Raw genomic sequence first — 57,671 nt, forward strand, 5'->3', positions numbered from 1 at the left:
ACACCGGGAGGAGAAAAACGCTGTCCCAGTTTGTTGGTAGCGGTTACATAATTCAGGCCGCATTTTGAAAGAGTGTACGTTTGCCCGAGTGAACCACTGCCGTCAAAAGGTGCCGGAATTTTTGCTGTGGTAGTGTTTGGTGGCGCACAGGTGCCGGGGACAATCTGCGGAGTGATTTGTCCGAAGAGTGAATGCAGAAATACTAATCCTGTTAACAGTGAAAAGAACTTCATGATCTATTTGTTTTTTAATACCGTTAGATAACCGTAACGCACCGTGTTCTTTCCGTCGTTCACAGTCAGAATAAAATAATAGGTTCCATCGCTCACGTTTTTTGCATTCCAGTCGTTAGCATAACTGCCATTCTCGTAAATAAGATTTCCCCAGCGGTTATAGATCATCAGGCGGCTTCCGGGATAGGCTTCCAGATTTTTAAATTCCAGCATGTCATTCTGCCCGTCGCCATTGGGTGTAATCACATTCGGGATCATTACACTATCGGCAATCAGGATGCAATCTGTAGTGGAATCCGTACATCCCAGGCTGTTGGTAACAATAAGTGTAGCACAGTAATTTCCCTGCGTCGTATATGTTTGCGGCGGCGGATTCTGTGTGGTATAGGTGTTGGTTCCGATGATCCATGTCCATGCCACAAGGTTCCCTCCTCCTCCGCTGGAACCATCACTGAACTGCACGGGTTCGTTTGTAGCATACGAAGTTTGGGATGTATTAATCACCGCTGTGGGTCCGGCGAGATTTCCCACATTCTGACTCACCGTAGTGGTACAACCATTCGCATCCGTTATAACACATGAATAGGTGCCCGCATTCAATCCGGTTGCGCTGGCGCCGGTTTGTCCGTTCGACCACTGGTAGGAATAAGGGCCGGTTCCTCCCGAAGGGATGACGGCGGTAAAGCCGGTTCCGATAGAGCAAGTATCGGTTCCGTTTGCTCCGAGAACCGTTAGTGGTAGTGGTTCAGTAACGGTGACCGTTCCGGTATACGTACAATTTCCGTCGGAAACCGTAACGGTATAAACGCCTGCTCCAAGACCGGAAATGCCGGGAGTAGTAGCCCCGGTGGACCAGTTGTATGTGTAAGGCCCCGGACCTGTAACGGTAATATTGGCTGAACCGTTGGTTTGACCATTACAAAGAATATTGCCGGAAGTAAGCGAGAGGCCGGGAATTCCTATGTTCACACAAACCGTATCGCTGAAAGAAGCATTGCTGCATCCGTAAGTTACTGTGGCCTGGTAACAGGTGTTGGTAGTAGGAGTCACGGTGATCTGTGCTGTGTTGCCCACGTTCTGCAGGTTTGAAAGATCGGTCCAGGCAATGGTATAACTGGTGGGTGGTCCGGAAGGCGACCAGCGGTAGCCATCATTCGTGACCTGCCATTGCGTCGGATAATTTCTTCCTGTTACAAAATCTGCCTGTGTGCCATTGTTATTGTGCAGACCGTGAATAGCCGCACCTCCGTTCCAGGTGGAGCAGATCTGGCTAAGCATAATATGTGTTTCGATGATATTGGTAGTTTCAAAAAGAACCATCTGTCCGGTGTAAAGCAGGTTATTGCAGGAGAAATAAGGAACATTTTCAAAGCTGACCACAAAATACCTGAAGGGGGCGGTACCGTAGGTGTTGTAGCGGATAATCCCACCAACACTGGGATCTATATCCACCCATGGACCCATGATGGCATCCACAGGAGTCATATTGGTGAGATAATTCGGATCCGGAATCGCCGCATTGATCGGCCAGGGAGAATATTGATTGGCCTGAGTGAGATCGAAGCAGAGGTAATTGTTGGTGGAGATCAGCAGATCCGTGTGCGGTGTTCCGTAAAAACAAAAAGTAAAACCGATGGGAATAACACCGGAATATTCATCATCCACCGGCACGGGCAGCACGGTTCCCTGGTTAAAAGGAACAACCGGAGCGTAAGGGATTGATGCCACCGTATAGGCGGTGGACTGCGGGATATTAGTAACAGAAGCTGTGAGTGTTGCATTTCCTGCACAAAGCGTGGTATCAGTTCCGGCATTGATGAACTGGTTCTGTGCGATACAGACACTTCCGAAGGCAACGAAAAACAGGAACGGGGCGATCCTCATAAACTCTGGAATAGGTAATCTCTTAATAATCAGACTATAAATATACCCATGAGGTTGCCTCCCGCGGCGAGGTATTTTTAAAAATTCCGGGTTGCCCGAACACACTGAAACCTAAGCCATTGGCCTTCAGGGACAGGGGCATGCGGGCTGCGTTCAAAAGTGTACCTTTGCTGGCCTTAAAATCGAATGAAACACATCCGTAATTTTTGCATTATCGCGCACATTGACCACGGGAAGAGTACCCTGGCGGATCGCTTGCTGGAAGTAACAAAAACCATCAGCAAGCGGGAGATGATGGATCAGGTGCTGGACGACATGGATCTGGAACGTGAACGCGGGATCACGATCAAGAGTCATGCGATCCAGATGATGCATGAAGTGCGCGGGAAGAAATATATTTATAATCTGATTGACACCCCGGGGCACGTTGACTTCTCGTATGAGGTATCCCGTGCCTTGGCCGCCTGTGAAGGAGCATTGTTGCTGGTGGATGCCTCTCAGGGGATTCAGGCCCAAACCATTTCCAACTTATACTTAGCCATTGAGAACGGCCTGGAGATCATTCCGGTTTTAAATAAGATTGATCTACCTTCAGCAGATCCGGAAACGGTGAAGGATCAGATTGTAGATCTGGTGGGATGTAAGCGGGAGGAGATTTTGCATGCCAGCGGAAAAACAGGTCATGGAGTTCCTGAAATTCTGGAAGCCATTGTAGATCGCATTCCTCCTCCCAAGGGAGATCCGAATGCTCCTTTACAGGCATTGATCTTTGATTCGGTTTTCAATTCTTTTCGTGGGATCATTGCCTATTTCAAGGTGGTGAACGGCACATTGAAAAAAAACGACCTTGTCAAGTTCATTGCCACTGAAAAAGAATACCATGCGGATGAGGTAGGCGTTCTGAAACTGGGAATGGAAGCATGTCCGGAGATTTCAGCAGGAAACGTGGGATATATTATTTCAGGAATCAAAGCCGCCGCCGAGGTAAAAGTGGGAGATACGATCACGCACGTTGAAAACCCCTGTGCAGAAGTGGTAAAAGGGTTTGAAGATGTAAAACCGATGGTATTTGCGGGAATTTATCCTGTGGATACAGAAGACTATGAAGAGCTGCGGGATAGTATGGAGAAGCTGAAGCTGAATGATGCCTCGCTCACCTGGGAACCGGAGAGTTCAGCTGCGTTAGGATTTGGTTTCCGTTGCGGGTTTTTGGGAATGCTTCATATGGAGATCATTCAGGAACGGCTGGAGAGAGAATTTAACATGACGGTGATTACCACGGTACCCAACGTATCGTATTACGCCTATACCATGAAAGGGGTGGAACTTCACCTCAAGAATCCATCTGATTTTCCGGACCCAAGTACATTGGAGCGTGTAGAAGAGCCATTTATCAAGGCAAACATCATTACAAAGGCAGAATTTGTTGGATCTGTGATGGGCTTATGCATTGAAAAGCGGGGAAGCATCATCAATCAGAGTTATCTGACCACAGACCGTGTGGAGTTGGTATTTGAAATGCCTTTGGCAGAGATCGTATTTGATTTTTACGACAAACTGAAAACCATTTCAAAAGGGTATGCTTCTTTTGATTACCATCCGATAGGATATAAAACTTCCGACCTTGTCCGATTAGATATTTTAGTAAACGGCGACATGGTAGACGCCTTGTCGGCTTTAATTCACCGCGACCGGGCGTACGATTTCGGGAGAAAGATTTGTGAGAAACTAAAAGAGCTGATTCCGCGACAGCAGTTCCAGATAGCCATACAGGCAGCGATAGGTGCAAAGATTATTGCCCGGGAAACAATTTCTGCCTTGCGAAAAGACGTAACTGCAAAATGTTACGGAGGGGATATTTCACGTAAGCGTAAACTTCTGGAGAAGCAGAAAGAAGGTAAGAAGCGCATGCGCCAGATTGGTGCGGTGGAAATTCCACAATCCGCTTTCATGGCGGTTTTGAAACTGGATTAACAGAGCAGACCTGCCTGCGCTGCCGCTTCGGCAGGCAGGCTACCGAACGGACTTAGCTTGCTCCTGTATGTAAATCTACTGCCTGAAGTCTGCTTCATTTTAAAAACTGGGATCCGGATGCTTAATGTGAGCTGCGTAAATATAGCACTCTTTAACATAAATAAAAAACCCCGGCTGTTGACCGGGGTTCTATGTGATTGGGTGTGCATCAATTCTTGTACTTGATCTCGATCTTGGTCTCACCTACTACCTTGAACGTTGTGCGACGGTTCTTCTGGTGGGCTGCCTCCTTCTCCTTCGTCGTCTTTAATGCATTGATGAACTTTTGACTGTGCGTAACTACCGTGCCGTCCTTCTCCGTATACGACCATGGTACCGTTTCTCCATATCCCTCTGAGGTTAACCGCTTCGGATCAATGCCCTTCGTAATAAGATACTCCACTACACTCTTCGCACGACGCTTCGAAAGATCCAGGTTGTAGGAGTCTGATCCCCTCGTGTCTGTGTGAGCACTGATCTGAATGCTTACGTGCTCGTTCAGCGTAAGAAAATCTGCCAACGTGTCCAAAATCTGCTTCGAACGGGGCCGCAGCGTCGCCTTGTCAAAGTCGTATTCAATGCCCTCAATCACAATCTCACCACCGGGTATCGGTGTAAGGTAAAAATCCTGAATGAAACTTTCGCTCTCTGTCTTGTCCTTCGTAGTCACTGAAGCGGCGTCGCTGAAAAACTTGTTCTTCTGTGCCTTTATAAACCATTCGGCATCCTCCGGAAGCGGAGTCTCGTAATATCCTTTGTCATCGGTAATGAACATCATCGGCTCCCTGTTGAATCCCACATCCTTAAAAGATACCAGAGCGTTCGGAATTACCTCGTTCGTCTCTGAATTATAAACCACCCCGCTTATGCTGAAAATCGGCGGATTCTTCACCACCTCGTAAACTTTGTAACAATAGGTCGGCTCCGGACCGCATCCTACACACTGCTCACGGTCACTTGAGAAATACGCCGTCTTCTGATCGTTCAGAATAACAAAATACGCATCGTCTTTGCTCGAATTAACAGGGCCTTTCATATTCACAGGCTGCCCCCATACGGTGTCCGTTTCCGTAGCGTATGTTTTGAAAATATCCAAGCCCCCGAAACCCATGTGCCCGTCTGATGAAAAGTACAATGTGGTGGTTTTGCTGCTGTAAAAAGGACTTACTTCGTTCTCTGAACTGTTAATATTGCTCCCCAGGTTCACCGGGGTGCCGGGGTTGCCGTTCTCATCGAGCGAACAATACCAAATATCCATTTTACCTTTTCCGCCCGGACGATCTGATGCAAAATAGATCTTATCCTCCTCAAAATTCAGTGAAGGGTTCATGGAACGGTATCCGTCTACGTTTACTCCGGGCAGCTTCATGGGCTGAAGCCACTTGCCGTTCATGTACCTGGCCAGGTAAATATGACACTCCTTCGGATCCGCCGGATTCCAACGGGTGAAAAACAACATGTCCTTATTCACTGACAAATACGGCGATCCTTCATGCATACCCGTGTTAACATTCCCTTCCAGCAGCATCGGTGCTGTCCAGCTCTGTCCGTTCTTCGTGATCGTAAAGATGTCGCAGAGGTAAAACGGATCCTCCTGCTCTTCTTTATCCTCAGTGTTCGTCACTTTCCCGTCCTTCCGGGCCGAGGTAATCAGCATCTCCACATTCATCTCTGCAAAAGCAGTGGCAAAGGTGGCGCTGGCTTTCGGTGAGTTCACTGTAGTGTCCATTAAGGATATCACGGTGTTCTTCTTTGTGCTGTTACTGTCCATCGCAAAATAACAACTCAGCGCTCCCGCACTCGCCCGCTTGTATTGATAACTGCCTTTCAGGAGTGAATCCGCTGTAATAGACTCGAATATCTGCAGCGCGTCGTGATACTTTTTGTTCGTCATCAGTATCATCCCGAACCACATCTTATCCTCCGGATACCGCTTTTCGTCAATTTTCAATGATTTACGGTACCATATCTCCGCCTTATCGTAATTACGGATCAACCGGTAACACTCTGCCACCCGGTGTACTACATAATCATAACCAATTCGCTGGGTGATGTTCTTCACCACGCTGGTATCTTCCTGCATCACTTTGGAAGTGTCTGTTCCTGTGGAATCCAGAGGGGGTACAAATGTGCGTATGTCGTACGGAAATAAATAATCTCTTGAATGCATCGTGCCCGGCTCTATCACCCGCTGGTAATACTCCACCGCAGAAGCGTAATCTCCTACTTTATAGGCATCTTCCGCATACTGAAGCCATTCCTTCCGTGTTTGGGAAAAGGCTAAACCGCCGCAGAGATAAAAAAGAAAGAAAACGGATAACAGCTTTTTCATAAACGGGGACAATTATTTGCACGTTGCGGACCGGTTCGCCGCCCGGTGTAGGTCACGGACAGTTCAAGACCTCCGCGGTGATTGGTGTAAGGATTCAGGGATGAGGTATTAATGTCGTAACTAAGACGGTAGATCCACGGACCCATTTTCAACCCCATCTCCATCACTATCGCGTCATCTTCACTATGGTAAAAATTCTCCTTCGCGGTTACCGGACCCGACAAGCGGAAGGTAGGACCGAAAATCAGAAATACATCCTGCTCTTTCAGGTAATAATGACCGTGCACCGAAAACGTGAATTCGCGCGCATTGGTCTGACGTAGCAGGAGAAATTTAGGCAGAAGCTGCAGCTTGTCGTTGATAGAGAAACGTACGCCCCCGTGAAAGGTGTGATGAATAGGCAAGCGGTTATCGGTTCCATAAAACGATTCCTTCGGGCGCGTCAGGTGCCGCACACTGTATCCGAAAAAGGGATTCACACGTACCGCGTCTTTGGCATAATAATAAATGAATCCTGCATTCAGATCCGGCATGAAAATGCCTTCATCTCCCATCGTCTCTCCTGAAGGTATGCTGGTATCAAAATACCCTCCGTTGGAATAGCTGTATTGCTCGTCCCAGGTAAGTTTGGAAAACTGAATACTCTTCTGTATAAATCCCAACTGAGCTCCCATGGAAATATGGTGGTATTCTTTCTCCTTGTCCAGGATCAGATCATAGGATCCGGAGGCAAGAAAACTGAAAACGTTGTAGTTGCCTGTGCCCGCTCTGTAATCCATCAGCTGCCCGCCGGCCGCAAACTTTCCCAGCGGCATGTCGAAAGATCCGGCAAAGGTCTGGAAGGGATGATGCGCGATGGCACTCCACTGCGTGCGATAGTGCGCATGCACACGGTAATAGCCTTCAAACAAGCCGGTCATAGCCGGATTTACATTCAGCGACGCGCCGTCGTATTGTGTCAGGTGAAAATCCTGGGAGCGCATCATCGTTCCGGCCAAAAACAGGGCCAGTACCGGAACGGATTTTATCATGGTTCTCATAGTGCTTTTCATTGGGGTTGCTGCGCTTATCTCACCAGGGTAACATCTCCCTTCAGAACGTGCGAAACGTCATCCTCGGTAACACCTGTCACCGTCCAGACATATACACCCAGCGGTTGTTCCTTGCCGTCGCGTGTTCCGTTCCATCCTTTCGCCTGATCATTGGAAATGAACAGCAGTTCTCCCCAGTTGTTATAGATCCGGAATTCCAGCTCCTTGAACGGACCGCCCTTAACAAGCAGTTCATCATTGAACCCGTCACCGTTGGGTGAGAAACCACTCGGTACCAGTGGCGGAAGAGCAACAATCACTTCGTGATATACCGTATCAATACAACCATTGATATCTGTTACAATCAGCATCACTATAAAGGTTCCGCCGGTGGAATAGGCATGACTGGGATTCTGAACGTTCGAAGTAGTAGAATCACCGAAATTCCAGAACCAGGAAATGATGTTTGTCTGTGACTGATCTGTGAAATTCACCGTTTGTCCGACCACTGCCGTATAATCATCAATACCAAAGGCAGCCAAAGGTGCAGGATTCACTGTTACCGACTGTGTTACAGTATCTGCACAACCTGCCGAATTGGTCACGATCAGGCTTACGTTGTAATTCCCTGCGCTGCCGTAATTATGCACAGGATTCTGGGAAGTGCCCGTTTGTGAATCACCAAAATTCCAGGTCCAGCCCGTGATTGTTCCGGTGAGTGTAGTGGAAGAGTCTAAAAATTGTACCCCATCGTTCTGGCAGGCATTCAGCAATCCGAAATCGGCAACCGGCTGATAATATACATTCACCGTATCTACGAGCGTATCACTGCAACCATTGGAGGAGGTTACCACCAATGTTACAGTGTAGGTTCCGCCTGCACCGTAAATGTGCGTGGGATTCTGGTTGTTGGAGCTATTGTTGGCACCGGAGGGAGGATCTCCGAAATTCCATGTCCATCCGGTAATCACTCCCACCGTGGTGGTGGATCCGTCCGTAAATCCTGTGGGCGACCACGGACACACATTCGTGGAAGCAAACTGAGCAGTCGGTGCAGGGATGAGCGTCATGAGCAGGGAATCATGCTGCGGCAAACATCCCCCGTTATTCGTGGTATAAAAGTGCAGCCATACAGAACCATTCGCGTTATCCGCTGCGCTGGGAACATAGGTTGGATTCAGGATAGCATTTGAGGGAAGGAACTGCCCGGTTCCGGAGCTGGTCCAGTACCCTGCTCCGGTAGTGGTAGTGGCCGAGAGCGGAATCCATGCGCCTGCACAGGCTGAATCGTTATTTGTAATTGCCACAGAAGGCGGCGGTGTGAAAAAGATGGTTACCGTGTCGCAGGTAGGTAAACAATTCCCGTTACCGGTGGTGCAGAAAAGAAGAACCACAGATCCGTTTGCAGTATCCTGCGGCGTGGGAATGTAATTCGGGTTCACAATATTCGGGTTGGGAACAAATGTTCCGTTGCCGGTAATAATGGTCCACGATCCTCCCGTAGCCGGAGGTGTGAACGTTCCGCTGAGCGGCACATAAGCCGTGTCCTGACAAACGAAAATATCGCTGCCTGCACTGGCGCCCGGTCCGGGCGTAAAGGTGATCACAATGGTGTCTGTATCAGCTGTACACAAGCCATTGCCGGTGGTGATAAGCAGTAAAGTAGCCGATCCGTTGCTCACCTCCAAAGGCGTAGGCGTGTACGTAGGATTGAGTACGGTGTTACTGGGCGTGAATGTTCCGTTTCCGATCCATAAACCGCCGGTAGCATTCAGTACGGTACCTCCCAGGGCTATGGTTGGACTATTCGTACAGGCAATCGTGTCATTCCCGGCATTGGCAATGGGCCTGCCCTGAATGGTGATCACCTGTGTAATGGTATCTACACATCCGGCGGTGGAACCAATGATGAGTGTAACCGTATAGGTTCCCCCGTTATTGTAAATATGATACGGGTTCTGCTGCGTGGAGGTATTATTCGGCCCTGATGGCGGATCACCGAAATTCCAGGTCCATGCATTGATGTTATTGCCCGGCGAAGCCGTGGACGCATCTGTAAAAAACACGGTATCTCCTGCACATACCGGAGCGGTGTTTGTAAAGCCTGCCGCAGTGGAAGCAATTGAAATAGTATCGTAGGCGGTATCCGCGCAGGCTGTTCCCCAGTTGGATATAAGCATTACGGTGTAAGGACCCACGCCCGGATAAGTGTAGCAGGGAGGATTCGCTGAATAGGAAGTATCCGTTGTTACAGAAAGATCACCGAAGTTCCAGAAATAGGAACTGGCAGGAGGGGCCGTGGTATTGTTGAAACATACGGTGTTTCCGCCCGAACAATTACCCTGCGGCGTGAAGGACGCTACAGCCAGGGGCGGACAATAGACCACATTGAACTGGAAATCGCGAAGGATCTCGCCGATTTTTTGCCCATTCCGGAATTCCTCGCATTTAATCCCAACCACAAACTGACCAACATAAGGCGGACTTCCGTTGAGCAATCCCGTGCCCTGGTTAATGGTTAGCGCTCCCGGAGGACCTCCCAGCGCATTGGTAGGTCCATACATAAAGGTGGGAGGATTACCCGGATTGGTATTACTCCAGGTGATGGGAGTAAAAGTGGCTACGTTCAGCGGGAACGTAGGTGCATTATCATCAAATGGTGTATAAAGAGAGTAAACAAGCGAATCGCCGTCGGCGTCCGTAGCACTGTGATCAAAATTCAGCGGCTGGTTCTGACAAACAAACACCGGCGGAAACTGAGACCATTGAGGAGAGGAGTTAGTGAGCCATTGGGTGTTGTCGGGGATGTAGGTATACCAGGTTTCTCCGGTTGCCAGGGGATTCACTACGTTCCCAAGGGAAGAGTTGCGGCAGCAATACTGAAAATACACATGGTATCCTCCCGGATTGGGAGGAATATTATTGACCACGCGGGAATAAATGGCTTCTTCCAGACAGATACCCGGATTCGTAACACAGGTATCAATATTCAGAGGAACGAATGAAGCGCCGGGGAAAGGAATGCTCACTGTGGTAAATGCCGTTCCGTTGGGAAGACGCACAAGAATATTCGCAGTTCCCGGGAAGGAGGCATTACCGGGAGCGCAATCACGGTACAACTTCAGGATGAAACGGTAGGTGGAACCTCCCAGGTGCTCATAGGTCAGCGAGCCTCCCACAATGTGGGTTGCGAAGGCTGTGACGGGGGCAATAAAAAGAACTAAAATGAGAAGGGGTAAGAATTTTCTCATGATCCGGTGAATTTAGGGTGCATAAAAATATAAAAAAATACTGAAAACCAGTGGGTTTACTCAACTTTGCCCATCTTTTCCAGTATCCGCAAAACAGACGTATCCAAAGGCAATAAGGTTGGTTACTGGTTCAAAAATTCATTCACCTTGACAAAACCATTTAACTTATTGATTTTATGGCATTTAACTAAATATCGAGGCGCCGGACCTCACCGGTCTATTTCTATATTTGCGGAATGGCGAAAAAAGGCAAGGCAATAAGTCAAACTCCAAGGGGTTCATTGTTCCGGCAATACCGTACCATTTGCCTGACCCTGGCAGCCACTGCTTTTTTCCTCTATTTCAATACTCTGGGGCACGAATATGCCTTCGATGATTCGGTAGCCATTACTGCGAACGAATTCACAAAAAAAGGGGTTCAGGGTATTCCGGATCTGATGACGAAGGACCTTTTTGCGGGGATTTACGGGCAGGGGCTGGAGATCGGGGGTGGCCGGTGGCGACCACTTTCGCTGGTTACTTACGCCATTGAATGGGAGATAATGGGTGGGCCCTCGCCGGGACTAAGTCATTTTATTAATGTACTGCTTTACTCCGTTTGTATAGTAATGCTTTTCCTGGCGCTCATCCGGCTCACAGAACATCCCTTACTTGCGTTGATGACTTCGGTACTTTTTCTGGTTCATCCGCTGCATTCGGAGGTAGTAGCGAATATCAAATCAAGGGATGAGATCTTCTCTCTTCTTTTTATTCTGGCGTCTGTTTGGTACCTGCTGAGCGACCGTGCGGGTGTCCAATGGAAAGCGGCTTCTTTTTTCGCACTGGCGCTACTCTCGAAGGAGAACGGAATACTTTTCCTGTTGTTCTTTCCTTTCCTTCTTTTTCTGATCCGGAAGCTTCCGGTAAGGGATGCGCTGAAACGCTCACTGCCGCTACTCATTACCGGTTTAGTTTATCTTATCATCCGGTCTGTGCTGGTGGGAACAGTGGGCGACAAAAGTACGGCAGACCTGATGGAAAATCATTTGTTCGGTACAGGATTCGGAGAACGGACCGCGAGCGTTGCACTTATTTTCTGGGAATATCTATGCCTCTTTTTCTTTCCGCATCCGCTCTCCAGCGATTACTCTTTTAATCAGATTCCTGTTGTGGGTTGGGCGGATTACCGTGCGATCCTTTCATTTGTTGTTCACGGGGCGCTGTTGGTTATCGCTGTGCTTATTCTGAAACGTTCCCCGCGCGAAAGAAATTCCGGAATTACCCTCTCCGACATGATTGCTTTCGGTATCCTGTTCTATCTCATTCAACTTTCACTGGTTTCGAACCTGCTGTTCAATGTTGGTGCTCCGCTGGGAGAACGATTTACCTTTACGGCAAGCCTGGGCGCCTGCCTGGCGGTGTGCGCGTTGGTACTTTGGTTGCTGAAAACCTCCATAAAAGAAGCAGAATGGAAGAGCAAACCGATGTTGATCATTCTTCTTCTGTCAGTACCGCTTGCTCTAAAAACCTTTTCACGCAATCCCGACTGGAAGAATAATCTTACACTCTTTGCGGCCGATATCCATCACGCGCCGAACAGTGCAAAGGTTCACTTCTATCTGGGTAATTCCCTTTACAACGCGGCAATGGATAATAAAGGCCTTCCCGAATACAAAGAGCAGTTACTGGCTTCAAGGGGGCCACTTCACCGCGCCACTCAGATTCATCCCGGCTTTCATCACGCCTGGAACAAACTGGGAACAGTGTATGCAGAACTGAAAATGCCGGACAGTGCCATCGTTTGCCTTGAAACTGCTCTGGCTGCCGTACCCGAAAACATCAATTTGAAATCAGGAGAAAAAGATAAGGTGCTCTCAATGGACAGAACGGGTGTAGATGCTCTGGCCACGCTGGGATCCGTTTACGGAGAACAGAAAGGCGATTTTACTAAAGCGATCTATTACCTGAATGAATCTCTGCGGTTCAATCCCAACAACTTCCCTGCCCTGCAGAACCTGGGGATCGCCTATGCAATGAAAGGAGACACTCCGAATGCCATTGCGGCCTTTGAACGTGCTGCCGCACTGGATCCCAACAACGGGCAAACCTACCTGAACCTTGGAAAACTGTACGGAAATTCAGGAGACATGAAGCGCGCGAATATGTATTTTGAAAAAGCGAAATCCCTGGGAGTTGAGGTTCGTTGATTAGTAGCCCACTTTTCGCTTCCCTGTTTCAGCCAAAAATATTCTCACGGGATCAAGAATCTTTGCGTTTCCGCCGGGCATCACCACAGCGGCATCCACAATGGTAATAGAGGAGCCGGGGTTCAGAAGAAAAAGTTTTTCCCGCATGGTCAGGTTAAACTTATTTCCGGCGGTGGTTAACGTATCAGTTTGTCCCGATGCGTCTGTATAAACCATAGAGAAACCGGTCACCGGCAAAAACACTTTCTGACTTTCGAGAAAAGCTGTGATTCCGTTTCGGATGTGAAGATCCCAGAGATCCATTACAGAATCCCTTTTCACGCCGCAGACTTTAAGAACAGGTTGCGGGGCGCGGCGTATGGTATACTTTCGTGTAAAACAAACGGCTCGTGTTCCGTCCGGAAGGATCTCCAGCACGGTAATCAATGCAGAAACATCTTTTTCATCTACTGTAACAGAAAACAGGCTGTCTTTTCTTTTGATCTTTCCACCCGTCACCATGATCCCGCCTACCTTAAATTCCCCGGTGACTCTGAGTACGAAATAATTTTCCTGTTCTGTCCACAATGCCGAATCATTGGGCCATAAAGAAACCCGCATCGCATCGTCTTTTACCTTAAACACCACCGTATCCTGCGCCTTAGCAGGAAGGATCAAGAGTAGAAAGCAACCCGCTGACAATAACGGTAGGCGCATGTGTTCTCAAAGATTAAGAAGGCGGCGGGCATCCTGCTCGGAACCTATCCTGCCCGGGTGAACAGTGAGCGTGTATACGCAGGCACCGTGCTCAGGTTTCGCCTTTTTGAAATCTTCTGCGCTGAGGGTGGCTATTCTTCCGTCGGCGGTTAGGGTCCATAACTGGTTCCGGGTTTTAGGATTGTACCTGAAACTCCGTATAGTATCCCCGTAGTAGGTAAACATCATGTTCCTCCCCTGCTCCACCAGGTAAACCGTGCCCAGTTTAAGGGGCTTACCTGTCTGGTCTTTAAAACTGGCGATAATCTCCATTCCTTTGGGAAGAAGCTTCGGACAATCGCTGTTATAGATTCCAAAACGCTCCACATTGAAAACACGCATGACTGTTTGAGTATTCGCCGTAACCAGTTTCTGCCACTCCTGCAGCTTTTTTCCTTCCGTGTTATCGAACTCTACTTCCCCAACGTAGCGTGCGTTCAGTTCACGAAGCATGTTGAGGTCGGCTGTTAGTTTTTTCTCCCTCCGGCGGAGGTCCTGATGATACTTCTCCAGTATGGCATTTGCTTTTTTGATATTCTTCTCTCCCAGCACCGGGCGCGCTTTCACTGTGATCTTCTGCGTCCAGTCGGTAAACTCAAGCACACACCATCCGGCACTGTCGGCCGACTTCATCCTTACATTTCTCCACGTTTTTGTGGAATACATCTTTGCAAATTGTTTTTCTTCTGGAGCCACGGCAAACTTAAGGTTCCGGTACCCGGCCCACTCAGGAAAACGCACTGTATCCAGATCCACCACCAGCAGTAATTCATTGCCGCGGGGTATAAAAGGAGAAGGCGGGATGTTTTTTTTCAGTTCCTCCCGGTCTTTTACCTGCTCATCCAGAGAATTCATCAGTTGCTTCCTGAGTGAGACCGGATCAAATTGAGTCAGCAGGCTGTCCAGTGTATTTTTCCAGGGTTCAGGTATTCCGGCCGTATCTTTTCCGAGGTACTCCCATCGTCCGCTCCGGGAGTCAAGAAAATAGGAGTTGAAGTGATTTCCCGGCTGAACAGAAACCATTTCAACTTTCACTGAATTACCGGGGCGTAATTGCAGCGGGCGATCTCCGTCGAAGGCGAGGATCTCGATCATTCCGCCCGATTCAAAATGATAGCGTGTTCCTGCGGAATCATAGGTCATTGGAATGCCGCTGAGGAAAAAATCTTTTGGCCCATGGAATTCCCGGTAGCGAAGTTGTACCGGGCCTGCGAAAGGTTGGCCGTTCTCACCCATGAAAGCCCCTGCGGGTACATGAATCTGCGATCCCGAACGGAACCGGTAAACACCCCCCTTCCCGCCGTCGAACGTGAATACAGTATCCGGTGCCTGCGGCCAGGGTACTGAATCTGTGAAGTTATCTTGCAACAAAAGGAGGGGCAACGATGACCGTTCGGGCCCCCAAAGCAGCAGCCCTGCCACTATTCCCGAAACGGCCACCGTACCTGCCATCCACTTCAGCCAGCCACTCTTCGCCCCCGTAGTGTATTTCAGTTGCCGGTTAAAATCCATCTGCTCCGCAATCTCGCGTTCACTGATTGCTTCCCGGTCTTTTAGAATAAGATACTTACTTTTCATCTCTGTTCTTTTTAAATACCCTTCATTTCCTTCTTTAACAATTCCAATACTTTATATAGGCGTTGTTTTGCCGCGCTTTCGCTAATTCCCAGGATACCGGCAATCTCTGCGAAGGAACGCTGCTCAAAAAAGCGCATTTCCACGAGTTGCACCTCCGTTTCTTCCAGGGTTTGCAGTGCGCGAAAAAGCGTTTCGTCCTGTTCCCGGCTGCCGCACTCTTCCGCAATCAACGCAATGCCTTCCTCCCGGATGGAAACTGTCCGGCGAACTTTTCCGGAGCGGTAATGCTTTCCCAGGATGTTTAGCGCGATACGGAATAGCCAGGAAGAAAAGGGGAAACCGCGGGTAGTATAGCGTTTCAGCGAACAAATGGCTTCACAGAAAACCTGCGAAGTGATATCGAATGCCAGATCCCTATTTTCCACCCGGTTATATACAAAACGGAGGATGCTCCGGTAGTACCGTTCGTAGAGCGGTCGAAACGCCTGCGGATCCTTTTGCGCAGCCTGCACTTCCTGCCATTCGTCGCTGATCTCAGCTGCGTCGGTTGGTACCCTGGTTCCGGTCATCCTGCGTTGTACGGAGTACATTGATTACGGTTTCTTCCCCATAGATACCATCCGCCATTAAAAAGTCTGGGGAGCTATAAAATTCTTTCAGGCCACAGGCGAAAAAGGGCTAAATTTAGGCTGGGATGATCTCAAAAAATACCATAGCCCGCATCTTTGAAACCGCCCGTGTAGAGGAGGTGATCGCAGACTTCGTTTCACTGAAGAAACGGGGAGCGAACATGATCGGATTGTGTCCTTTCCACAATGAGAAAACCCCGTCGTTTCATGTGTCGCCTTCCAAGGGGATCTACAAATGTTTTGGCTGCGGCAAAGCGGGCAACGCCGTGAACTTTATCATGGATCATGAGAGCCTGAGTTTTCCGGAAGCCCTGCGGTTTCTCGCTTCCAAATACAGTATTGAAGTAGAGGAAGACCGGGTGGAGACGCCGGAGGAAGTAAAGCAACGTCAGGCCGAAGAAGAAGAGAGAGAAAGCCTCATGGTGGTGTCTTCCTTCGCGCAGAAACACTTCACGAAGAACCTGTGGGAGACAGAGGAAGGAAAAAATATCGGACTGGCCTACTTTGAAGAGCGGGGGTTCCGGAAAGACATCATTGAAAAATTTCAGCTCGGGTACAGCATAGATCAATGGCGGGAATTCTCCGACGCTGCACTCAAAGCCGGATATCAGCTTGAATTCCTTGAAAAAACCGGGCTAACGATCGTCAAACGGCCGGAGGGCGGGGCTACCGCAACGGAAAATGCACCTGCCTCTTTCTTCGACCGGTTCATGGGCAGGGTGATGTTTCCGATTCATAATGTAACCGGACGCGTGATCGCATTCGGGGGCAGAACCCTTTCCGCCGATAAAAAAACTGCCAAGTATATTAATTCGCCGGAATCGCCGATCTACTACAAGACCAAGGTTCTGTATGGTCTGTATTTTTCCAAAACGGCTATTTCCAGGGAAGACGAGTGTTTCCTGGTGGAAGGGTACACGGATGTGATCTCACTGCACCAGGCCGGTATCTCCAACGTAGTAGCCAGTTCCGGAACCTCGCTTACCGTTGAACAGATCCGGGCTATCCGGAGGTACACAAAAAACATTACAATACTTTACGACGGTGATCCTGCGGGTATCAAAGCCAGCTTCAGGGGTATTAACCTCGTGCTCGAGGAAGGAATGAACGTAAGAGTGCTGCTCTTTCCTGATGGCGACGATCCGGACTCTTATTCCCGGAAAGTTTCCTCCGATGAGTTCAGAAGATTCATCCGGGAGCATACACAGGACTTCATTTCCTTTAAAACCAAACTCCTCTATAACGATATCCAGGGCGATCCAATCAAAAAAGCGGAACTCATCAAGGATATTGTAGAAAGCATCGCCCTTATTCCGGAACAGATCACCCGCTCCGTTTACATCAAAGCCTGCTCCAACGTGATGGACGTTGCGGAGCAAACCCTGCTCAACGAGCTGAACAAGATCCGCCGCAAGAAGCTGGATGAAAAACGAAAAACAGAAGAAAACTTTCAGCCGGATCTCGGAACGGCTTCCGTGGTTCCTGTTCAGGTGGACGATCGTCCGCTTTATCCGGATTCCCAGGAAAGCCAGGAAAAAGATCTGATCCGCATCCTGCTTAATTTCGGAAGGGAAGTAATTGCCACGGAGGATCAGGACATTGATGGCAACCCCGCAATGATTTCGGTTTCCATTGCTCAGTATATTCTGGATTCCGTTAATCTGGACGAGGTAGACGGCATGCGCATTGAGTTCGAAGTATCCGCTTACAGAAAAATATTCGAGGAATACAACCGCTGTTTCAACGAAGCGCTGATCCCCGAACCTTCCCACTTCACACAAAATGCGGATGCCGCTATTTCCTCCGCAGCAATAGATCTATTGACCAGTGAATACGACCTCTCACCTAACTGGGAAGAACGCCACGGTATTTACGTTCCCACCGAAGAACGCTCTTTCCAGCGCATGGCCGAGGAAGCCGTGATGTGCCTGCGTCTGAAACTACTCGACCGTATCAAACAGAAAAAGCTCGAAGAACTTCAAAAGGAAACCGATGAAGCGAACATGGTTATCCTTCTCGATTACATCCGCTCCCTGGATAACGCGAAAACCGTTCTGGCCACACGGCTGGGGCGTACCGTGTTAAAATAAAAAAGCCCCGGATCTGCCGGGGCTTCATGTATCAATAAGGGCAATCTATTCTTTTATAAACTTTCCATTACCCATTCCAATGCCCAGTGTACTGCGAACCGTATAGGAATAAGTTCCTGCCGGGAGCATTCGTACATCCAGTGTAAGGGAGGAAATATTCCGGAGAGAAGTATTCATTACCAGTTTCCCGTTCACATCATAGATCTCCAGCGCCAGCAGATCTGTTCCGAGGGCAGAGGCATCCACCGTCAGACTTTCTGTTACCGGGTTCGGATAAACGGTTACCGGAGCAGTATCATCGTTCTCATCAATTCCCACCCAGCCGCTGAAGCTGATATTATCAATGTGCAATTCACTGTTCACCCGCGGATAATACCCGCTGCTTGCCGTGATTCCGATCGAAATGCTGTCGGGCAAAGTGCTGAGCTGGTAACTGCTGGATAATGGAATGGAGTAATTATTGTAGGATGTTGAAGGATTAATGGGAACCCAAACTTCCATGATTATATCACGAGACGCTCCGTTCCATTTTGTCATCTGCACATATACAGAAGCAGTATCTACCCCATTTGGTGCATATTTTGCGGCGAAATTCAGAATCGCCGGCCGCCCGGTGAAGGGGATGCGATCCTTCATCGCAAAACTGGGTATCATGGTAAAAGAACCGGAAATGCACGCACCGAGTGTGTCAGGGATGGTGGTAGAATCCGGGTTGAGCACCAGCACAACGGTTTTAAGTCTGAGCGACCAGGTTCCCATGTAATTATCCGGAGCTCCTGCCTTGAAGGCCGAGGTGGGGTTCGGATTCGGGTTAGGTATTGTCAGAAGGGGCGAAGCAAAAAGATTTGCAGTGATCCATCCTGTGGGCTGCTCCGGCTCCTGAGCTGAAGCTCCCCAAGTCTCGAATCCGCCGTTCATGCTCTGCGCACTCAGCAAGAAGGCCGACAGCAGCAGGGTTGAAGTGAGTAATATTCTTTTCATGTGAGAAGATTTTGGTTTAGTGTGTATCAAAGATGGCTAAAATTCACCTGACAAAAAATTGAAATGGTACTAATTCTTACCCGTTCATCCGTAAAAAAAGCCCCCTGTCCGTGACAAGGGGCTTGAAAATGAGGGGAAAAGCTTATTTAACAATGCTGAACTTGCCTGCTTTTTTCATGGTGTTGCTTCCATCCACTGCCACATAGAAGTAGGTTCCGGCAGCGAAAGATTCCACATTCAAGGAAACCTGTGAACCCTGAACCTGAATTTCCCGGATAAGGTTACCGGAAACATCCATAATCCGGATCGTTTTCACATCCAGCCCCTTTGTCAGGAATGTAATAGACTGGGAAGCCGGGTTCGGATAATTGGGAATAGGGGTCAGCTCCTGCTCGCTGATCCCGCTCTGAGTGGGAGCAGCCTGCAACCAACTGGCATCTGTTACGTTACCAGCCGAGTCCGTGGAGATCTCCACCACAGGGAATCCGTAAGCATTATTTGTGTTCGGTGTCCACCAGCTGTAGTTGTAGGAAGTATCAATATTGGTTTGAAACACCTGCCATACCGGAGGGAAGGACAGGTGTATGGAAATTGTATCATACGTGATGTTCATTTCGCGAACGCGCAGGCAGGGCAAGTTAGCGACCAGCGGAGTGGTTACTGTTCCCCATCCGTCAACCAATGACGTCTTCACCTTAACACTCTGAAGCCGTGCAGAATCCATTGGAGGATTTGGAAACGGCATCCGCACATCCATACCGGAAGTGTTATTAAATGTGGTATTGAAGGTGCTGGGCCACGACATGATTTGTTCATCCGGATTCATATCAATGATCATTGGGCCGAGGCCAAAATCGCCATACTGACCAAGGATTTTAAAATCTGATGAAGTATTGCGTGCGAAGGCATACATTCCGGAACTGCCGAAAATTACGGCCAGGTTGGAGGTGGGAAAACTGGAGGAATTCGGTAACCAGTTGGGATTGGTAAACGTCAGAGTATCCACCGTATGCGAGTTCAGGTTGGTGAAATTCCAGGTTTGGCTTGCGCCGGATGGGCCGGGAGTCACCACGGGCATGGTATCATGCGCCTGGCGAATCGCAAATCCGATGTTGGCAAGATCCCATTGTACCAGTGTAACCTGCGAAAAGGCCGCGAAAGAACAAAGGGAAAGACAACTGAGTAGAACTTTTTTCATGTGTGTTGTTTTTTGGTACGCAAAGATAAGAAAATCAGGGGCTCAGACAAAACTCTGCATATCGTACAAACGGCGGTAGATTCCATTCTTCCCGAGCAACTCCTGGTGTGTTCCTCTTTCTCTGATTTCGCCCTTTTCAAGCACCACAATCTCATCGGCATGCTGGATGGTACTGAGCCGGTGTGCGATCACCAGCGTGGTCCGGTTCCTCATTAATTTTCCCAGCGCATCCTGTACCAATCGTTCCGATTCGGTATCCAGTGCGGAGGTGGCTTCATCCAGGATCAGGATGGGAGGATTTTTCAGCACTGCCCTCGCGATGCTGATCCGTTGCCTTTGACCGCCTGATAATTTGCTCCCACGGTCGCCAATATTGGTATTATATCCTTCCGGCATGCGGCTGATGAACTCGTGCGCATTGGCAATCTCCGCCGCCTTCTGAACCTGCTCCTGACTTACACCTTCCATACCGAATGCAATATTATTGAACACCGTATCGTTGAACAAAATACTTTCCTGCGTTACAATGCCCATCAGCTTCCGGATGTCTCTCAGCCGGCAGTCACGTAAATCCATGCCATCTATAATCACGCTCCCCTGCCCTTCACCCGGATCATAGAAACGCGGAAGCATATCCGCCAGTGTGCTCTTCCCGGATCCAGATTGTCCCACCAGTGCCACCGTTTTGCCTTTGGGAATTGTCAGGTTGACATTATGAAGCACATACCCGCTGTCGCCGCGAGTGTAAGAGAATGAAACATTTCTGTACTGCACCTCCTTCTCAAAGGAATTCAGATTCAGCGGTTTTTCCGGGTCCCGAATGGTTACATCCGCCTCCGTGATTTTACGGATACGTTCCAGGCTTGCTACACCTTTTTGAATATTGAAATAGGCAGTGGTCAACGACTTGGCAGGGCCAATGAGTTGCGAAAAAACAGCGATATAGGCGATGAAGGAGGACGCCTCGAGCGTTGGCTGAGTTCCCAGTACCAGCACGCCTCCGAAGTACATTATGAGTACAAGAACCAGCACGCCGAGAAATTCGCTCAGCGGACCCGCCAGATCCACCCGCCGGTAGATACTCACCATGTACTGGGTGTAGGTCCGGTTGTATTCCTGAAACTGATCATCCGTCTTTTTCTCATGGTTGAAGGCTTTGATGATACGCAGTCCGGAAAGTGTTTCCTCAATAACAGAAAGAAGTGTGCCGGCCATTTCCTTTTCTCTGGCCGTGGTTCTGCGAAGCGTTTTTGATACACGGCCGATAAGAATGCCCATGAGCGGAAGGAGCACAAACGCAAAGAGCGTCAGCCACGGACTTATCCATATCAGCCAAATCAGAAAAAACGCAATATTGATCGGCTCGCGGAAAAGCATTTCCAGAGAATTCATCACGCTCCACTCCACCTCTTTCACATCATTATTCATCCGAGACATGATGTCGCCTTTGCGCTCATTGGAAAAAAAAGAAAGCGGCAGAACAAGAATTTTCGAGAAAACCTCATTACGCAGGTCTTTCACAACACCGTTCCGGATGGGTGCGAGATAGAACATGGCCATATACCGGCAAAGGTTTTTAAAAAAGATCATCACCAGCACAAAAACACAGATGAAAATCAGGGCCTGCAGTTTGCCCTCTTCCGTTACCAGACGCGTGATATGGTAATTAAAGGCATCCACAACACCTGAGGCAGAAAGGCTGAATCCGGGATCTCCCTTTTCAAGAATAGTCCGGTATTGCTCCTCGTTGGCGTAAAAGAGTACATCCAGGAAAGGCTTCAGCAGCGTCAGGGAAAAAAGTGAGAATACGGCAAATAAAATATTAAACAGAATGTTCAGTGCTGCGTACTTTTTATAATTCCTGACGAAAGAAAATACGCGAACGATGTACTTCATGGGAGCGAATATACGAATTAGATCAAGGTTCTAAGCTGAACGAATTGAATCCCAACCTATTGTGTCGGCTTCCCGTCATATGGCTTATCAGGGTATCTTTAATAAGTAACTTTGCCCTGTGGATTCAGTACGACAACAAAAAGTAGCCAGGCTACTACAGAAGGAGCTCGGAGAGATCTTCCGGCGCGATGCCGCACTCTACCTTCCCGGCGCCCTGATTAGCGTAACAGAAGTGCGTGTGAGTGCCGATCTATCAGTAGCAAAGGTCTTTCTGAGTCTTTTTCCGGTGAAGGAAAAAGAAAAGGCCATTGCCGGCTTACGCGCCCGTGCGCCGGAGTTGCGCCGGTCGCTGGCCGGTAGGGTACGCGACCAGCTGAGGGTAGTTCCGGAGCTTATCTTTCTCATCGATGATTCCTTTGATCAGGCAGCACGCATTGATGAACTGCTGAAGAAATAAAATGAAAAAAGACATTTCTATTCCCAAGGTGGAAGATGTGGCGGTAGCGGTGGTCCGTGAGAAGAACGAGGCGGGCGACGAGGGCTGGTATGTATATCTTCTCAACCTGGGTAACACCATGCTTGAAGGAGTGCTGGTCACTTCCAAAGGGTATGGAGAGATGAAAGGAGAACAGAGAAACACTTCGGTACTCCGGCACTTTCTGGATACCATACCGGGAGGCGGCGCAGTGAGGATAGAGCCCATTATGGAGGAATTATTCGGGCTCACCAACGAATATTGGGTGAGCTTTTATAAATCGAATGTGATGTACGACAAGAAGTATATTTTTCTTGCAGAAAGCATCAATGCAGGCCTGTTCACCCAGGTGCCTTTACTGAATAAAAAAGGAGTAATGATCCGCTGACATGCTTTACGAACTCCGCACCGATAAAATTCTCTTTCTGGATATAGAAACTGTTCCCATGACCGCCACCGCTGAGGAGGCACCGGAAGCATACCGGAAATTATGGGAAGAAAAATTTAACAAGATCCAGAATAAACGCCCGGGGGAAGATACTCCGGAAAAAGCCTGGCGCAGCGCCGGTATTTATGCGGAATTTGGAAAGATCATCTGCATTTCTGTTGGCACTTTCAATCAGGGTAACTTTCTGATAAAATCGCTGGCCGGCCATGATGAAAGGAAGATCCTGGAAGATCTTGCCCGCTTGCTGGAGCAATCGTACGCACGGCCGGAGGCAAGGCTCTGCGCACACAACGGGAAGGAATTCGATTTCCCGTACATTGCGCGGCGCATGATGATCCACGGAATACGTTTACCTTCCATTCTGAACCTGGCCGGAAAAAAGCCATGGGAAGTACAGTTGCTGGATACGATGGAACTTTGGAAATTCGGAGACTATAAGAGTTATACATCGCTGAACCTGCTGGCTACGGTACTGGGTGTTCCCACGCCGAAGGACGACATTGACGGCAGCCAGGTATACGGCGTCTATTATCATGAAAAGGACCTGCCAAGAATCGTTACCTATTGCCAGAAGGATGTACTTACCGTGGCGCAGATCCTGCGGCGCATGCGGGGCGAAGAAATACTGCCGGTAACGGAGGTCGTACAACGTTAAGCCATGGCTTTTTGTAATTTCGCTGGATGAGATGGTTTTCAGGCATCCTGTTGCTTCTGCTTTTCACCTCCTGTGAAGAAAAGAAAGCATTTGAACTTTATACGCAGGAATTCCGGGACATCATGAAGTCGGAGGAAGGTTTTTTGCGGATGCTTGAACCGGGAATGTCGCAACAGCAGGTAAAACACGAAGAACAGTGGGCACTGCGCGATGAGGATAAGAACTACCTTTTTTTTGAACAAAGAAAAAAAACGGGAGAGATGTACACCCTGGAATGTACATTTGGTCCGGGCGGACTCATGGAGATCAAAATGGATTGTTACCTTATCAGTTCCGGCGACGCCCGGAATTTGTTCAATGAGATGAAAGAATACTACCAATCGCGTTTCGGGGAAAGCGAAGATTACTATGGTTTCTCCGGGTGGGTTACCGATTTCGACGGGCAGGTGGTTAAAATCGAACTGGAGGATGAAAGTTCCCAATACCGGCAAGGCAAGATCAGTCTTTTCATTTACCAGCATATACCCGAAGCCCCTTCCAAACCAAAGGGGTGATACCGCTCTCATTCTCAGTCATCTGTCCTATTCCGCTCTTGGTCGAATAGGCCCTTTGCGCGTTTGGTGAATACCCCTTAAAAGTGTACTTTAGGCCTCCTTTTATGAGAGACGAGATTTTACTAGAGATCCGGAACCTGGTCACGGAATTTCACACAGAGGACGAGGTAGTAAAGGCGGTCAACGATGTCAGCTTCACGATGAAGCGGGGCGAGACCATAGGAATCGTGGGAGAATCAGGATCTGGAAAATCAGTGACGGCTCTTTCCATGATGCGCCTTATTCCCAATCCACCCGGCCGGATCACCAATGGTGAGATCATTTTCCATTCACGCACCAAAGGGGCAGTAGATCTGACAAAGATCTCCGACAAAGAAATGCGCTCTTTCCGGGGGAACGAGATCGCGATGATCTTCCAGGAACCCATGACTTCTCTCAATCCGGTTTACACCTGCGGCGACCAGGTGATGGAAGCCATCATTCTGCACCAGGGTGCCGATAAAAAAACCGCAAAAGAGAAAACGATCCAGTTATTCCGGGAGGTGCAACTGCCCCGCCCCGAAGATATTTTCGATACCTACCCTCACCAGATTTCCGGCGGACAAAAGCAACGGGTGATGATTGCCATGGCCATGAGCTGCAATCCATCCATACTTATCGCCGACGAACCCACCACTGCACTCGACGTTACTGTACAGCATACCATCCTCGAACTGATGCAAAAACTCCAGGAGCAGCATGAGATGGGGATCATGTTTATCACCCATGATCTGGGTGTGATCGCGGAACTGGCTGATAAAGTGGTGGTGATGTATAAGGGAAAGATCGTGGAACAGGGAAATGTGTGGGATATCTTCTCCAATCCGCAGCATCCATACACTAAAGGCCTGCTGGCTTGCCGGCCTCCGCTCAACAAACGACTGCACTGGCTCCCCACCGTTTCGGATTTCATGAAAACGGATGAACATGGTACCATGACCGAGAGTTCCACGTCGGTGGAAGAAGCCACAAACCGTTTTATTCTGACGAAAGAGGAGCGGGAGACTACACATAAGGAGCTTTACCAGCGTGAACCGCTGCTTCAGATAAAAAACCTGAAAACATATTTTCCTATTAAAAAGGGAATCTTTGGAAAGGCGAAAGATTTTGTACGCGCCGTTGATGATGTAACATTTGACGTATACCCCGGAGAAACACTCGGCCTGGTTGGAGAATCCGGATGCGGAAAAACCACGCTTGGACGTACGGTGCTTAAACTGATCGAACCTACAGACGGGGAAGTCATTTACAAGGGACAAAATATCACCCATCTTCCGCCCCGCTCGATGCGGGAACTCCGGAAGAATATGCAGATAATATTCCAGGATCCTTACTCCTCCCTGAATCCCCGCATCACTATTGGCGAAGCCTTGCTGGAACCCATGCAGGTGCACGGAATTCTTGAAAACGACCGTGCCCGCAAAGAACGGGTGATGGAACTGCTGAACAGGGTGAACATGAGTGACAGTCATTTTTACCGTTACCCTCACGAATTTTCGGGCGGTCAGCGCCAGCGGATTTGTATCGCCCGCGCGCTCACGCTAAATCCCCAATTCATTATTTGTGATGAATCTGTTTCTGCCCTCGATGTTTCCATTCAGGCCCAGGTGCTCAACCTCCTCAATGAACTGAAAAAAGAATTCAAATTCACTTACATTTTCATTTCCCATGATCTTTCCGTTGTAAAATTCATGAGCGACCGTATGGTGGTGATGAATCGCGGAAAGGTGGAAGAAATGGGTGATGCGGACCTGATCTACGAGAATCCGCAAACGGAATACACCCAAAAACTTATCGGCGCCATTCCGAAGGGAGAACTCGAAGATATCAAGGCTTCCATGGCACGGAAAGAAGCACGCCGCAAAACGGTTCCGGCCTGATCTCCTCCGTAAGATCCCCTTTCCTGATTCTGATTCCGGCCGCCGTGCTCTATCTGGGCGCATGGTATTTTTCTGAAACTTCATTCGATGCAGGCGATGGGGTAAGACATCATGAAATTGCGCGGTACTCCTGGCAACACCCGGAGTTATTTCTTCACCATTGGGGGAAACCGGTATTCACCCTCCTGTGCTCGCCTTTTGCACAGTTCGGTATCAAAGGCACCATGTTTTTTAACATCCTTGTTTCGCTTATCACGGCGGCGCTCTGCATTCGAACCGCCCGAAAGCTCGGCATGCCACAGCCCTGGCTTAGTGCCGTTTTGTTTTTATTTGCACCGGTGGTTTATGCCTCTTCTCTCAGCGGCCTTACCGAACCTCTTTTTGCCCTCTTTCTTGCTGCGGGCGTATGGCTGCTGCTGGAAAGAAAATTTATCACTGCCGCCCTGCTATTGTCATTTCACCCGTTTGTACGGAGCGAGGGATTTGTTCTCCTGACGGTCTTTCAGCTTTTCCTTCTTCTGGAAAAAAAATGGCTTGCGCTTGCCATCACACTCACAGGAACCATCGTCTACTCTGCGATGGGCGGAATCGTTTACGGTGACTGGCTTTGGTTAATTCATAAGAGCCCGTATCACTTTGGGGAGAATATTTACGGCCGCGGTGACTGGCATTTCTTCCTTTCACGCAATGAGTTTATCTATGGCATTCCCTTTTTTGTGCTCACCCTGATGGCTTTGCTTTACGGAATCATTCACGGTATAAAAAAACCCGATCGCTCGCTGATCCTGCTTGTACTTCTCCCCTTCTCTGTCTATTTTCTCTTACACAGTGTTCTATGGGCCTGCGGCATTCAGGCAGGCGGGATGAAACGAGTGATGACAGGCGGAATGCCTCTTCTGGCCATTCTTGCCCCATCCGGTTTACTGCTGGCACGGTTGATTCGCGTACAAACAATAAAAATTCAACTCGTTGGCGCCACGCTCATTGCACTAACAGGAGTAATCTATCCTTTTAAACAATTCGGTTTCGGCTTCAGCTACTCTGATGAAGAATATGCTCTCAGGGAAACCGTGCAGGAACTACAGAAACGAGGGTTACAGAAACGGAAATGCTTTTACCTGCATCCTTCCTTTACCTTATTTGCGGAGCGAGATCCCTTTAACACAGCTCTCTGCGGAGAAATCTGGAGCTTGCCCTCTGACCATGCGGCAGCAGGGATCAGGGAAGGCGAGTTGCTGATATGGGACGCTCATTATGCCGCACTGGAGGGACTCCTGAAGGAGGAGCAGGTGCGGGAAGATCCTTCGCTGGAATTACTTTTCGAAAAGAAATCAGGCAGTTACTCCGTTATGGTACTGACCCCGAAGCCGGTTTCGGCTCCGATAAAGTGATTCTGAGATCATCCACAAAAAATTCCCCCTTCCCTGCATTCCACAGGTATACCATGAGGGAGTCCTGCTCATGCCGTGCATACGGCGTGAAATACCAAGCTTCCGCTTTGTTCCAGGTTCGCGCTTGCATGGGGATGTCGGAGATGATCTTTGTACTATAACCATACGTTCGTCCACCTGTAACCATATTAAAAACAATATGTGTGTTGCTGAGTACTGTTCCGGAATCAAACCAAATCATACACTCCGTTCGGATTGCCGCATAAGGGCCGGAAGAAAACTCATAGAATTTCCGGGCAAAGGTAGGACTGAATGGTGACTGCTCACTCATTCTGTAACTCCTCTTCCCGGAAAAAGCCTTTTGGTCCGATGTAAACTGTGTTTTCCCGTCGGCCAGTTCTCCTTCCATATCAAAGAAAGCAAGCTCTTTGGTATACTGCCCGGCTGAAGGCGATGAAAAGTAGTCGCTTAATCCCGTATCATTCCACTCCAGTAACTTTTCCGCCCCCAGCGGAACAGCCGTACGGAGGAAAACAGCGGAATAAAAGTCTTTGCTCATCCGGTTCATATGAATAATACCCCGGCTATACTGCCAGACCTGAAAAAGATTCAACCCCGTTAACAAGGCTATCACCGCGTAAGAACTACGCGCAACGGTCTTCGGCAGGTAGAGCAGCCAGTTATTCAACGATGCCAGGGGCAATGCCAGCAGAGGATAAATATCAATCATCGGACGCTGGCCGAAACTCTCCGCATACCACCAGTTTTCCCATGAGGAAAGCAGGTAAATATGCAACACTGTTATTACCATCACGGTGATTAAAAAAAGTTGTTTCTCTTTGGCCGCTCTCCAGATGCCGGGGATGAGCAGTAACATCAGCGGAGTATAAATCAACCAACCTTTTTTAAAGCTGAAGAGGAAATCGGATGTGTATGGATCCGTTAACGTGAAGCGTTCAATATCCTCCGGAAAATAAATCCATTCTCCTGCAGCACTTTTCCAGTAAAGCATCTGCAAGCAGCCAAAAAGTATCAGGGTGCTATAGCAAACGATGAAGCCGTAAAGTATCCTGCCCGGCTTCCGGATAATTTCCTTCAACGCACTACAGGACGTTATTCTCCAGAGCACCGGAATGATGGTCCATAAAACAGCCGTTGGTCTTACCAGAATGGCTATGCCCAGTATCGCACCGGCAACAAGAGCCATAGAGATAGAATTGCTTTTTGTCCACCGATCCAAACAGAGCAACAAGGCGGCCATGAGCATGAAGCCGATGCCGTGAGGCCCCACACTTTCCATTACACCATGTACCGGAAAATTAGTGCCGGTCAAAACAATTACCAGTGTGAGGACTGTTATTCTCTCATTCCATCGGTTCAACAGCAAGCGTCTTAGAAAAATCATTCCCAGTGCAGCGAAAATGAACCCGGAAAACATCACCGCCAACTGGTAGGGAAGTGAAAAACCATCGGTGCTGTATCCAAGAGGACCGGCCAGTGCATGCGCAATAAAGAAAGCCGGACTCCAGAGCAGCGCATGACCGCAGGTATAAATATTCACTTGCTTTCCTTCCCCGGCAGGACGAAACTGGTAGGTGACAGATCCCGGGGAATAGGTGCGGTTAATTTTCTCAACCCAATCGCTGTTTTTCAGGTAGGGATCGTCATAGATAAAGGTTGCCGGGAGATACATGTAATAGCCGTACGCATCCCAGGCGGTGACCGTTCCGGTGACGGGATTTCCCGGATCGTTCCCGGCATACCGTGAAAACTTCCAGCCTGCCAGCACCAGCCATACCAGCAGAATGAACCGGGCGGAAGGTGATGTTCGAATCACGTTGAGCAGCCCTTTCATTTATACCAAAATGTGAGTTCAACGTCATCCAGATAAATTGCCGTTGTATCGTTTTTCAGGACATATACATTAAGATTATAATCTCCCGCGAGAGCGTGTGGCAGCTTAACCGCTCTTTCGAAATTTATCCATTTATCCGCCTCCCAGACCATATGAAAGAGCGGATACCCGTGATACATCGGAGAATCGCTCCCGCGCTGAACATGAATAACCAGGAAGGCGTCGCTTTCCAGGTTTGTCATCATGGCCCTGAACTTCACGTTCAGTATTACTTCCTTCGCGGAATCAGGTATGCATTCGCTCAATGTTTTCAGAAAAGTGACGCTTTTTTTCTGATCTCCCTCCATTTTGGAAGAATACTTTCCGCTAAAGGCGTAATCTCCGGAAACGGTATGCATATCCATCCACTGTGTGCCGCCCTCCATATCATTGAAGAAAACAGCTTTCCCCGCTCCCGGAGGAATGGGTGGACCACCATCTGGTGGTAAAAGCATGTTTTGATATTTTTTATCCGTTTTGAGAAAAATTCGCCAGTACTTTACTTTATCCATTCCATCCCAAGGGAGGATCAGCCGGTAGGCCTGATATGATTGTAAAAGATTCAAAAATAAAAATGCCGCAACCGGAACTGAAAGCACCACCCGGAACCAGACTGGGAAATTCATAAGTCCTGTTGCATACAGGATGGCAAAGAAAGGAAAGTATTCGATCATGGACCGCATTCCAAAACTTCCGCCGTACCACCAGCTCCACCAGGAAGAAACCACCCAGAGTACGATAGCAAAAAATCCTGCAAACGTCCATGCCGCAAACCGTTGTCTCCTGAATAAAACAATGATTCCGGAAAGACAAATAATGAGAATAGGAGTATACACAAACAATCCCTTCCGGTAACTAAACAGTACATTCAGGATCTCGGGATGCAAAAAATCAAAATGTTCTCCGATATATGTATCCACCCACCACTGCCCGCAGGCGAAATAATAGAGCAAGGCCTGGATAAAGAGGAATGCGATACAAATCCCTCCTGCTATGAACACCCGTGAGATCCGGGAAAAACATTCCCTGACGAATCGTACGAACGTTTCACGGTCGCCTGCGAGGAAAGGCAGGGAAAGCAGAACCAAGCCGTTCGATGGCCGGATAAGCAGAATGAGCGCAAAACTTACTGCGAGTCCGTAAAATCTGCCGCGCGTAAATCCTGAGAAAAGAAGCCGCGCGAAATAAATGAAAAGCGTGAAGGCAAAAAAGGAATACGTATGTGACATGCTGGGTTCCACCAGCGTATAATAGAGAAGATTCGTTCCCAATCCGATCACCGTAACAGAAAGCATACATATCCACTCCGGTACTCCGTAGGTTTTGAGGATATTGCGGAGCATCCATAGTCCTGCAATAAAATAGAACAGCGTGGAGATACCCACCCCTGTCTGGAACAATACAGAGTATCCGTCCACATCATAACCCAGCAGCGAAGAAAGCAGCAAGGCGAGCAGGAAGAAAGGGGCCATTAATACAGCAACCCCTGCGAAATATTTATTGACGTACTTCCCGTTTATGTAGGCGGCGAAGTAGGCTCCCTGACTGTAATTTTCGTAATATTTCTTTTCATAATCCGGCGCGAAGCCGTAATTGAGGTCACCATAGATAAAAACGGCCGGCAGATAGCCGTAATATCCTTTGCCGTCGCTGCCGATGGTATGCTTCCAGTTCCCCCCTCTCCATTTGTCTGAATGCAGAAACAGCACACAGGCAAGCGTGAGGAAAAAAAGAAGGAACGCTGTTCCGGGAATCCGTTTCACCTCCGTTTCAATAATACTCCGTTTTTCTTACTACTGACTGCCACTGGTTCATAGGCGGACCGTACATTCCTCCACATTGTTGCCGCACAGGAGTCCGGAGTGGTGTACGGATACTTCCAGAACATAATATAATCTGTTGGCTGCCCCGTTACACGCTCATAGATACGGGGATCACCGCAAGGCGGCCGCTGGATCAAATCCCAAACATGCTTTTTTGGATTATGCATCGGTTTCCATCGGAGGGGAAAGCATCCGGTTTCTGCCTCGTAGTTCTCAAAGATAATGATGTCTCCTCTGATGACGGCATAATTTGTAAAATGACCGAGAAACCAATCGGTTTCGTAATTCAGGATCAATGCCGTTGAGCGGGGAGGTATCATGGAGGAAAGATGCATAAATTCATCCACATGGCGACCGTGGTTAACAGCTTCCCGGCTGTAATAGCTCATCCTCCCGAAAGCCGACCAACCCACCACAGCGATGGCTAGCCAACCCATCCAATGCCCATTTCTTTTCATGGCAAAGGCAAGCGAAAGCATGAGCAGGCAGAAATAATGCAGGCGTATACTGAGATAACCGCCCCCAAACATCCAGTCAGGAAAAACAAAACAAAGTAAACCCAGTCCTATTCCCGTCAAAAAAAATATTTGCATGACCCTGTCCGCTGATCTCCAGCGGATAAGAAACAATACAAACAGCACAGCCAGCAAAATGGTAATTCCTGCCACATAGGGGGCCTCTAATTCCGTATGAAGGGCTACGAGGGAGCGCGAATCTTTAAAAAACCCGGCGATTTCACCTGCATCCGGCCATCCTCCCATATTAACATGAGGCTGCTGTAATAGAAAAAGAACCGACAGTACCAGGCCTGGAAGAGCCATCAGAAACACCGGAAATAATTTCTGCGGCCACTCTCGCAGAGACTTCGCATCGCTCAGGGCAATCAGGAAAAGGATACCAACAGTGATCCCGAACACGAACAGATGCGACAGGTAAGTGAAAAGCAGCACGAGCAGGAATAGTAATGAATAGCGCGTTCCGTTTTGTTTCAGACGGGAAAATAATCCTATGCTTGAAAACATCAGAGAAAGAGCAAGGGAAAAATTAAAAAAACCCATCAGGAGTGGAAAAGAATAAGTCAGTGGGAAGATCAGGAAGGACCATGCATTCAATCGCTCACGAAAACCGAGCAATAAATACCGGAACGACAATGGGAGGGCCATAACACACAGAAAGACCATCCACTTTTCGGCCGTGGCAGTATCGGTTACACTTCCTAATACGCCCAGAATAATATGAGAGATAAGATTGGGGTTGGGAAAATAATTCAAATCAAGAAAGCCGGAAAGAAATTCTCTTTCTCCTGTAAACCAGGCCCTCAGCATATTGGCATTGCAGGCATGAGCAGGTCCGTCGAGGGTTGGGTAATACGGGGAGAGCAGAACAGGAAGCGCAACGAGCAGTAAAGCGGCGCCATACATGACATCCCACTTCCGGTACTGCCACACACGGAATCTGATCTTAACTTCGTTCATTTCAACCGGGTGTGTAAAGTCCGCCCCGGGAATCTTGCCCCTGCGGTGTAACTCAACTTGGTCTTATTATTTATAGATACGTCCCGGGAACAAGTTGTACCTCAGAATGCACCACAAAGCACGAAATCCGTCCTTCCAGCCAATCTTTTTTCCTTCCTCATAAGTGCGGCCGTAATAACTGATGCCGACTTCATACACTCTGATTTTCTCCACTCTTGCGATCTTAGCAGTAACTTCCGGTTCGAAACCAAACCGCTGCTCACATAACCTGATCTTCTGGATAATATCCGTACGGAACATTTTGTAACAGGTCTCCATATCGGTAAGATTCAGATTGGAAAACATGTTAGAAAGGAAGGTGAGAAAATTATTCCCGATGGTATGCCAGAAGAACAGAATCCGGTGGGGGTGTCCCCCGGTAAATCTCGAACCAAAGACCACGTCTGCAAAACCATTTAGAATCGGCTTCAGCAGGAGATTGTATTCCTCCGGATCGTACTCCAGGTCTGCGTCCTGAATCACCAGATACTCACCGGTGGCCAGTTCTATACCCTTATGAAGAGCAGCTCCCTTACCCTTATTTACCGGCTGGTTAAAAAGGCGTATATCCGTACCGGGATGCGACTGGATATAACGTTCAATTGCTCCCTTGGTATCATCCTTTGAGCAATCGTTAACGAGCAGAATCTCTTTTTTTATCCCGCCTGTTAACTGCACGGCCAGCACCTTATCAAGAATCAGGTGAATGGTTCTCTCCTCATTGTATGCAGGAATAACGATGGATAGTTTGTTGAAAGTCATGGCGTTGCTAAGTTAATGGAAATCCTTGACCTTACATCATCCACTTTAACCTCCGAATGGCCGTAGTTCCATATATATAGTTTAATCCGGTTCCCGGCCCGTGCCCCTCCCTTTAATATGCGGGAGAGTCTGAAACGCGCCGCCCCGGTTTCTGTCCTGCGGATCCATCCCCACGGAATGATACTCCATTCACCTACACCCACACTATCTGTAATTTCCATAACAATACCGCCCCGCGTCTCACCCTTTCCAAACAAGAGTATACCTTCCTGCTCCACAAAAAAGGCATATTGGTTTATTGAATCCGGCACACGCCATTCAAGCCACGAACAAAACTGTGCACCGGAACCATCGGTAAAACCGCATAGTGGCGGCGACGGACAACCGGTGCTGCTCCGGTGAACGGGAAGGGGTACCGGTACCTGACTGCCATAAGATTCCGTTAGTTCCAAAACCGGTGTTGCCGTTAAAACAGAATTACGTTCCCAAATTTCATTGCCTGTTTCCGGGTCAAAAAAAATACGTCTCCACTCAGTTCCGGATGGTTTCAGTTTGGATTCTCTCATTACAAAGCAGTGTGTTGAAAAATCCTCCGGCGCACCGGTCCGGTAATAAGCCCCCTCGCCTCCTGCCCTGTACCTGTAGAAATTGCTCACTGTTTCAAAAATAAAATCACCTGAAATAACCGCCTCCGGATGTAAGGTGTGAACCCGACGGAACATCTCCCGGGTATTGCGGTCTTCACTCCATTGCTCCGTATGAGTAAAATTCGCGGTTCGGAAAAAATGAAAAAGTGCCACGGGTATCAGGAGGAGAGAAAAAACAAGTGCAGGTAATTTACGGTTCAGGGAATCCGCGAACCAAACCAATGTAAAAATGCCGGCTGGCATCAGAGGCAGGGCGGTACGCTCTGAAAGATAGGGTGTATCGGCAACCAGGTGCTGCACTACTCCCAGCAGGCCGGTGATTACCAAAAGAAGGAAAGCCCGTTTGTACAGGTGCCCTCGGACATTTAACATGAATAAAAACCGAAGGGTAAAAACTAAGAAAAGAGATGCGGGAATAAGCGCAAACAACAAGGGAGGCCATTGCGTTGCGGTACGGTAGAATGAAACACGCAGCAACGAACCCGCAGTATCCATCCAGAATCCGTCCTTTCCTCCGAAAAACAACGAATTTACTTCACGAAGTGAAAGTGCGAATGGAATCACAAGAATGCCCAGCAGGCTTACACCCGCTAAAAAAAAAACACAGGCCGGGATATTCTCCTTCCGGAATCCGATCCGGAACACCAGGATGCCTCCGGCAGCGGCAACCAGGTGCAAACTAACCAGATTTGAAAAAACCGCAACCAGGGCAAAAAGGGAAAAGAAGAGAATATGTTTTCGCGTCACATCCGAAAAAACCCCATACCAGACAGCTCCGGTGCTGAAGGCCAGCATCATTCCGTATCCTCTTGCAAGTGAGAAAAAATCCAGGATGAATGGATTGGCAAGCAGAAGGCACCAGGCGACCAGCCGGAGATCGGGGCGCGAAAGCAATCCGGTGATTCTGAAACAGAAAAAGGCATAGATGAGAAACGCAAGAACCGAATGGATCCGGAGCACTCCTTCACTTTCTCCGAACAGGCAAGAAAAAAAATCCATCATCCACGTATTCACCGGGTGATTGTTCCCCGCCATGTAATTCTCCGGACGCAGCAGATCCCAGTCTGACTTTACAAAATACAAAAACGAATACGCTTCATCATAAGTAAAGGAAATGCAGAAAGCGCGCCAGGCTACGTATACAAAAAAGAAAATTCCCATCACCGCGGCCGGTATGGGAATTTGTTTCAGCGCCTTCCGGAAGGACTGCATTTGTTCAGTCCAGTTTCATTTCCGGGATGTTTCCTTCCGCCTTAAGCTTTCCCGCAGTTGCATTTTTTATTTGATCCACAGAAATTCCGGGTGCCCGTTCAATAAGCAAGAATCCCGAGGGCGTTACATCTATAACCGCCAACTCAGTCACAATCCGTTTAACACATTTCCTGCCGGTAATAGGCAGCGTGCATTCCGGCAGCAATTTGGACTCCCCCGCTTTGTTCACGTGTTGCATGGCTACAATAATATTTCTGGCAGAGGCTACCAGGTCCATGGCTCCTCCCATTCCCTTTACCATCTTTCCGGGAATCTTCCAGTTGGCGATGTCGCCCTGTTCATTGACCTCCATGGCACCAAGTACAGTGAGGTCCACCTTCCCGCTGCGGATCATGCCGAAACTCATGGCTGAATCAAAGAAAGCAGAACCCGTGACAGTGGTAATAGTTTGCTTTCCGGCATTGATGAGATCCGGATCTTCCTCTCCTTCCAGAGGGAAAGGTCCAATTCCGAGCAATCCGTTTTCGCTTTGCAGAACCACATTCATTCCTTTGGGAATATAGTTAGCAACCAGGGTGGGAATACCGATTCCCAGGTTCACATAATACCCGTCGCGCAGTTCCTGTGCGATCCTTTTTGCTATTCCGTTTTTATCCAGCATAGTCAGGATTTTTTACGCGTGGTTCGTTGTTCTATTCTTTTTTGATAATCTTTCCCATTGAAGATCCGGTGTACATATATTCCGGGGGTGTGGATATGATCCGGATCCAGTTCGCCTGCCGGCACAAGGTGCTCCACCTCGGCAATAGTGATCTTTCCCGCCATCGCCATCAGCGGATTAAAATTTCTGGCAGTAGCGCGGTAGATCAGATTACCGTCTGTATCTCCCTTCCACGCTTTCACAATGGCAAAATCCGCGTTGAATGCATACTCCATGAGATACTCCTTGCCGTTAAAAACGCGGCTTTCTTTTCCCTGCGCCACCTCGGTTCCCACACCGGCGGGGGTATATATCACCGGCATACCATAACCGGAAGCGAGGCAACGAGTGGCCAGGGTGCCCTGTGGAATCAGCTCCACTTCAAGCTCGCCACTGAGCAACTGACGCTCGAATTCTGCGTTTTCACCCACATAGGAAGAAATCATTTTCTTTACCTGCTTCTGCCGGAGAAGGAGGCCGATTCCGAAATCATCAACGCCTGCGTTGTTGGAAATACAGGTTAGCCCTCTGACTTTGCTTCTCACGAGTGCGGCGATGCAATTTTCAGGAATTCCGCAGAGTCCGAAACCACCCAGCATCAGGGTCATTCCATCTTTGATGCCACGGATCGCTTCTTCCGCATCCTTTACTACTTTATTCATACCAGTGATTTGACGACGAAGATAGAAAAAGCTGAGGTCTCAATGAAATAACGTATCGTCTTCTTCTCCTTCCGGGGATTTGTCCTTATCCACATCAGTATCTGTATCAAAATCAGGGATATCTTCCACCTCCTTATCCCATTTAGTACAATCCATTTCAACATCAAGCTTTTTGGCGGGCTTTTCAAAATCGCCCTGAGAAATCTTCAGTTTTTTGTCCGCCCACACCTGCTGCATGAAGTAACCCCAGATGGGCAATGCCAGGCGCGAGCCCTGGCCTTCTTCCATACTGCTGAAATGCACACTACGGTCCTCGGCTCCCACCCAGGCTCCTCCCACGAGGTCCGGTGTGATGCCCATAAACCATCCGTCTGCATTGTGCTGCGTGGTGCCGGTTTTACCAGCGATGGGAGACGTAAATTTAAAATCTCCTCCGCGAAGTGTTGCACCTGTACCATAGAGGGTAACCCCCTTGAGTAATTCCAGCATCACATACGCCTTTTCTTCACTCATCACCTCGGTACGTTTCGGAACGTATTCATAGAGCACCTTTCCGTTCTTATCTTCGATCCGGGTTACAAAAGTCGGCTCAATCCAGGTTCCTTTATTGGCATAGGTGCTATATGCACCGACCATTTCGTAGAGCGTAATATCCGGTGTGCCGAGGCAAATGGAAGGGTACGGATCCATGTGGGCCGTAATGCCCATTCTCTTCGCTACGGTAATTACGGCATCGGGGTTATACTGCTTCATAATGTGCGCTGTGATATAGTTCACAGACTGCGCAAGGGCATACTTAAGTGTAAGCATCTTCCCGTCGAGTGATTTATGAGAAGAATTGCGTGGCGTCCACTCCTTGTCATCAAAATAGATCGTTACCGGCTGGTTGGGAATGCGCTCGCATGGCGCCACCCCGTTCATAATGGCCAGGGTGTACACAAAGGGTTTGAAAGTGGATCCCACCTGCCGTGCACCCACTTTCACGTGATCATATTTAAAATGATGATGATTGATTCCTCCTACCCAGGCCTTCACAAAGCCCGTATTCGGATCCATGGCCATAAAACCTGCCTGCATAAATGTTTTGTAATAGCGGATAGAATCCAATGGTGACAGTACTGTGTCGCGCTCTCCTTTCCAGGTGAATACCCTCATGGTATCGGCGGTCTTAAATACTTTCAGTATCTCCTCATCATTCAGCCCGGCGCCTTTGAGCAACCGGTAACGCTCAGAATCCTTCATCGCCCTGTTCATGATCTTTTCTATCTCCTCCTTTTTAACATAATAGGCGAATGGTGCATTTTTTTTCTGCTTCACATCCTTAAAAAACTTCTCCTGCACTACCGGCATGTGCTTACGTACCGCCCGTTCAGCATATTCCTGCATACGGCTGTTGAGGGTTGTAAAAATGCGAAGTCCATCGCGGTAAACATCGTACGGTTTTCCCGTCTCCGGATTCATAGTACCCGGAAGCCATTCCGCCAGAAAATGTGTACGCAGGTATTCTCTGAAATAGGGAGCCAGCCCTTCATTATGGTCCTCCGGGCGGAAAACGAGTCCGAGTGGTTTTGTTTTCAGTGAATCATATACTTCCCTGCTGATGTATCCGTATTTTACCATTTGCATCATAACAACATTCCGCCGGTGCATGGTGGTGTCGGCTTTACGTACGGGGTTAAAAAGAGACGGGTTCTTGGCCATTCCCACCAGCATAGCGGCCTGTTCCAGTTTTAAAGAATCCGGTGTAGTATTAAAATAAATTTTTGCCGCCGACTTTATCCCAACGGCAAGATTCAGGAAATCAAATTTGTTGAGGTACATTGCGAGAATCTCATCTTTTGTATATTGTTTTTCCAGGCGGGTAGCAATAATCCACTCTTTGATCTTTCGCATCGCCAGTTTAAACTTGCCGGCATTTCTTTCTCTGGGAAAAAGCATCTTGGCGAGCTGCTGAGAGATTGTACTTCCCCCTCCGCCACTCTGATCGCCTCCCAGCAGTGTACGGAAAATCACCCGTACCAGTCCGCGAAAATCCACCCCGGAATGCTCACGGAAACGTGCGTCCTCCGTAGCAATAAGTGCGTTTACAAGATTTGTATCCAATTCATCGTAGCGAAGGGGGGAGCGATTCTCTGCGTAAAATTTTCCCAGCACCTTTCCATCGGTTGAAAAGATCTCCGTAGCCAGGTAGTATTTCGGATTCTCCAGCTCGGCGGTATCGGGAAGTTCGCCGAACCATCCCAGTGACGTGAACAGCACCAGTAAAAACAGCAGAACAAACGGTGTGGAAACCGTAATCCAGAACCACTTCAAAAAACGGCGGATCTTCTTTTCCTCCATAGCGCTAAGGTAATGGATTTCAACGGGCAGGCCCATATCAAAGAGTATACGCCGGGCCTCATTGAGTTTCCGTCAGGGTTTTTTGCCGATGCAAACCACCGAGAGCCCTGCCCGTTTTCCCAGTGCGGCATCCAGCACCCTGAACAAGGGAACCATGGTGTTAAACAGCTTCATTTGTCTGGCGGGAATGATGCGGTTTTTCATCACTGAACCGGACAACCACCAGCCCGGGATACCCGCCGCGTTGAAATAAAAACTTTGGAGAACTTCCATTCCGGCAGACAGGAAAATCTGTTTAAGTTTTGTGCGGTTGTAACGGCGAAAATGATAAAGTTCTTTATCAAAACGATTATACAGCCATTGGTACGCAGGAACCAGGATCACAAGATTTCCTCCCGGTTTCAACAGAGTGCTTGCATTACGCAAAGCCAGGTAATCCTCCTTGATATGCTCCACCACATTAAGGGCGAACACGGTATCGAATGAACCGAAGAGTTCAGCGTATTCCTTTTCAAATTCAGGATGCACGAGGTCCATCCTGATCACGCCTCCCGACAATGCAGCGCCGGAAAACTTTCTCCTGAGAAACTCGCAGTAATTTTCCCGAATATCACTCATGGTAAGGGAAAAACCAGCCTTCATAACCTCTGTGGATATATTCCCGATCCCACTTCCAATCTCCAATACGCTTCCCCTGATGTATGGACGAATACTGCTGAACATCCAGGCGTTAAACTTCACGGCATGTTCTATCGCTCGGAGCGTATCCATGCCTTCATCATCCTCCTCCTTAAAAATAAAATCGCTTTCCATTGAGCCTGCAAATGTACAATCCTGTTTTTGAACGCCAAGACAATAAACTGTGTTCTTTTGCGTTAAAAATCAGTAAGTTATACCACCTGTAAAAGTCGTAAATTTGCGCCAGATTTTTCGGGACATGCCCTTTGAAGCAGGACCATTACTTTCGGGGATCGAAACTCCGGCCGATCTTCGCAAACTACGTGAGGATGAATTGCCGCAGTTGAGCAGTGAACTCCGGCAATTCATCATTGATATTGTCTCCCAAAAAGGAGGACATTTCGGTGCCAGCCTGGGCGTAGTGGAAATGACGGTAGCCCTGCATTATGTTTTTAATACGCCGTATGATCAACTCATCTGGGATGTGGGGCACCAGGCTTACGGGCACAAGATACTGACCGGGCGACGGAAAATTTTTCATACAAACCGTATTTACAAAGGCATCAGCGGATTCCCGAAGATGAAAGAGAGTGAATACGATTCATTCGGGGTGGGGCATTCCTCTACCTCCATCTCCGCGGCGCTGGGGATGGCCGTAGCCGCTCGATTGCAAAAAGAGGAGAATCGCAAGATCGTAGCCGTAATCGGTGATGGTGCCATGACCGCCGGAATGGCGTTCGAGGGGCTTAACAATGCAGGAACGTCCAACGCCGATCTTCTGGTGGTACTGAATGACAACTGCATGAGCATTGATCCCAATGTAGGTGCTTTGAAGGAATACCTCACGGATATTACCACCTCGCATACATACAATCGCTTCAAGGACGAAGTGTGGAACCTGCTGGGTAAGATCTCCCGTTTCGGACCTAACGCACAGGAGATTGCTTCAAAAATTGAAAGCGGCATAAAAACGACTCTGCTGAAACAGAGCAATCTTTTCGAATCTCTTAAATTCCGCTACTTCGGGCCGGTAGATGGTCATGATGTGATCAGGCTGGCAAAGGTCATGCAGGATCTTCGCGGGATTCCGGGACCGAAAATTCTTCATTGCCTGACCATGAAGGGGAAAGGTTATAAATTTTCCGAAGAAGGCAACCAGACTACCTGGCACGCCCCGGGGCTATTCAACAAGGAAACCGGTGAGATCATCAAAACCAAATATGAGAGTCCGCAGCCTCCGAAATTTCAGGATGTATTCGGGCATACACTGGTAGAACTGGCAGAAAAAAACGAAAAAATCGTGGGCATCACACCGGCCATGCCCAGCGGATCCTCGCTAAATATAATGATGAAGGCAATGCCTGACCGCGCATTCGACGTTGGCATCGCGGAACAACATGCGGTTACATTTTCGGCAGGACTTGCGGCACAGGGAATGCTCCCGTTCTGTAACATCTATTCGTCCTTTATGCAGCGTGCGTATGACCAGGTGGTACATGATGTAGCCATCCAGAATCTGAAAGTAGTGTTCTGTCTTGACCGCGGAGGGCTGGTGGGGGCCGATGGTCCGACCCATCACGGAGCATACGATATCGCATTTTTCCGTTGCCTGCCGAATATGATTGTATCCGCCCCAATGGACGAGGAAGAACTGAGAAACCTGATGTACACTGCGCAGTGCGAAGACATAACCTCTCCTTTTTCTATCCGCTATCCCAGGGGAACAGGGGTGATGCCAGACTGGAAACGCCCCTTGAAGAAACTACCTCTCGGAAGAGGGCGAAAACTAAAAGATGGAGAAGATGCGGTAATACTTTCCTTCGGGGCCATTGGTCAGGAAGCCGTAAAGGCCATCGCAGAAGTAGAAAAGGAAGGAATCTCTGTCGCGCATTACGATCTCCGGTTCGCAAAGCCTCTGGATGAAGACATGCTGCATACTGTATTGTCGAAATTCAGCCGGATCATCACCCTCGAAGATGGGTGCATTATTGGAGGGGTAGGATCTGCCGTTCTTGAGTTCATGGCGGATCATCAGTATACGGCTACCGTAAAACGTCTGGGTATTCCTGACGCGGTTATAGAGCATGGCGAACAATCGGAACTCTATGCCGAATGCAGTTACGATGCCAAAGCGATTGCGGCAACCGTCCGTGACTTGATGCATTCTAAAAATAAAGCGCTCAGCGCCTGATCCCGGTTCGCACTTGCATTTCCCAGGCTCCATACACTCCAAACTCCCCAACGTCGGCACAACGATATTCACGGTGATGTCGCGGCTGGCTGCCGAGCACAATGCGATCAATTTATCGCAGGGTTTTCCTGATTTTGAAGGGCACCCTGAACTGATGAAGCTGGTATACGGATACATGAAGAAGGGATTTAACCAGTATTCTCCTATGGCGGGAGCCATTCCGCTCCGCGAAGCCATCGCCGCGAAAACGGAGGAGGAATACGGCGGGATCTATCACCCGGATACTGAGATCACCGTAACAGCCGGTGCCACACAGGCCATTTTCACCGCGCTGGCTGCCTTCGTTCAGGAGGATGATGAAGTGATTGTTTTTGAACCTGCGTACGACTGTTATGCCCCCGCCATCGAACTGTGCGGCGGTAAAACGCTGTTCGTACCGTTGACCTTCCCCGGATACCGGATAGACTGGGATCAGGTAAAAAAACTTGTCAATCACCGCACCAGAATGATCATCATTAATACTCCACATAATCCTTCGGGGTCGGTGATGGACGCTCAGGATATGAGCATGCTTCAGAAGATCACTTCCGGCACAGATATTCTTATTCTTTCAGACGAGGTATACGAACATATCATCTTTGACGGTATTCGTCACGAAAGCGTGATCCGGTATCCCGCACTGGCTGAACGCAGTTTTGTTGTATCCTCTTTCGGAAAAACCTATCATGCCACCGGGTGGAAAACCGGATATGTGGTGGCACCCGCCAATCTCATGGCTGAGTTCAGGAAGGTACATCAGTTCAACGTATTTGCTGTGAATACACCCGTTCAGCTTGGCATTGCTGAATTCATGAAAAGGAAAGAGCATTACAGGGAACTCGGAACATTTTATCAGGAAAAACGCGATAAGTTCATTTCACTGATCCGCCGCTCCCGGTTTAATTTTGAACCTGCTTTAGGCACTTATTTTCAGCTGCTGGGATACGAAAACATGACATCTGAGAAAGATGCGGACTTCGCAATCCGGCTAACCAGGGAATTCAGGATCGCCTCCATCCCCGTATCTGTCTTTTATCATACGCCACAGGATAACCACATGCTGCGCTTCTGCTTTGCAAAAAAAGATGAGACCCTGGAAGCGGCTGCCCGAATCCTCAACACGGTTTGAGTAAATCCTGATGCTGAAACTGGGAATCATACAATCGGAACTGCACTGGGAACAAAAGACCCGTAACCTGGAAATGTTCACAGATAAAATCCGTGAGATGCATGCGGCCGATGTGTATGTATTGCCGGAAATGTTCAGTACGGGATTCTCCATGAACTCCTCAGCACTGGCAGAGGGAATGAACGGCCCAACCGTTCAATGGATGCGCACTATGTCTGCAGAAAAGAATGCAGTGATCACAGGCAGTACAATCATTTGTGAAGAGGACACTTTTTACAACCGGTTGATATGGATGCAGCCTGACGGCACTTGTACCACCTACGACAAACGTCACCTGTTCCGAATGGGTAACGAACAAAATCACTATTCACCCGGCGCCAGTAAAGTCATATTAGAATACAAAGGCTGGAGAATTATGCCGCTGGTGTGCTATGATCTTCGCTTCCCTGTATGGTGCCGGCAGCCCTCTGGAGAAAAACCCTGCGACCTTCAGCTTTTTGTGGCAAACTGGCCCGAACGTCGTTCCTTTCCGTGGCAGGCTTTGCTAACAGCCAGAGCCATCGAAAATCAGTGCTTTGTAGCGGGGGTGAATCGAGTGGGAGCTGATGGCAACGGAATTGAACATTCCGGCAACAGCGCAGTACTGGACTTCAAAGGACAAAAACTCAGTTCACTTATGCCGGGAAAAGAAGGGTCAGAAATTATTACCCTCTCATTGGAAACCCTGAATGAATTCCGTGCCGGATTTCCTGCCGGAATGGATGCAGACCGGTATACACTGGATTAAAAATGGTTTCAACCACCACTTTTCTTTTTCGCTTCTTTCTGATCACACTTTTGCTGTTATTGATTGATTACTACGCTTTTCAGGGCATTCTCAGCGCTTCGGCTTCGCTGCCGGAATTATGGAAACACGGAACCGGGTACACCTACTGGATCGCCGGCGTTACTTTACTGCTTGCTGTGATCTTTGGATTCTGGGCTGCGCGGTCCGGTTATATCGGTTTTTCCTCGGCAATGAAAATTGCGGGACTGCTGTTCACTTTACTTGTTGCCAAACTTGTTCTTATCCTTTTCCTGCTTTCGGAAGATATATGGAGGATTACCCTGTGGATCTGGCAGTGGATTCATGCCTCTTTGACGGACAGTGTTGAAGCCGTATTTTTTGCCCCGCGCAAAGCGCTCATTTCCAGAATCGGACTGGTGGTTGCGGCTGTACCGCTGGCAGGAATGGTTTACGGAATGATCCGGGGAAAATATGATTTTCAGGTTCGCCGGGAAGAAATTCACTACCCCGACCTTCCGGATGCCTTTGATGGCTTTACTATCACACAGATATCGGATCTGCACTCCGGAAGTTTTGATGACAGAGAGGCGGTACTGAAAGGACTCCGCATGGTTGAACATCTTCAGTCTGATCTGCTGGTTTTTACCGGAGACCTTGTAAACAATACGGCCGATGAGATTGAACCCTGGATCACAGATCTGGCCCGGCTTACCGCTCCCTTCGGGAAATTTTCAATTCTGGGGAATCACGATTATGGTGATTACGTACCCTGGGAAAGCCCGGAAGCCAAAGCGAAGAATTTTCTTACCCTTCATGAACACCACCGTTCCATGGGCTTCCGGCTACTGATGAACGAACACATTCCCATCCGGAAGGACGGGCATGAACTATCGCTGATTGGCGTAGAGAACTGGGGGGTAGGTTTTCATCAGAAGGGAGACCTGAAAACCGCATTATCCGATGTGGATCCTGGCGCATTCAAGCTCCTTCTATCCCATGACCCTTCACACTGGGAAGCAGAAGTGATGGGTCATGATCATCACATCCATCTTACACTTTCCGGTCATACACACGGTATGCAATTCGGAGTAGAGATAGGCAAGTTCAAATGGAGTCCGGTGAAATACCGTTACGGCCGATGGGCAGGATTATACAGCGAATCAGGCCGCTACCTGTACATCAACCGCGGATTCGGTTTCATTGGATTTCCGGGCCGGGTAGGTATATGGCCGGAGATCACACAGATCGTACTGCGAAAGAAAAAATAAAGCCGGAATCTACTCTGTTACCGGAACATCCTGCTCCACCGTCTTCTTCCGGTCGCCAAATTTAATTTTCACATGCACGCCACCAACCACAGGGGCAGAAATGGAACTGTCGTAGCCAACACCATAGAGGAAATAATCACCCCGTTTCAGTCCTTCAAAATGGTAATGCGCGTCCGTAAGGTCGGCAGTTGTTGACGCATCATACTTCGACACATCGCTGCCGGGAAAATCCTTCGCTCCGTATTTAATATATACAGTGGCTCCCGGTATGAGAAGATCGTGGTGCTTTACACTACCCATGATCTGAGCATTTCCGCCCGTTCCTTCCTTAGAACATGCCGTTAGAAGGAGTGCTATGGCAGCCATCGCCGCTATGATAATATTCTTTGCCATCATTTCTATTTTGGTTAAAGTTAAGCTTCTTTTAAAAGAAATCAAAACCAACCAGGATCAATGGTTTCTGTGATGCCCTTTTCCGTAATATAAGCAGTGATCAGACGGGCCGGAGTAATGTCGAATGCCGGGTTGAATACGGGAGAATCCGGCGAAGCCACGCGGATACGTCTGATGGTTCCGGTTTCATCCGGACCAGACTGCATGGTTACTTCCTCCTCTCCCCTCTCTTCAATCACGATCCCCTCGCCTGTTGCTGTTTGCTTATCGAACGTGGAAACAGGGGCGGCAACATAAAAAGGGATACCATATTCCCGCGCGATGATTGCTTTTTCCAGTGTGCCGATTTTGTTCGCGGTATCGCCGTTTGCCGCCACACGGTCGGCACCTACGATAACGAGATCAATTTTACCGGCAGCCGCATAAAATGCAAAAGCGTTGTCAGGAATAATAGCATGTGGGATCCCTTCGTTCTTCAACTCCCAGGCAGTGAGTCGTGCACCCTGTCCACGCGGTCTTGTTTCATCCACAAATACAAACACCTTCTTCCCTGAGGCGTGCGCAGCATATACCGGAGAAAGCGCAGACCCGTGATCCACAAAAGCCAGCCATCCGGCATTGCAGTGTGTGGCTAACCTGCAACCATCCCGTATGAGTTCTGATCCGATCTTACCGATCTCACGGCAGGCGTCGGCATCCTCCTTGGCAATCGCGTTGGCTGCTGCAAGTGCGCCAACGGTGCCCGCATCGAAGACACGCTGAACCGCGTAAAAAAGATTTTGCGCCGTAGGCCGGGCCGATTCAATAAGGGATTTTGCCGCTTGAATATACCCGCTGTTTCCTCCCTGTTCGTGAAAAGCCTGAGCCATTGCATACCCGGCAGCAGCACCAATCGCTCCGGCCCCCCGGACATTCATGTTCCGGATAGCCCCTACTGTTTCACGATGATTCCTGCATTCCAGGATCCGGAATTGAAAAGGGAGCAACTCCTGGTCGATAAGGAAAACCGAATTTCCCTCCATCCATACCGTACGGTAAGAGTGCCCGTTTACCTTCATCAGATCACCCGTTCATTACCTCCGTCTACCGGTATTTGCGCGCCGGTAGTTTTGGAAAACAGGGTACCGGCCATGGCCACAACCATTGAAGCCACATCAGAAGCCGTGATCACCGTTTTCAGAATATTATTCTTTCTGTATTCCTCTGCCGTCATTCCGTATTTTTCCGCTCGTTCCTTCAGCACCTGTTCATTCCAAACGCCGGTATCGAAAACCGCATTAGGATGAACCATATTCACCCGAATACCCGAGGAACCGAGTTCGAGAGCCGCCACCCGTCCGAGCTGAGTGAGAGCCGCCTTTGCAACAGAATAGGCACCGGCACCGGGACCCGGTGCGGGTACATTTTTTGATCCGGTAAGGATTACCGCCGGGTCTATGCCTTTTCGCAGATACGGAATACATATCCTTAGCAACCGCATCTGTGCATTCAGATTAACCTCCATGCTCTGTTGCCACAGGTTCTCCTGCATTGCATCCAGTTCCATGCCGGAAGTAAAGATGCCTGCATTGCTCACCAGTACATCCAGACCTCCGAAGGCACTCACTGCCGCTTCAACAGCCTGCTGCAACTGATCGGCTTTTGTTACATCGCAGCAGATTTCCTTTACATCCGGCCGGTTGAATTTTCCGTTCACAGCCGGATTGATATCCAGTGCCGCTATCGCGGCGCCCTGCCGGAGACATTGTTCCACCACAGCCGCACCGATTCCCGAAGCGGCTCCTGTAACCAGGATGATCTTTCCTGAAAGAGGCGGCAGCGCCGCTCTCTTCTTCAGTTTAGCCTGCTCCAGCTCCCAGTATTCTATTTCAAACAGCTCCCTTTCAGGAAGAGCCTTGTAACCTCCAAGTATTTCCGCCTTCAGAATAGCAGGAACAGTCTGCTTTACAATGTCCGCCACCACGGCAGCGTCGTGGTAGCGACGCCCGAATGCCAGTGTTCCGCGATGTTTCCATATAGCCCAGCGGGGTGCCGGATCCAGGCATTGGAGTCCCTCCGACTTATTGCGGTTGAAATACTCCCGGTAGTCTGCAACATACTTCTCCAGATCGCTGATGCTATCTTCCCCCAGTATCGCTGGAATTTTCTTGGTTCGTATGATATGATCAGGAGTAAGAGGACCTTTTGCAGCGATTTCCTGGAGGTTCTTTACAGAACTCAGCACCAGCGATTCCATTTCTTTTCCTGCGAGGGCGAAAACCGGCCCGCCAGAAAGCTCTGATACCTTCTTGCGTACGGATGCCAGTTGCAGGAGATCTGTTCCGGGCAGAGGCACGGAGGCCGTAAGAGGTGCATGCTTCAGCAGGTACTCCTCTGCCGTGTTCACCATACTGATCATTCTGGAATACGCACTTTTGGCGGAGTCATCAAAGGTAAATACACCGTGCTGCAGCAGGATCAGACCATGATAATCCGACAGGTTCTTTCCCCGGATTACTTCCCGGATTTTCTGCGAGAGGATAAAACCAGGTTTCACATACGGAACAAACAGAAATTCTTTTCCGAACAATTCCCGCAGAATACTTTCTCCATTAACAGAATTGGAAATTGTCACCACCGCATCAGCATGCGTATGATCTACATAGCGAAACGGGAGAATAGCATGAACCACAGCTTCGATAGAAGGATCCGGTGCGGAAGGATTGGTCATGGCCGTGCGTTGCACCCTAACCATATCCGTATCGGAGACCGAGGGAAGTTCTGCCAGTTTCAGCAACACCTCCATTCGGACAGGAGCGAAGCCCGTTTCAGAAATACCGGCCAGATCATGTCCTGATCCTTTTACATAGAGAATGTCTTCCTCCCTGCCGAAAAAATCCGTTTCGCGGATTTTAACGGAAGTATTTCCTCCGCCGTGAAGCACCAAAGAAGATTCACTGCCCAACAGGCGGGAAGTATACACCCGCTGTGCCAGCGCTCCCTTGAAAAGGGAAGCCTCCTGCTCAGACCATCTGTTCTTCATGTGCGCTGTGTGAACAACGGTATTTCGTGTGTAATTCTCAAAAGCTGGTGGGCCCAGCAGGACTTGAACCTGCGACCAACGGATTATGAGTCCGCTGCTCTAACCAACTGAGCTATGGGCCCTTTATTAAAAGAGGAGCGAAATTATATATTTGCCGTCATCCGTACAATGAAACAGAGCTGATCCGTTTAGCGTATTTCCTGGCAAAGTTCGATCAGCACACCTCCCGTTTCTTTCGGATGGAGAAAGCAGATCAGCTTATTATCAGCCCCTTTCTTCGGCTCTTCACTCAAGAGGGTAAAGCCTTCACGGCTCAGGCGCTTCATTTCCTCACGTATATCTTCCACCTCAAAGGCGATATGGTGTATTCCTTCTCCCCGCTTCTGAACAAACTTTGCGATTGGACTTCCAGGGCCGGTAGCTTCCAGCAGCTCTACTTTACTGTCTCCGGTCTGATAAAAGGAAGTGCGGACCTGCTCTGATTCCACCTGCTCTGTTTTATAGGGGGCTCTTCCCAGCAGTTTCGTGAACAGCATGTTCGCATTTTCCAGACTGGCCACTGCAATCCCTATGTGTTCTATTTTTTTCATCCGAAAGTGTTTAAAAAAAATCCCCTTCGCGGATAACGAAGGGGATGGCTGACGATGCGCGTCGTTTATTTCTTCTTAATGAACTCGGTGGTTGTATTATCATAATTCAGATAATACACATCCGCTTTCAGGTTGGAAACATCCACCTTCGCTCCGTATCCCTTCTTAACCATGTTTCCGAATTTGTCAAATATTTCATACATGGTTTCCCCGCCTTCAAAAATCAGGAAGTCTTTTGTCTTGAGTGTATTGCACTTTATCTGCGCAATGTTGGAAGTGAAGGTCACAGGGCGTGAGTAGCGCGGAGTGGAAGTATAATCAACCTGCTTGATGCGTACTTTATTTTCACCGTAGTGGGGAGATACTTTAAAAGAATAGGAATTTTCACCGGGTGTACCGATGCCATCCACTTCACCTACTTTAACCCATTTGTTCCAGCGATACTGCTCAACAATAAAAGGAAGTTTCCCTTGTTCTCCCTTTGTCTTCCACTTGATGGTTCCGTCCGGGTCGGAGGTCATGGTAGTTACCTCATACGTGCTCTTGGGCTTCAGCACTTCCGGATTAAGCACTTTGGGCTTGCAGTCATCCTTGTGTTCAATCTTCACCTCTACCTTATCCCCGATTTTGAGCTGATGATTTGTGAAATCAATCTCGAAGGCGCTGGAGTTATATTCATCCGTAGTAACTGAACCATTCACCAACACTTTGGTTACGCAGAAACCCACACCGGAACCGGCGAAGGGATTCTGAACATATAGGTTCTTCCCCTGATAATTTCCTTCTATGATGATCACCCCTGCAAATGCACTGAAGCCGAAGCCTGTAAGAGCAATAAGAAGGGTAAGTCGAATAATCTTTCTCATAAATAAACGGGACCCCTTCCGGAATCCACTAAATTTTAAAGGTGCAATATTAATGACCTTCCACCAGTAAACAAACAAAAAAAGGCCTTTTTTTTAGCCCGCGTCAAAGATAAGTAATTTTATTAAATATCAGTCGATTAGGGGTAAAAAACGGGTGTTACTTTACAAGATTTCTTTGTACATTCGCAGGCTAAACCGAATTCTTCCAGACATATGTTCAGACCATTTTTCATTCTGATTTCGATCTCCGGTCTACTGGCACTTACGGCTTGTGGCCCGTCTTCCGGCAGCGGAAGAGAAGCCAAGGGAGGCAGAGTATACGGAGGAACCCTCAAACTATCTGAAACTGAGAAGTTTCAGACTTTGAACCCATTGGCTATCACGGATGTAAACTCCTCAAATATTGCCTATCAGATTTATGAAGGCTTGCTGAAATTCAATCCCAAGAATCCCTCCGAGGTTCTGCCATCACTGGCCGAGTCCTATACTATCAGCGAGGATGGGAAGGTGTACACCTTTAAGTTAAAGAAGGGCATTCATTTTCACGATGATCCCTGTTTTTCCAACGGAAAAGGCAGGGAAATCAATGCCGGAGATGTGGTTTGGTCTCTGACTCAGTTATGCACTCAAACAAGTGTAAATCAACAATTTAAGGCAACTTTTAAAGGAAAAGTAAAAGGTGCGGACGAATATTACGCATCCTCGGCAAACGGAAACATTCCCGCCGGTGGAGTATCCGGAATCAGTGCCCCCGATGCCGGCACGGTTCAGATCACCCTGAATGAGCCGCTCAGTTCCTTTAAGTACATAATGGCTTTACCCGGAACTTTTGTATTACCTAAGGAAGCCTATGAAAGGTACGGAGACAATTCCTATATAGGATCAGGGCCTTTTCTGCCTGTGAACCCTGACGCAGGCAAGGATGAGCTCATTCTTGTACGCAATGAAAATTACCACGGAACAGATTCTCTTGGAAATCAACTGCCATTTCTTGACTCTGTGGAAATCCGTTTCTATCCCACCAAAGCAAAAGAACTCGATGCCTTCATGCAGGGCAATCTGGACGTGGTATTCGGATTACCTCCTGAGCAAGTAAGTCAGATTGTTCAGAATTCCCTGGCTGCTTTCGAGAACAATCCACCGAAATACGAGCTGGTTCGCACTCCTGAACTGGAAACACAATATTATGAGATCAACACATCCCGGAAACCATTTGATGATGTGCGTGTGCGGCAGGCCTTCTGTTATGCCATTAACCGGATGAAAATATTCGAAGATATCCTCAAGGGCGAGGGGTATGGTCCCGGTCATTACGGCCTGGTGCCTCCGGCGTTCCGCAACTACGACACATCGGCAGTGAGGGGATATTCCTATAATCCGGAAAAAGCCAAGAAACTGATGGCAGACGCGGGTTTCCCCGGCGGAAAAGGATTCCCCATTGTCAAAATCGAATTAAACTCCGGTGGTGCGAAACATTCCCGAGTGGTGGAAGAGATCAAGAACCAGCTTATGGATGTTCTCAATGTGAACGTGGAATATGAAATCGTTCCCATGAAGCAAAAACTGGAAGACGCGCAATACGGGCGCGCAGATCTTTTCAGAACTGCCTGGGTGGCAGACTTCCCAAGTCCGGAAAATTTCCTTTGGACACTCTACGGCGGATCTGTTCCCGAAAAAACAGAAGATCCTTCTTATCCCAACGTTCCCAGATACAAAAGTGCTTACTACGATAGTCTTTACCTTGCCGGAGCCCATAGCGGAGATCTGAAAGAAAGTTACTCCCTTTTCGCGAAAGCCGAACGCCAAATGCTGGATGACGCACCGGTGATCATTCTCTGGTATGCGGAGAACTTCAAGTTAACGTATACTTATGTTAAAGGTTTTCATTTTAATCCCATCCGCCAGTGGAGTCTGGGTGAAGTATATTTGAAGAAGCCGTCGCCGGAGGAGGAAAAAGGCGTAAACGAACAAAAGGAGGAGAAGAATTAACCTTCCGGATGCCTGTTAAACAAAGCCCGCCGTTCATACGACGGGTTTTATTTTTACCGCCTCTTGCGTGAAAGATTATTATCAGATACTGGGAGTTCCAGATACCGCCGGACCGGAGGAGATCAAACAGGCCTACCGGAACCTGGCCAAGCGATATCACCCGGACAGGAATCAGGGTAATACGCATTCGGAAGAAACATTTAAGGAGATCACGCAGGCGTACCAGGTTCTCTCCGACCCTGAATTGCGAAGAAAGTTCGATCTCAAACGCGCGTATCATTCTCACCGTTACGAAAACGTGAGGAAAGGGAAAAGCGAAAACGCAACCACAGAGGAAAAAAAGAGAACATCGCATGCCGCTTATGGAAAAAAACAGGCAAAGAGCAGGGAGGAAACCAGAAGTGAACGACTCACCAGTTATCTTTTTGGAGGTGCGCTGGTATTCTTTGCCGCGCTGATGATTACGATGCTGATTGTGGGTCCATGGAATCAGGAAGAAGATCCGCATTCGAATCTAGACAGGATCAAACCACCGGATTTCAGTAATCGTCCGGCGATCTACAGCGCAGATTCCCCATACGACTCCATTTTCGGGGGCAGCTGGATACTGGAAGGAAATCATAACAGTGTAATTGTGGTGAACACCAATCAGGCAGAAGCGGTCGTATGCTTACAGGAAACCAACCCACCTTACCGCACAATCCGGAACGAATACCTGGAACCGGGTGATTCCTACCGGCTGAATGCCATCCCGCAGGGAACCTATTATCTGAAAGCTTATTTCGGACGGGATTGGGATCCCGAACTTCTTCTTTTTAATGGCAAGGTGAAGGGGGGATTCAGGAGATCGTATGGGTATTACAAGTCAGACAAAAAGGAAAACCTCTTCACGATTACTCATGAAAATGCCGGAGAACATCTTCGCTTTACCACGTACCAGGCCTACCTGGCTACTCTTTTCAAACAACCGGGCAAAGAAATAAGTGAAGAAGAGTTCTTCCGCTGACTGCCCGACCGTATTACTCCCGGCTTAAAATCGTACCTTTGCGCCCGTTTAGCAGCATACCCTTATGAGCACCATCCGGAACATCGCCATCATCGCCCACGTTGACCACGGGAAAACCACCCTCGTTGATAAAATCCTCCATCAGTGTAAACTGTTTCGGGAGAATGAAGAAACCGGTGATTTGATTCTCGACAACAACGATCTGGAAAGAGAACGCGGAATAACGATTCTTGCCAAAAACGTTTCCGTTACCTACAAAAACGTAAAGATCAATATCATTGACACTCCCGGTCACGCCGACTTCGGCGGTGAGGTAGAACGGGTGCTGAATATGGCCGACGGCGTGTTGCTCCTGGTAGACGCCTTTGAAGGCCCCATGCCTCAAACCCGCTTTGTTCTTCAGAAAGCCTTGCAGCAGGGACTGAAAGCCATTGTGGTGATCAACAAAGTAGATAAGCCCAATTGCCGGCCCGACGAGGTGCTGGAGCAGGTATTCGAACTCTTCTTTAATTTGGGTGCAACGGAAGAACAGCTCAATTTCCCCGCCGTGTACGGTTCTTCCAAGCATGGGTGGATGAGCGATGACCACTCTAAACCTACTCAGGATATTACGACCCTGCTCGACCGGATTATTGAACATATTCCCTCCGCTCCCATGCGTGAAGGCAGTCCCCAAATGCAGATTACCTCGCTCGACTATTCCAACTATATTGGCCGAATCGCTGTGGGCAGGGTCTTTCGAGGAACACTGCGGGAGAATATGCCGGTATCACTTGTGAAAAGAGACGGCACTGTGCTTAAATCAAGGATCAAGGATTTGTTTGTTTTTGAAGGATTAGAAAAACGCAAGGCCGCGGAAGTCAATTCCGGAGATATCTGCGCTGTAACCGGCATTGAAGGTTTCGAAATTGGCGACACGATTGCCGATTTTGAGTCTCCGGAAGGATTAACACCCATTGCCATTGATGAGCCGACGATGAGCATGCTTTTTACGATCAACAACTCTCCGTTTTTCGGGAAGGACGGAAAGTTCGTAACATCCCGCCACCTTCAGGAACGGCTGCAGAAGGAGCTGGAAAAAAACCTCGCCCTGCGTGTGGAAAACACCTCATCTCCGGATGCATATATGGTATTCGGACGCGGCATCCTGCATTTGTCCATTCTGATCGAAACGATGAGGAGAGAAGGATATGAACTGCAGGTGGGACAACCCCGCGTGATCATTAAGGAGATTAACGGGGTGAAACATGAACCGGTGGAATCCCTGACAGTGGATACACCGCAGGAAAGCTCAGGAAAAGTGATTGAGGCTGTTAGCCAGCGCAAGGGAGAAATGAAGATCATGGAACCCAAAGGCGACCTAATTCACCTTGAATTTGAAATTCCTTCCCGTGGTTTGATCGGTTTGCGGACACAAATCCTCAACCTCACAGCAGGAGAGGCCATCATGGCTCATCGCTTCAGGAGTTTTGAACCATGGAAGGGAACCATCCAGGGAAGAATAGCCGGAGTACTCATTTCAAAGGAAACCGGGAAGGCCGTTGCCTATTCTCTTGACAAACTCCAGGACAGAGGAAAGTTTTTTGTTGATCCGGGGGAAGAGATCTACACCGGGCAGGTGGTAGGTGAACACATTCGTCCGGATGACCTGGTCATGAACCTTTGCACAGAAAAGAAGCTCTCCAACGTACGCGCCTCCGGCTCTGATGAAAAGATGCGAATTGCACCCAAAGTGAATTTTTCTCTTGAAGAGTCAATGGAATACATTCAGGAGGATGAATATGTTGAGATTACCCCCAAAGCCATCCGGATGCGGAAAATCCTGCTCAACGAGCACGACCGTAAGAAAGAGAGCAAAAAAGACAATTAAAAAACCCCGGAAGAAATCCGGGGTTAGCATTTCAAATTCTGAGGTTATTCTTTAGGCTTTACTGCCGGTTTGGCACGTAGACTTTTTGCCGATTCAACCATGGCCTTGCATGCATCGTCGCTGAACTTGTTATCCGGATCGCTTTCCATTTCATAGGTAACGTCTCCCACCTTAACAAATGCAAACATACGGGCCGAGGTATCCTGACCTTCTATATACTGCCGCCAGATAATCGCAGCAGGTTCCTCCAGAACGTATTTCTCCAGTTTATACACCTCCGACTTGGCAATCAGTTCCGTTTTTACATACTCCATTTCCCCGGCTCCCACCTTCACCTTCATACCGTATCCGTTTCCTACACGGAGCATAACACCGTCTCCCACATTTTCATGGTTCGATATTCCGTTGGTAGAATCCGGAATATTCAGGATCACATCCATACCATACTCAGACAAGTCAAAGGCAACCATGCCATCGGGTACCGGAATCTCGGGTGTGTCAGACTCACCCGGTCCGCATCCCATGAAAAGAAAAGCAGCGGAAAACGCTGTGGCTAAAAAAAGGTTTTTCATTAGTAACGGGTTTAGTGTGTAACAAATATATAAAATATCGGTAAAGGTTTAATTTTACTGCGTGGAACTGGCCCTTGAACCATTCGAGCTGAAGTTTAAGCGGCCTTTCGTAATCAGTCACGGTACCCGCTCCTCTACCCCTGCCGTACTGATCCGACTGGAAAAAGACGGAATAACCGGTTATGGAGAGGCGGCTTTGCCTCCCTACTATTCAGAAACAACAGAATCCGTGTGTACATACATCAGAAGACATGAGCACCTTCTGACAGAATGGTGGGAAAACACTGCCCTTCTCCGGCTGTGGATGAAGAATGGTGATCCGCATCCGGCAGCAAAGGCCGGACTCGAGATGGCATTCCTCGATATAATGTCTCGTCAGCAGGGTCGCTCGCTTTCAGCGATTCTTAGTATCCCCGGCGCACCGACACCCCCTTGTTCAGTAACCATTTCTGCCGGAGACGATTCAGAAATAGAAGAAATTATCCGGCAGCACCCCGGCTTCACCTTATTTAAAATGAAACTAAACGGCAGCCGAGATCTTGAACGTGTAACGCTGGCCCGCCAGTTCACCGGTGCCGACCTTGCCGTGGATGTGAATGGTGGATGGAAGTCCGTTGAACAGGCGCTGGAACTTTTACCAGCTTTGAGGAATCTGGGGGTTATTTTCGCAGAACAACCTTTCGCCCGGGGCAGAGAAGCTGAATCGGCCGCTCTGCGTTCCGCTGGTATTATGCCCATCATCGCTGATGAATCTGTACGCACACCCGATGAATGGTTGTTTTATGCAGATTGCTTTGATGGAGTGAATGTAAAACTGATGAAAAGTCCCGGACTGATGCAATCCATAGACCTCATTCGCACAGCGCACCAAATGAACAAAAAGGTTCTGATCGGCTGTATGTCTGAATCGGGATGCGGAGTTGGTGCGGCTGCCTCGTTGCAATCAATGGCCAACTGGGTTGACCTGGACGGACCGCTCCTGATAAAAAATGATCCCTTTGAAGGGATCACATACCAAAACGGTAAACTGAAAGTAATCGGGAAAACCGGAACAGGCGTAGAAAGAAAAAAAGTATAGAAAAAAGAAGGGCGCCCTTGGGGCGCCCGTTCTTTACTTTCTCCTAGACTTCTTCTTAGCTGCTTTTTTCTTGGTAGCCTTCTTCTTGCCACCTTTCTTAGCTGCTTTCTTTGCTTTCTTAGCCATGGTTTTTGGTTTTTGTTTATTAATATGACACGAAGTAAACATATTTTTAATTAATAACATCATTTTTCGGCAATTATTTTTTTAACAGAAAATTGTTGATAACGGAAAGTGCGCTCTTTTTGCATCCCTCCGGCACGTTGATGATGTTTTTTTTCTTCTGCGCGTTCTACTGCATCACACCGCAGAAAAAATCTAATTTACCAATGAGAAATCATGTCATCACTGCACATCGCCCTAACACAAAAAAGAATCTGTTGACGTTGCGAGGAGCCGGATTATGTAATTTTTTGTCACATTCATCCCGCCGGGTCTCGAAAGAAGAAATTTAGCCATCCGGGTCGCTGTTTACTCCAAAAGCTGGCTTTCGGCGTGCTCAACCTGCTTTCCGGTATGATTCTTTTCATCCGCACAAAAATATTATCTTCAATGCAAGATGCTTGTATTCTTCATCCTGCTTTACCTTTTGGTTACGTTGTTACTCGGACTTCTGGCAGGAAGGCTGGTGAAGAACTCCACCGATTTCATTCTGGCCGGAAGGAGGCTCCCGTTCATGCTGGCGACCACCACTGTTTTTGCTACCTGGTTCGGCTCCGAGACCGTGATGGGCGCATCCGGCGAATTTGCTCAGGGAGGACTGCAGTCAGTGATGGAAGATCCGTTCGGCGCTTCACTCTGTCTACTGCTGGTTGGTTTTTTCTTTGCCCGGCCATTGTACCGCATGAATCTGACCACATTCGGAGATTTTTACCGGGTGTGTTTCGGAAAGAAGGCAGAATTCATCGCTGCCATCTTCCTGATCTGGTCGTACCTGGGTTGGGTTGCCGCACAAATGGTAGCGATGGGAGTGGTTCTTACCACTATTCTTCCGGAACTGAACATGACCCTGGCGATTACAATCTCCTCACTCATCGTGATCACGTACACCGTTTTCGGCGGAATGTGGGCCGTGTCTATCACAGATTTTTTTCAGATGATCCTTATAATCACCGGGCTGATTGTGGTAACCGTGATGGTTACAGATCAGGCCGGGGGAT

The 57,671-nt window shown here is 48.6% G+C and carries 44 protein-coding genes and 1 tRNA gene (2 of these 45 cut by a window edge); 18 read left to right on the forward strand and 27 right to left on the reverse strand.

Features of this window, described 5'->3' with window-relative positions; translation table 11 throughout:
• Together IT233_00230 and IT233_00235 are read right to left on the reverse strand one after the other, a co-directional pair.
• Positions 1–233, reverse strand: partial view of a gliding motility-associated C-terminal domain-containing protein gene (locus tag IT233_00230; GenBank protein MCC7301045.1) — the start only. The gene continues 2,119 nt to the left of window position 1, outside the view; only the first 233 of its 2,352 coding nucleotides appear in the window; its start codon is at positions 231–233; the stop codon falls past the left edge of the window.
• Between the two features lie 3 nt (positions 234–236).
• A complete protein-coding gene (locus tag IT233_00235; GenBank protein ID MCC7301046.1) occupies positions 237–2,117 on the reverse strand; it encodes a gliding motility-associated C-terminal domain-containing protein in 1,881 nt (626 codons plus the stop codon).
• Positions 2,118–2,303: 186 nt separating this feature from the next.
• Here IT233_00235 and lepA point away from each other — a divergent pair, with 186 nt between their 5' ends.
• Positions 2,304–4,091: an elongation factor 4 gene (gene lepA, locus IT233_00240; protein MCC7301047.1), complete on the forward strand. Its 1,788-nt coding sequence runs from the start codon at positions 2,304–2,306 to the stop codon at positions 4,089–4,091.
• Positions 4,092–4,299: 208 nt separating this feature from the next.
• Here lepA and IT233_00245 read toward each other — a convergent pair whose 3' ends face one another.
• From IT233_00245 to IT233_00255, 3 genes are read right to left on the reverse strand one after another with little or no spacing between them, the layout of a single operon-like run.
• Positions 4,300–6,462, reverse strand: coding sequence for an OmpA family protein (locus tag IT233_00245; protein ID MCC7301048.1), 2,163 nt, complete (start codon positions 6,460–6,462; stop codon positions 4,300–4,302).
• Entirely contained in the window at positions 6,459–7,502 is a 1,044-nt protein-coding gene (locus IT233_00250; GenBank protein ID MCC7301049.1) for a PorP/SprF family type IX secretion system membrane protein, read from the reverse strand. The genes IT233_00245 and IT233_00250 overlap by 4 nt, the downstream gene beginning before the upstream one ends.
• 26 nt (positions 7,503–7,528) lie before the next feature.
• Positions 7,529–10,744 (reverse strand): PKD domain-containing protein, encoded by a 3,216-nt coding sequence (locus IT233_00255; protein MCC7301050.1) that lies wholly within the window; start codon positions 10,742–10,744, stop codon positions 7,529–7,531.
• Between the two features lie 236 nt (positions 10,745–10,980).
• Between IT233_00255 and IT233_00260 the strand changes: the two genes are divergently transcribed.
• Complete coding sequence (locus tag IT233_00260; GenBank protein ID MCC7301051.1) at positions 10,981–12,930, forward strand: tetratricopeptide repeat protein; 1,950 nt, start codon at positions 10,981–10,983, stop codon at positions 12,928–12,930.
• Here IT233_00260 and IT233_00265 read toward each other — a convergent pair whose 3' ends face one another.
• Genes IT233_00265 through IT233_00275 form a run of 3 tightly spaced genes read right to left on the reverse strand, consistent with a single transcriptional unit; the run spans position 12,931 to position 15,812 of the window.
• Positions 12,931–13,626: a hypothetical protein gene (locus IT233_00265; protein ID MCC7301052.1), complete on the reverse strand. Its 696-nt coding sequence runs from the start codon at positions 13,624–13,626 to the stop codon at positions 12,931–12,933. It lies immediately after the preceding gene.
• A 6-nt stretch (positions 13,627–13,632) separates the two neighbouring features.
• Positions 13,633–15,243: a hypothetical protein gene (locus IT233_00270; protein MCC7301053.1), complete on the reverse strand. Its 1,611-nt coding sequence runs from the start codon at positions 15,241–15,243 to the stop codon at positions 13,633–13,635.
• An 11-nt stretch (positions 15,244–15,254) separates the two neighbouring features.
• Positions 15,255–15,812, reverse strand: coding sequence for a sigma-70 family RNA polymerase sigma factor (locus IT233_00275; protein ID MCC7301054.1), 558 nt, complete (start codon positions 15,810–15,812; stop codon positions 15,255–15,257).
• Between the two features lie 125 nt (positions 15,813–15,937).
• On the opposite strand from IT233_00275, the gene IT233_00280 reads away from it, so the two are divergent.
• The gene (locus tag IT233_00280) at positions 15,938–17,962 is read left to right on the forward strand and encodes a DNA primase (GenBank protein ID MCC7301055.1); all 2,025 of its coding nucleotides are present in this window, start codon (positions 15,938–15,940) and stop codon (positions 17,960–17,962) included.
• Between the two features lie 45 nt (positions 17,963–18,007).
• On the opposite strand, the gene IT233_00285 is transcribed toward IT233_00280, so the two are convergent.
• The 3 genes from IT233_00285 to IT233_00295 form a co-directional block, all read right to left on the reverse strand.
• Entirely contained in the window at positions 18,008–18,943 is a 936-nt protein-coding gene (locus tag IT233_00285) for a T9SS type A sorting domain-containing protein (GenBank protein ID MCC7301056.1), read from the reverse strand.
• Between the two features lie 142 nt (positions 18,944–19,085).
• The gene (locus tag IT233_00290; GenBank protein ID MCC7301057.1) at positions 19,086–20,141 is read right to left on the reverse strand and encodes a T9SS type A sorting domain-containing protein; all 1,056 of its coding nucleotides are present in this window, start codon (positions 20,139–20,141) and stop codon (positions 19,086–19,088) included.
• Positions 20,142–20,183: 42 nt separating this feature from the next.
• Positions 20,184–22,037 carry an ABC transporter ATP-binding protein gene (locus tag IT233_00295; protein MCC7301058.1) on the reverse strand — a complete coding sequence of 618 codons (1,854 nt, stop codon included), beginning with the start codon at positions 22,035–22,037 and terminating at the stop codon, positions 20,184–20,186.
• A 118-nt stretch (positions 22,038–22,155) separates the two neighbouring features.
• Between IT233_00295 and rbfA the strand changes: the two genes are divergently transcribed.
• From rbfA to IT233_00325, 6 genes are all read left to right on the forward strand, one after another.
• Entirely contained in the window at positions 22,156–22,494 is a 339-nt protein-coding gene (gene rbfA / locus IT233_00300) for a 30S ribosome-binding factor RbfA (protein MCC7301059.1), read from the forward strand.
• A gap of 1 nt (position 22,495) precedes the next feature.
• Positions 22,496–22,900, forward strand: a complete 405-nt coding sequence (locus tag IT233_00305) for a hypothetical protein (protein ID MCC7301060.1) — start codon at positions 22,496–22,498, stop codon at positions 22,898–22,900.
• A gap of 1 nt (position 22,901) precedes the next feature.
• A complete protein-coding gene (locus IT233_00310; GenBank protein MCC7301061.1) occupies positions 22,902–23,615 on the forward strand; it encodes a 3'-5' exonuclease in 714 nt (237 codons plus the stop codon).
• Between the two features lie 26 nt (positions 23,616–23,641).
• Positions 23,642–24,169, forward strand: a complete 528-nt coding sequence (locus IT233_00315; protein MCC7301062.1) for a hypothetical protein — start codon at positions 23,642–23,644, stop codon at positions 24,167–24,169.
• 104 nt (positions 24,170–24,273) lie between these two features.
• Complete coding sequence (locus IT233_00320) at positions 24,274–26,088, forward strand: ABC transporter ATP-binding protein (GenBank protein MCC7301063.1); 1,815 nt, start codon at positions 24,274–24,276, stop codon at positions 26,086–26,088.
• Between the two features lie 44 nt (positions 26,089–26,132).
• Positions 26,133–27,479: a hypothetical protein gene (locus IT233_00325; GenBank protein MCC7301064.1), complete on the forward strand. Its 1,347-nt coding sequence runs from the start codon at positions 26,133–26,135 to the stop codon at positions 27,477–27,479.
• Here IT233_00325 and IT233_00330 read toward each other — a convergent pair.
• The 9 genes from IT233_00330 to IT233_00370 form a co-directional block, all read right to left on the reverse strand.
• Positions 27,436–29,334 carry a glycosyltransferase family 39 protein gene (locus IT233_00330; protein ID MCC7301065.1) on the reverse strand — a complete coding sequence of 633 codons (1,899 nt, stop codon included), beginning with the start codon at positions 29,332–29,334 and terminating at the stop codon, positions 27,436–27,438. The two genes, IT233_00325 and IT233_00330, sit on opposite strands and share 44 nt — an antisense overlap.
• A complete protein-coding gene (locus IT233_00335; protein ID MCC7301066.1) occupies positions 29,331–31,136 on the reverse strand; it encodes a hypothetical protein in 1,806 nt (601 codons plus the stop codon). The genes IT233_00330 and IT233_00335 overlap by 4 nt, the downstream gene beginning before the upstream one ends.
• On the reverse strand, positions 31,133–32,671 hold the full coding sequence (locus tag IT233_00340) for a hypothetical protein (GenBank protein MCC7301067.1): 1,539 nt from the start codon (positions 32,669–32,671) through the stop codon (positions 31,133–31,135). The genes IT233_00335 and IT233_00340 overlap by 4 nt, the downstream gene beginning before the upstream one ends.
• A 66-nt stretch (positions 32,672–32,737) precedes the next feature.
• Complete coding sequence (locus IT233_00345; GenBank protein MCC7301068.1) at positions 32,738–33,472, reverse strand: glycosyltransferase family 2 protein; 735 nt, start codon at positions 33,470–33,472, stop codon at positions 32,738–32,740.
• Positions 33,469–35,331 carry a hypothetical protein gene (locus tag IT233_00350; GenBank protein MCC7301069.1) on the reverse strand — a complete coding sequence of 621 codons (1,863 nt, stop codon included), beginning with the start codon at positions 35,329–35,331 and terminating at the stop codon, positions 33,469–33,471. Before IT233_00350 ends, IT233_00345 begins: the two co-directional genes overlap by 4 nt.
• A 4-nt stretch (positions 35,332–35,335) precedes the next feature.
• The gene (locus IT233_00355) at positions 35,336–35,992 is read right to left on the reverse strand and encodes a CoA transferase subunit B (GenBank protein ID MCC7301070.1); all 657 of its coding nucleotides are present in this window, start codon (positions 35,990–35,992) and stop codon (positions 35,336–35,338) included.
• Positions 35,993–35,994: 2 nt separating this feature from the next.
• The gene (locus IT233_00360) at positions 35,995–36,693 is read right to left on the reverse strand and encodes a CoA transferase subunit A (protein ID MCC7301071.1); all 699 of its coding nucleotides are present in this window, start codon (positions 36,691–36,693) and stop codon (positions 35,995–35,997) included.
• A gap of 39 nt (positions 36,694–36,732) precedes the next feature.
• Positions 36,733–39,033, reverse strand: coding sequence for a transglycosylase domain-containing protein (locus IT233_00365; GenBank protein MCC7301072.1), 2,301 nt, complete (start codon positions 39,031–39,033; stop codon positions 36,733–36,735).
• 72 nt (positions 39,034–39,105) lie between these two features.
• Positions 39,106–39,846: a class I SAM-dependent methyltransferase gene (locus IT233_00370; GenBank protein MCC7301073.1), complete on the reverse strand. Its 741-nt coding sequence runs from the start codon at positions 39,844–39,846 to the stop codon at positions 39,106–39,108.
• A 124-nt stretch (positions 39,847–39,970) separates the two neighbouring features.
• Here IT233_00370 and IT233_00375 point away from each other — a divergent pair, with 124 nt between their 5' ends.
• From IT233_00375 to IT233_00390, 4 genes are read left to right on the forward strand one after another with little or no spacing between them, the layout of a single operon-like run.
• The gene (locus IT233_00375) at positions 39,971–41,902 is read left to right on the forward strand and encodes a 1-deoxy-D-xylulose-5-phosphate synthase (GenBank protein ID MCC7301074.1); all 1,932 of its coding nucleotides are present in this window, start codon (positions 39,971–39,973) and stop codon (positions 41,900–41,902) included.
• Positions 41,903–41,915: 13 nt separating this feature from the next.
• The gene (locus tag IT233_00380) at positions 41,916–43,070 is read left to right on the forward strand and encodes an aminotransferase class I/II-fold pyridoxal phosphate-dependent enzyme (GenBank protein ID MCC7301075.1); all 1,155 of its coding nucleotides are present in this window, start codon (positions 41,916–41,918) and stop codon (positions 43,068–43,070) included.
• A 10-nt stretch (positions 43,071–43,080) separates the two neighbouring features.
• Entirely contained in the window at positions 43,081–43,857 is a 777-nt protein-coding gene (locus IT233_00385) for an amidohydrolase (GenBank protein MCC7301076.1), read from the forward strand.
• Positions 43,858–43,859: 2 nt separating this feature from the next.
• The gene (locus IT233_00390; protein ID MCC7301077.1) at positions 43,860–45,125 is read left to right on the forward strand and encodes a metallophosphoesterase; all 1,266 of its coding nucleotides are present in this window, start codon (positions 43,860–43,862) and stop codon (positions 45,123–45,125) included.
• Between the two features lie 9 nt (positions 45,126–45,134).
• Here IT233_00390 and IT233_00395 read toward each other — a convergent pair whose 3' ends face one another.
• The 6 genes from IT233_00395 to IT233_00420 all read right to left on the reverse strand — a co-directional run bounded on the left by IT233_00395 (position 45,135) and on the right by IT233_00420 (position 49,996).
• A complete protein-coding gene (locus tag IT233_00395) occupies positions 45,135–45,518 on the reverse strand; it encodes a hypothetical protein (protein ID MCC7301078.1) in 384 nt (127 codons plus the stop codon).
• A gap of 41 nt (positions 45,519–45,559) precedes the next feature.
• Entirely contained in the window at positions 45,560–46,576 is a 1,017-nt protein-coding gene (gene mtnA / locus IT233_00400; protein ID MCC7301079.1) for an S-methyl-5-thioribose-1-phosphate isomerase, read from the reverse strand.
• Positions 46,576–48,540, reverse strand: coding sequence for a bifunctional aldolase/short-chain dehydrogenase (locus IT233_00405; protein MCC7301080.1), 1,965 nt, complete (start codon positions 48,538–48,540; stop codon positions 46,576–46,578). The genes mtnA and IT233_00405 overlap by 1 nt, the downstream gene beginning before the upstream one ends.
• A 45-nt stretch (positions 48,541–48,585) precedes the next feature.
• Positions 48,586–48,662: transfer RNA gene (locus tag IT233_00410), tRNA-Ile, on the reverse strand.
• A gap of 66 nt (positions 48,663–48,728) precedes the next feature.
• Entirely contained in the window at positions 48,729–49,130 is a 402-nt protein-coding gene (gene mce, locus IT233_00415; protein ID MCC7301081.1) for a methylmalonyl-CoA epimerase, read from the reverse strand.
• 65 nt (positions 49,131–49,195) lie between these two features.
• On the reverse strand, positions 49,196–49,996 hold the full coding sequence (locus IT233_00420) for a hypothetical protein (GenBank protein MCC7301082.1): 801 nt from the start codon (positions 49,994–49,996) through the stop codon (positions 49,196–49,198).
• A 213-nt stretch (positions 49,997–50,209) separates the two neighbouring features.
• Between IT233_00420 and IT233_00425 the strand changes: the two genes are divergently transcribed.
• From IT233_00425 to typA, 3 genes are all read left to right on the forward strand, one after another.
• Positions 50,210–51,985: an ABC transporter substrate-binding protein gene (locus IT233_00425; GenBank protein ID MCC7301083.1), complete on the forward strand. Its 1,776-nt coding sequence runs from the start codon at positions 50,210–50,212 to the stop codon at positions 51,983–51,985.
• A 49-nt stretch (positions 51,986–52,034) separates the two neighbouring features.
• Positions 52,035–52,991 carry a J domain-containing protein gene (locus IT233_00430; GenBank protein MCC7301084.1) on the forward strand — a complete coding sequence of 319 codons (957 nt, stop codon included), beginning with the start codon at positions 52,035–52,037 and terminating at the stop codon, positions 52,989–52,991.
• Between the two features lie 64 nt (positions 52,992–53,055).
• A complete protein-coding gene (gene typA / locus IT233_00435; GenBank protein MCC7301085.1) occupies positions 53,056–54,861 on the forward strand; it encodes a translational GTPase TypA in 1,806 nt (601 codons plus the stop codon).
• Positions 54,862–54,905: 44 nt separating this feature from the next.
• Here typA and IT233_00440 read toward each other — a convergent pair whose 3' ends face one another.
• The gene (locus tag IT233_00440) at positions 54,906–55,433 is read right to left on the reverse strand and encodes a hypothetical protein (GenBank protein ID MCC7301086.1); all 528 of its coding nucleotides are present in this window, start codon (positions 55,431–55,433) and stop codon (positions 54,906–54,908) included.
• A gap of 61 nt (positions 55,434–55,494) precedes the next feature.
• On the opposite strand from IT233_00440, the gene IT233_00445 reads away from it, so the two are divergent.
• Both IT233_00445 and IT233_00450 read left to right on the forward strand, forming a co-directional pair.
• Entirely contained in the window at positions 55,495–56,511 is a 1,017-nt protein-coding gene (locus IT233_00445) for a dipeptide epimerase (protein ID MCC7301087.1), read from the forward strand.
• 559 nt (positions 56,512–57,070) lie between these two features.
• Positions 57,071–57,671 carry the 5' end (the start) of a sodium:solute symporter family protein gene (locus IT233_00450; GenBank protein ID MCC7301088.1) on the forward strand. It continues 836 nt past the right edge of the window, so 601 of the gene's 1,437 nt are visible here — the first part of the coding sequence; the start codon lies at positions 57,071–57,073; the stop codon falls past the right edge of the window.

This window comes from Bacteroidia bacterium, assembly GCA_020852255.1.
In the GTDB taxonomy this organism is placed as follows: domain Bacteria; phylum Bacteroidota; class Bacteroidia; order JADZBD01; family JADZBD01; genus JADZBD01.

What these genes read in the sequence shown, in the direction of transcription:
- IT233_00235 (MCC7301046.1), bottom strand. Translation starts at nt 2,117, where the DNA reads ATGAGGATCGCCCCGTTCCTGTTTTTCGTTGCCTTCGGAAGTGTCTGT.
- lepA (MCC7301047.1), top strand. Translation starts at nt 2,304, where the DNA reads ATGAAACACATCCGTAATTTTTGCATTATCGCGCACATTGACCACGGG.
- IT233_00245 (MCC7301048.1), bottom strand. Translation starts at nt 6,462, where the DNA reads ATGAAAAAGCTGTTATCCGTTTTCTTTCTTTTTTATCTCTGCGGCGGT.
- IT233_00250 (MCC7301049.1), bottom strand. Translation starts at nt 7,502, where the DNA reads ATGAGAACCATGATAAAATCCGTTCCGGTACTGGCCCTGTTTTTGGCC.
- IT233_00255 (MCC7301050.1), bottom strand. Translation starts at nt 10,744, where the DNA reads ATGAGAAAATTCTTACCCCTTCTCATTTTAGTTCTTTTTATTGCCCCC.
- IT233_00260 (MCC7301051.1), top strand. Translation starts at nt 10,981, where the DNA reads ATGGCGAAAAAAGGCAAGGCAATAAGTCAAACTCCAAGGGGTTCATTG.
- IT233_00265 (MCC7301052.1), bottom strand. Translation starts at nt 13,626, where the DNA reads ATGCGCCTACCGTTATTGTCAGCGGGTTGCTTTCTACTCTTGATCCTT.
- IT233_00270 (MCC7301053.1), bottom strand. Translation starts at nt 15,243, where the DNA reads ATGAAAAGTAAGTATCTTATTCTAAAAGACCGGGAAGCAATCAGTGAA.
- IT233_00275 (MCC7301054.1), bottom strand. Translation starts at nt 15,812, where the DNA reads ATGACCGGAACCAGGGTACCAACCGACGCAGCTGAGATCAGCGACGAA.
- IT233_00280 (MCC7301055.1), top strand. Translation starts at nt 15,938, where the DNA reads ATGATCTCAAAAAATACCATAGCCCGCATCTTTGAAACCGCCCGTGTA.
- IT233_00285 (MCC7301056.1), bottom strand. Translation starts at nt 18,943, where the DNA reads ATGAAAAGAATATTACTCACTTCAACCCTGCTGCTGTCGGCCTTCTTG.
- IT233_00290 (MCC7301057.1), bottom strand. Translation starts at nt 20,141, where the DNA reads ATGAAAAAAGTTCTACTCAGTTGTCTTTCCCTTTGTTCTTTCGCGGCC.
- IT233_00295 (MCC7301058.1), bottom strand. Translation starts at nt 22,037, where the DNA reads ATGAAGTACATCGTTCGCGTATTTTCTTTCGTCAGGAATTATAAAAAG.
- IT233_00305 (MCC7301060.1), top strand. Translation starts at nt 22,496, where the DNA reads ATGAAAAAAGACATTTCTATTCCCAAGGTGGAAGATGTGGCGGTAGCG.
- IT233_00310 (MCC7301061.1), top strand. Translation starts at nt 22,902, where the DNA reads ATGCTTTACGAACTCCGCACCGATAAAATTCTCTTTCTGGATATAGAA.
- IT233_00315 (MCC7301062.1), top strand. Translation starts at nt 23,642, where the DNA reads ATGAGATGGTTTTCAGGCATCCTGTTGCTTCTGCTTTTCACCTCCTGT.
- IT233_00320 (MCC7301063.1), top strand. Translation starts at nt 24,274, where the DNA reads ATGAGAGACGAGATTTTACTAGAGATCCGGAACCTGGTCACGGAATTT.
- IT233_00330 (MCC7301065.1), bottom strand. Translation starts at nt 29,334, where the DNA reads ATGAAAGGGCTGCTCAACGTGATTCGAACATCACCTTCCGCCCGGTTC.
- IT233_00340 (MCC7301067.1), bottom strand. Translation starts at nt 32,671, where the DNA reads ATGAACGAAGTTAAGATCAGATTCCGTGTGTGGCAGTACCGGAAGTGG.
- IT233_00345 (MCC7301068.1), bottom strand. Translation starts at nt 33,472, where the DNA reads ATGACTTTCAACAAACTATCCATCGTTATTCCTGCATACAATGAGGAG.
- IT233_00350 (MCC7301069.1), bottom strand. Translation starts at nt 35,331, where the DNA reads ATGCAGTCCTTCCGGAAGGCGCTGAAACAAATTCCCATACCGGCCGCG.
- IT233_00355 (MCC7301070.1), bottom strand. Translation starts at nt 35,992, where the DNA reads ATGCTGGATAAAAACGGAATAGCAAAAAGGATCGCACAGGAACTGCGC.
- IT233_00360 (MCC7301071.1), bottom strand. Translation starts at nt 36,693, where the DNA reads ATGAATAAAGTAGTAAAGGATGCGGAAGAAGCGATCCGTGGCATCAAA.
- IT233_00365 (MCC7301072.1), bottom strand. Translation starts at nt 39,033, where the DNA reads ATGGAGGAAAAGAAGATCCGCCGTTTTTTGAAGTGGTTCTGGATTACG.
- IT233_00370 (MCC7301073.1), bottom strand. Translation starts at nt 39,846, where the DNA reads ATGGAAAGCGATTTTATTTTTAAGGAGGAGGATGATGAAGGCATGGAT.
- IT233_00375 (MCC7301074.1), top strand. Translation starts at nt 39,971, where the DNA reads ATGCCCTTTGAAGCAGGACCATTACTTTCGGGGATCGAAACTCCGGCC.
- IT233_00385 (MCC7301076.1), top strand. Translation starts at nt 43,081, where the DNA reads ATGCTGAAACTGGGAATCATACAATCGGAACTGCACTGGGAACAAAAG.
- IT233_00390 (MCC7301077.1), top strand. Translation starts at nt 43,860, where the DNA reads ATGGTTTCAACCACCACTTTTCTTTTTCGCTTCTTTCTGATCACACTT.
- IT233_00395 (MCC7301078.1), bottom strand. Translation starts at nt 45,518, where the DNA reads ATGGCAAAGAATATTATCATAGCGGCGATGGCTGCCATAGCACTCCTT.
- mtnA (MCC7301079.1), bottom strand. Translation starts at nt 46,576, where the DNA reads ATGAAGGTAAACGGGCACTCTTACCGTACGGTATGGATGGAGGGAAAT.
- IT233_00405 (MCC7301080.1), bottom strand. Translation starts at nt 48,540, where the DNA reads ATGAAGAACAGATGGTCTGAGCAGGAGGCTTCCCTTTTCAAGGGAGCG.
- mce (MCC7301081.1), bottom strand. Translation starts at nt 49,130, where the DNA reads ATGAAAAAAATAGAACACATAGGGATTGCAGTGGCCAGTCTGGAAAAT.
- IT233_00420 (MCC7301082.1), bottom strand. Translation starts at nt 49,996, where the DNA reads ATGAGAAAGATTATTCGACTTACCCTTCTTATTGCTCTTACAGGCTTC.
- IT233_00425 (MCC7301083.1), top strand. Translation starts at nt 50,210, where the DNA reads ATGTTCAGACCATTTTTCATTCTGATTTCGATCTCCGGTCTACTGGCA.
- typA (MCC7301085.1), top strand. Translation starts at nt 53,056, where the DNA reads ATGAGCACCATCCGGAACATCGCCATCATCGCCCACGTTGACCACGGG.
- IT233_00440 (MCC7301086.1), bottom strand. Translation starts at nt 55,433, where the DNA reads ATGAAAAACCTTTTTTTAGCCACAGCGTTTTCCGCTGCTTTTCTTTTC.